Here is a 57,671-nt window from a genome sequence, read left to right on the forward strand (position 1 = left end):
GGATAACAGGCTTATCTCCCCCAAGAGTCCACATCGACGGGGAGGTTTGGCACCTCGATGTCGGCTCATCGCATCCTGGGGCTGTAGTCGGTCCCAAGGGTTGGGCTGTTCGCCCATTAAAGCGGTACGCGAGCTGGGTTCAGAACGTCGTGAGACAGTTCGGTCCCTATCCGTCGTGGGCGTAGGAAATTTGAGAGGAGCTGTCCTTAGTACGAGAGGACCGGGATGGACGCACCGCTGGTGTACCAGTTGTTCTGCCAAGGGCATAGCTGGGTAGCTATGTGCGGAAGGGATAAGTGCTGAAAGCATCTAAGCATGAAGCCCCCCTCAAGATGAGATTTCCCATAGCGTAAGCTAGTAAGATCCCTGAAAGATGATCAGGTTGATAGGTTCGAGGTGGAAGCGTGGTGACATGTGGAGCTGACGAATACTAATAGATCGAGGACTTAACCATATAATATGTAGCAATGTTATCTAGTTTTGAAGGAATATATATTAAAATTCCTTTTGACATTCTGAAAAGAATGTGTATAATGATAAAAGTCTGGTAATGATGGCAGAGAGGTCACACCCGTTCCCATACCGAACACGGAAGTTAAGCTCTCTAGCGCCGATGGTAGTTGGGACCTTGTCCCTGTGAGAGTAGGACGTTGCCAGGCTTGTATTATTCCGCAGTAGCTCAGCGGTAGAGCTATCGGCTGTTAACCGATCGGTCGTAGGTTCGATTCCTACCTGCGGAGCCATTATGCTTCCATAGCTCAGCTGGTAGAGTACTTCCATGGTAAGGAAGAGGTCACCGGTTCAAGCCCGGTTGGAAGCTTGGAAAAAGTTTTAAATTTTTGGCCCGTTGGTCAAGTGGTTAAGACACCGCCCTTTCACGGCGGTAACACGGGTTCGAATCCCGTACGGGTCACCACTTTTGGAGGATTAGCTCAGCTGGGAGAGCACCTGCCTTACAAGCAGGGGGTCGGCGGTTCGATCCCGTCATCCTCCACCATATATATTTTAAATGTCGGAGGGGTAGCGAAGTGGCTAAACGCGGCGGACTGTAAATCCGCTCCTTCGGGTTCGGCAGTTCGAATCTGCCCCCCTCCACCATTTTTCTTTAAAATAACCTGAGAGGGTTTATTTTTTTGAAAAGATAACCATACTAGTAAATATTAATGGGCTATAGCCAAGCGGTAAGGCAACGGACTTTGACTCCGTCATGCGCTGGTTCGAATCCAGCTAGCCCAGCCATTTACGAGCCATTAGCTCAGTTGGTAGAGCATCTGACTTTTAATCAGAGGGTCGAAGGTTCGAATCCTTCATGGCTCACCATTTTCGCGGAAGTAGTTCAGTGGTAGAATACAACCTTGCCAAGGTTGGGGTCGCGGGTTCGAATCCCGTCTTCCGCTTTATTACTAAGGGGCCTTAGCTCAGCTGGGAGAGCGCCTGCCTTGCACGCAGGAGGTCAGCGGTTCGATCCCGCTAGGCTCCATCTAATAGAAAAGCTTACATCATATGATGTAAGCTTTTTTTGTGTTTAAAAAGACAACTTTCATATTTGTCATTTAAAATGGAGAAAACGCGAAAATAAAGGATGGGGGATAATTGTGAAAGTTGTTATTGCATCTGATTCATATAAAGAAAGCTTAAAAGCTATAGAAGTATGTGAAGCTATTGAAAGAGGTTTTGGAGCAATTTTTCCTAAAGCAGAGTACGTAAAAATACCAATTGGAGATGGAGGAGAAGGAACGGTTGATTCACTTGTGGATGCCACAGGGGGGAGGATTATATCACTTCATGTGACAGGTCCGCTTAAAGAACGTGTACAAGCCTTTTACGGTATGTCTAAAGATAAAAAGACAGCGTTTATTGAAATGGCAGCAGCATCAGGATTACAACATGTTCCGGTTAAAAAGCGAAATCCACTTATTACAACGACTAAAGGAACTGGAGAGCTTATACTACACGCGCTAGACGAAGGAGCTGAGCACATTATTTTAGGACTTGGCGGAAGTGCTACAAATGATGGCGGAGCAGGTATGTTGTCAGCTTTAGGAGTCAGGTTTATAGATGGAAAAGGGGAAGTAATAGAGCCATCTGGAGGAACGTTACATTCAATTGTCGCTATTGATTTTTCACGCTTGGATTCACGCTTAACGCATATAAAGATAGAAGCAGCATGTGATGTAGATAATCCGTTAGTTGGAATAAGGGGAGCATCTTTCGTATTTGGGAGGCAAAAGGGTGCGAATGCAGAGATGATGAAAGAGCTGGATGAGAATTTAAAGCATTATGCGAATATCCTTAAACAATACTTATCTTGCGACGTATCTAAAATGCCTGGCGCAGGAGCGGCAGGAGGAATGGGAGCAGCTGTTATTGCAGTGTTAAAGGGAAGTTTGCGGAGAGGAATTGAAATTGTATTAGACTATACAAATTTTGATAAGCATATAGAAGGTGCAGATTTAATTATAACTGGTGAAGGGCGAATAGATGAACAAACAGCATATGGAAAGGCCCCTGTAGGTGTTGCGGAGCGTGCAAAGCATTTTCATATTCCTGTCATTGCTATTGGAGGATCTGTATCTCCGAATTATCCAGCTGTTCACGAAAAAGGAATCGATGCAGTATTTAGTATTACAGCGAGTCCGATGACATTAGAAGAGGCATATAAAGTAGCGGAAGAGAATGTCGAAATGACAGCAAAGAATATTGCCGCAGTATGGAAAATAGCATCAGAAAAACACTTCTAAATGTAGGAGTGTTTTTTATTATTATCTAATAATAATGATGGTAGTTGTTTCATTAGGTTAACTTTATACATAGAATAGTCTTAACATTTGGATTTTAAAGCGGATATAAGTGAAAAATTTGTATATCCATACAGAAAAATGTCGAGTTGAGTCAGACTATATAAAAGATTTAAAATATTTAGTGAAGGCACAAAAGGGGGATACTATCTATGAAAAAAGAAATTTCGGTTATTGGAGTTCCAATGGATTTAGGACAGACGCGTCGCGGAGTTGATATGGGGCCGAGCGCAATCCGTTATGCAGGCGTAATTGAAAGAATTGAAGAAATTGGATATGACGTTAAAGATATGGGAGATATATGTATAGAGAGAGAAAAAGAAGTAGATGTAAATACAAGCTTAAGAAACCTTACACAAGTTGCAACCGTTTGTAACGAATTAGCAAGTAAGGTGGATCATATTATAGAAGAAGGACGTTTTCCACTTGTATTAGGTGGTGATCATAGTATCGCTATTGGTACATTAGCTGGTGTTGCGAAACATTATAAAAATTTAGGTGTTATTTGGTATGATGCACATGGTGATTTAAATACAGAAGAAACTTCACCATCTGGAAATATTCATGGTATGTCACTTGCAGCAAGTTTAGGGTATGGACATCAAACGCTTGTAGATTTATATGGGGCATATCCAAAGGTGAAAAAAGAGAACGTTGTAATTATTGGTGCACGTGCATTAGATGAAGGAGAAAAAGACTTTATTCGCAATGAAGGTATTAAAGTATTCTCAATGCATGAGATCGATCGTATGGGTATGACGGCTGTTATGGAAGAAACAATCGCGTATTTATCTCATACTGATGGTGTACATTTATCATTAGATTTAGATGGCCTTGACCCACATGATGCACCAGGAGTTGGAACGCCTGTAATTGGTGGCCTATCTTATCGTGAAAGCCATTTAGCAATGGAAATGTTAGCGGAAGCTGATATTGTTACATCAGCTGAGTTTGTTGAAGTAAATACTATTTTAGATGAGCGAAATAGAACGGCAACAACAGCAGTTGCTTTAATAGGTTCTTTATTCGGTGAAAAACTAAAATAAATGTAAGAAAAGCAACTGAGAAGTTGCTTTTTTTATTTGAAAATAAGCGTATAATAATGATTTATATTATACTGTACGATAATAATGTTTGACATCTTACCAATTTAAACGAAAGGGGGGTTGTTTGTAATTGTTGTTTGTTTCATGTATGGTATAATTAACTAGTTGTTGGAAATACATACAGATAGAGCATAAAACAATATTTCAATATATGGATAGAATTGCTCGTAAGTAGGAGGAAGGGTTAGCATGCCTTTTGAAGATACGACCATTTTGGAATATGTCAGTACGGCACTAGATATTGCCGTTGTATGGTTTATTATATATAAGCTAATTCTCATAATCCGAGGGACGAAAGCTGTTCAACTTTTAAAAGGGATTACAGTTATTATTGTCGTTCGGATGATTAGTATTTTCCTTGGATTACGTACGCTATATTGGCTAACTGAGCAAGTATTAACGTGGGGATTCTTAGCCGTTATTATTATTTTTCAGCCAGAATTGCGAAGAGCACTTGAGCAGCTAGGACGCGGGAGTTTATTTTCACGTACTGGAACTCATGAGGATGATGAGTCTGAAATGGTTGCAACAGCGATAGCAAAAGCGACGGAATATATGGGAAAACGTAGAATTGGTGCATTAATTACTTTGTCAAAAGAGACCGGTATGGGTGATTATGTGGAAACAGGTATTCCGCTAAATGCAAACGTATCATCGGAATTACTCATAAATATTTTCATTCCTAATACGCCACTTCACGATGGAGCAGTCATTATGCAAGGAGGTACCATTAAAGCAGCAGCGTGTTATCTTCCGTTATCGGAAAGTCCGTTTATCTCTAAGGAACTAGGAACTAGGCATCGCGCTGCCATGGGCGTTAGTGAAGTTACTGATAGTATTACAGTAGTTGTGTCGGAAGAAACTGGCCAAATTTCTTTAACGAAAAATGGTAAGTTGCATCGTGATTTGAAGACAGAACAATTAAAAGATATGTTGTTAGCTGAATTTAGCGCGAGCGAAAAAACAACTTCTTCGTCTTTATGGAATTGGAGGAGAAAGCGTCATGGATAAGTTAATGGAGAATCATTGGTTTCTAAAAGGGATCTCATTACTATTGGCGTGTATGCTTTTTATGTCAGCGACTTTAACTGAAAAAAATACGACATCGGGGATAATACCTTTCGCAAATGATACGAAAGAAACATTAACGAATTATCCTATTACCCTTAAGTATGATGAAGAGAAATATATTGTAAGTGGTATTCCGGCAGAGGGCGTTAAGGTAAAGTTAGAGGGCCCAAAAGCAGCAGTTGCTACAGCAAAAGCGAAAAAACAATTTGATATACCGGTTGATTTGAGAGATAGCGAAAAAGGAACCTATGAAGTTTCTTTGAAAACGAACGGTCTTCCAGATGGTGTGAAAGGAACGGTTCAGCCATCAACAATTAAAATTACTCTTCATGAAAAAGCGAGAAAATATGTTCATGTAGACTTGAAATTATCAAATGAGGATCAGATGCCAGCGGGTTCTACTCTCGAAAAATCAAACATTAAACCTGATACTGTTGAGGTAGTTGGAACGAAGGAAGAAATTGAAAGTATTTCATCTGCAAAGGCGTATATTGATTTAAAAGGTGTTAATAAAACTGTTACAAAAACAGCCGAAGTTACATTATACAATAAAGAAGGAAAACGTTTAAATGTAAGAACGAGTCCATCTAAAATTAGTGTAACATTGAATGTGGCGACGCAAGCTACGGCCAATAATACTGAAAAAACGGTTCCTGTAACGTATACGAAAAAGGGGAGTTTACCAGAGGGATTGGCCGTTACAAATATTAACGTTGAGCCGAGAGAAGTAACGATAGCAGGTCCAAAAGATATATTGGATAATATACAATCGATAGAGGGGGTCGAAGTAGATCTTAGTCAATTGACAGAGTCTACAACATTCGATACCTCTGTTTTATTGCCAAAGGGTGTAACAAGTGCAAAACCGAATCAAGTGAAGGTTTCAGTGGGAGTGCAAAAAACAAAACAAACGAAAACAAGAACGATTGATGGTATATCAATTCAAAAAAATGGACTTTCTAAAGATGTTACGGCCCAGCTACTTTCGCCGCAAGATGGGAAGATAAGCGTTGATATTTCAGGAGAAACAAGTATAGTAGATAAAATAACAGCAGCTCAAATAACAGCAGCCATTAATCTGCAAAATGTATCTCCGGGGACGAAAGATGTTTCTATTCAAGTGAGCGGCCCTGGTAATATTTCAATAGAGCCAAAGCAAAAAAGTGCTAAAGTCACAATTGTGAAGAAAGAAAATCCAGATAAAGAAGTACAGGGTAACGGTGAAAAACCAGATTCAAATAATAACCAAGATAATCAAACTGAAAAACCAAAAAATCCTGAACCTGAACATAAGCCTGACACGGAACAGGAACAAAATAAAGAAAAAGAAAAAGAAACTAGCCAAGAGCCAACAGTAGATAATCAAAAAGAGCCAGAAAAAGGAGCGAATCATAATGGGTAAATATTTTGGTACAGATGGAGTACGTGGGGTTGCGAACCAGGAGTTAACACCTGAATTAGCATTCAAAATTGGACGTTTTGGTGGTTATGTATTAACAAAAGATACAGATCGTCCAAAAGTAATTATCGGCCGTGATACACGTATATCAGGACATATGTTAGAAGGAGCTTTAGTAGCAGGTCTATTATCAACTGGAGCAGAAGTAATGCGCCTTGGTGTTATTTCTACACCAGGTGTTGCTTATTTAACAAAAGCGTTAGATGCACAAGCGGGTGTTATGATTTCTGCATCTCATAATCCAGTACAGGATAATGGAATCAAATTCTTCGGTTCTGACGGTTTTAAATTAACAGATGAGCAAGAAGCAGAAATCGAAGCTTTATTAGACAAAGAAGTTGATGAGTTACCACGTCCAACAGGTACGAATCTTGGACAAGTGAGTGATTATTTTGAAGGCGGACAAAAATATTTACAATATATTAAACAAACTGTAGAGGAAGATTTCTCTGGTTTACATATCGCTTTAGATTGTGCGCATGGTGCTACGTCTTCTTTAGCTCCATACTTATTTGCAGATTTAGAGGCTGATATTTCAACGATGGGAACTTCACCAAACGGTATGAACATTAACGATGGAGTAGGTTCTACACATCCAGAAGTATTAGCTAAATTAGTAAAAGACAAAGGCGCTGATATCGGTCTTGCTTTTGATGGTGATGGTGACCGTCTAATCGCTGTAGATGAAAAAGGAAACATCGTTGATGGCGATCAAATTATGTTTATTTGTGCGAAGTACATGAAAGAAACTGGTCAACTAAAGCACAATACAGTTGTTTCAACAGTTATGAGTAACTTAGGTTTCTATAAAGCACTTGAAGCTAACAATATCACAAGTGATAAAACAGCAGTTGGTGATCGCTATGTAATGGAAGAGATGAAGCGTGGTGGATATAACCTGGGTGGAGAACAATCAGGTCATATTATCTTACTTGATTACATTACAACTGGTGATGGAATGTTAAGTGCACTTCAACTTGTAAACATCATGAAAATGACGAAAAAACCATTATCTGAGCTTGCAGGAGAAATGACGAAGTTCCCGCAATTACTAGTAAACGTTCGTGTAACAGATAAAAAACTAGCATTAGAAAATGAAAAAATTAAAGACATTATTCGTGTTGTAGAGGAAGAAATGAACGGTGATGGCCGCATTCTTGTTCGTCCATCTGGAACAGAGCCACTTATTCGTGTAATGGCAGAAGCACCAACACAAGAAGTTTGTGACGCATATGTACATCGTATTGTAGAAGTTGTGAAAGCTGAAGTTGGCGCTGAATAATTCAATAAATTTATGAAAAAGGAGCACAATAAGTGCTCCTTTTTCATATGTTTTATAGACGATGAAAAAAATTTCATTGACGGTTTATCCATGTTTGTTATAAGATGGTCTTGTTCTTTTTCTCAAAGGAAATATTGTAAATTATAGAAGCGCCAGAACTACAAGTAGTGTAGTTGACGAGGTGGAGTTTATCGAGATTTCGGCGGATGACTCCCGGTTGTTCATCACAACCGCAAGCTTTTACTTAAATCATTAAGGTGACTTAGTGGACAAAGGTGAAAGTGTGATGAGAGAAAAGGAACGGATACAAACTAGCTGTATAAGTATATACGGACTTAAACCCAATCGAGAGGAAGGTGAAAGCCGTTACAAGCTTACAGGGCTAGCAATATGTAATCCGTTTTTTTAGTATAAATAAAAATGGTATCGGACTATGTCGTTACATGTTCGCAGAGCAATGTAAGCATTTGTAACGGCGACTAAACATGTGTGGAATCGTAGGATTTATTGGAGAGCAAGATGCAAAGGAAATTTTATTAAAAGGTTTAGAAAAGCTAGAATATCGTGGATATGATTCAGCAGGTATTGCAGTACAAGCAGAGAACGGTGTTGTTGTATACAAAGAAAAAGGTCGTATTGCAAAACTTCGCGAAATCGTAGATGAGAACGTAGCAGCAAGCGTGGGAATCGGTCACACACGCTGGGCTACACATGGTGTTCCAAGCAAAGTAAACGCGCATCCGCATCAAAGTACATCAAAACGCTTTACACTAGTTCATAACGGTGTAATTGAAAACTATGAATTAGTGAAAAAAGAATATTTACAAGATGTAACGTTCGTAAGTGAAACTGATACAGAGATTATCGTACAGCTTATGGAACAACAAGTGAGCACAGGATTAAGTGTAGAAGAAGCGTTCCGTAATACGCTATCTCTTTTACATGGCTCTTATGCAATCGGATTACTTGATGCTGAAAATCCAAACATGATTTATGTTGCTAAAAACAAAAGCCCGCTATTAGTAGGTGTTGGTGACAACTTTAATGTTGTGGCGAGCGACGCTATGGCGATGTTACAAGTTACAGATCAATTTATTGAGTTAATGGATAAAGAAATCGTAATCGTAACAAAAGAAAGTATTACAATTAAAAACTTACAAGGTGAAACGATTGAACGTGCACCGTTTACAGCGGAATTAGACGCAAGTGATATTGAAAAAGGAACATACCCTCATTTCATGCTTAAAGAAATCGATGAGCAACCACTTGTAATCCGTAATATAATTCAAAAGTATCAAGATGAAAATGGCGAGATTGAATTAGATCAAGACATCCGCAATGCGATTTTAGATAGCGATCGTGTTTACATCATTGCATGTGGAACGAGTTATCATGCAGGTCTTGTTGGAAAACAATTTATCGAGAAGTTTGCAAAAATGCCAGTTGAAGTGCATGTAGCAAGTGAATTCTCTTATAACATGCCATTATTAACAGAAAAACCATTCTTCATTTACATTTCACAAAGTGGTGAAACAGCTGATAGCCGTGCAGTACTTGTACAAACAAATGAAATGGGTCATAAAGCATTAACAATTACAAACGTACCTGGTTCTACGCTTTCTCGTGAAGCTGATTACACACTTCCGTTATACGCGGGACCAGAAATCGCAGTTGCATCAACGAAAGCTTACACAGCACAACTTGCAGTACTTTCAATTTTAGCTGCGGACATTGCTAAAGCAAAAGGTGAAATTCTTGATTTCGATTTAACACACGAATTAGGACTTGTAGCAAATGCAATGATAGAACTTTGTGATCAAAAAGAAGAAATGGATGCATTAGCAAAACAATTTTTAGCAACAACGCGTAACTGTTTCTTCATCGGACGTAGCGTAGACTTCTACGTAGGATTAGAAGGCGCGTTAAAGCTAAAAGAAATTTCTTACATCCAAGCAGAAGGATTTGCTGGAGGAGAATTAAAACACGGTACAATCGCCTTAATTGAAAATGGTACACCAGTTATCGCACTTGCTACACAAGAACACGTAAACCTTGGAATTCGTGGTAACGTGAAAGAAGTAGTAGCACGTGGGGCTAACCCATGTATCATCTCAATGAAGGGCTTAGAAATGGAAGGTGACAGCTTCGTATTACCAGCTGTACACGAAGCACTAGCACCGCTAGTAGCAGTTATTCCATTCCAACTTATCTCATACTACGCAGCACTTCACCGCGAGTGTGACGTTGATAAGCCACGTAACTTAGCTAAGTCTGTTACTGTTGAGTAGGAGATTGGTAGGTTAATAAATATATGAATCTGTACCCCTTTAGATATTGTATCTAAAGGGGTATTTTTGTATTGAAAAAGAACATCTAAAATTGGTAGGTGGATAGAATCCTACTAATTAAAGTTTTGCTTTGTCAGATTCACTTTTATTTATCTGAATTTTCCGCTATCATTTTAAGTATGCGTGAACAATTTTCTTTATTATGAAGAGAAAAGACGATAGATACATGGACATTATAAGGGGGCTTATTATATGGAAGTGAAAGCAAAAACATATTTAAGTATAGAAGAGATTATTTCATTACCGGCCTTATCAAGTGCAAATATAAGTGATGATGGAAAAAACGTAGCATTTGTAAAAAAGACAGCTAACTGGGAAGACAATGCGTATAGAAATCATGTATGGATATATGAGAAAGATAAAGGGCAGAGTTACCCACTAATAAATGGGGATATAGATGGTACACATCCATTATGGTCTCCAGATTCTAAGACTATTGCATACCTTAGCCCAGGCGATGACGGAGCTAATACAAATCAGATCTTTGTTAAGTCAATAGACGGTGGTAGTGAGGTTCAAATTACGGATGAGGAGGAAGGAGTTAATACATTCAAATGGGAGCCTACTGGTAAAGGTTTTTATTATATTGCACAGTCAAAAGAATGTGAGGAGATAAAGAAACGTAAGGAACGATATGGGGATTTCCACCATGTAGGTAAGGAACATCGGAATAATTGTTTATACTACATTGAGATAGAAAAGGTAATACAAAATGATAAAGAGGAACGCGAGATTAAAGGTGTTTATCAACTAACGGATAGTAAGGAGTTTTATATACATAACTTTGATATTTCAAATGATGGGAAAAAGGTTGTATGTATGGCTACACCAAGCTTAAACGATTATATGAATGGTGAGCTCTACATATTAGATGTTGAAGCTGGAGAACTACAAAAAATGAATATGGATAAGTTGTTAGGAGCGAGCGTCTGCTTTTCTCCCGAGGGCGATAAAATATGTTACGCAGCAAGCATAAGAGAGAAGGATTACTATAGAAATCATATACAAGATAATACATTAGAGATATATAATAGGAATACGGGAGAGGTAATTCAACCTTTAACAAACTTTGATAGTACGGTTATGCCATTACAGTGGACAGCTAAAGGGATTTTAATTAGATGGCAGGATAAAATGAATTACCGTATTGGATTGCTGTGTAAGGATGGTACTGTGGAAATGTTAAGCGAAACAGTAGATGGTTTTATAATGGATGCCTCTATAACAAGGGATGGCAATCATATAACATATACTAAGGCTATAACAAATGAAACCTTTGAAATCTATTTGGATGATAAAAAAATAACGAATGAAAATAGCTTTTTCGAAGGAAAGCTTAAAAGTAATAGGGAAATCATCTCATGGAGAAGTAGTGATGGTCTTGAAATAGAAGGTGTTCTATCAACTCCAGTAGAGTTTGATACAAATAAAAAATATCCCTTATTAGTAGTAATCCATGGTGGTCCGAATTGGGCGTCCTTTCCGATATTTTCAGACTGCTTCAATGAGAAATATCCGATTGAACAGTTTGTTGAAAAAGGCTTTATCGTTTTAGAACCAAACTATAGAGGAAGTTCTGGTTATGGTAATGAATTTTTAAAAGCAAACTATAGAAAACAAGGATTTGCTGATTATGATGATATTATATCTGGAGTGGATGCACTAGTTGAAAAAGGGATAGTAGATAAAGAGAGAGTAGGAGTTATGGGATGGAGTAACGGAGGATATATATCAGCTTTTTGTTCTACATATAGCAGTAGATTTAAAGCTATTTCAGTTGGGGGCGGAATTACGAACTGGGGTACCCATTATGTAAATACAGATATCCCTTACTTTATTAGCATGTATTTAGGAAATACTCCATGGAATGATCCAGAGATATATAAGAAAACATCACCAATGACATATATTAAATCAGCATGTACGCCTACGTTAATTCAACATGGAGAAAAGGATGTAAGAATTCCAACTACAAATGCATATGAGCTACATGAAGGATTAAGAGATATGGAAGTGGATACAGAATTAATTATATTTACAGGCATGGCATATAGTCCTAATCAGCCAGGGATAGGCGTGGCTATTATGAAACAAAATTTGATGTGGTTTTCACACTATATTCTTGGAGAAAGCATGAAAGGTTTTCGTACTATATAATGGATATATGTACAGGGATTTTTCGTTGTAAACTGTATACAAACTATCATTGAAAAGATTTAAATGATTATAAGGAAACGTAATTCGGAGGACTAATATGACAGAGAATAAAAATGCATTATCTGTAGAACAACGTGAAGAACTATTAAAAGTATTACAAGCTCGTTTTGAAAAAAATATGAACCGCCATGAAGGTCTTGAATGGGCTAAAGTTGAAGCGAAGCTGGCTACTAATACTGAAAAATTATGGTCAATTAACGAAATGGAAGTAACTGGCGGTGAGCCGGATGTTATTGGTTATGATGAAGAGAAGGACGAGTATACTTTCTGTGATTGTGCAAAGGAGAGTCCTAAGGGCCGCAGAAGTTTTTGCTATGATCTTGAAGCGTTAGAGGCAAGAAAGAAACATAAACCAGAAAATAACGTTATTGATGTGGCAGCTGCTATGGGCATTGAATTATTAACGGAAGAACAATATCGCGAGTTGCAACAACTTGGAGATTTCGATATGAAATCATCAAGTTGGGTACAAACGCCTTCAGATATTCGAGAACTCGGTGGTGCTCTATTTTGCGATTATCGCTTCGGACACGTTTTTGTGTACCACAATGGAGCAGATTCCTACTATGCTGCTAGAGGATTTCGCGGTTCTTTAAGAGTTTAAATTTGAAAAAAGTAAGAGCATGTTTTAATTAATCTTTTTGAAACATGCTCTTTTTCATAATTGTTACTTAGAGTTATTCATATTGGTTTGATTAACCGATCTAAGAACTACAATACCATGTGAAATTAATTAACACCTATTATATTAGTAACTTCATACCTAGAGGTGTAGCAAAAAAGATTCCTATTTTTAGGAATCTTTTTTGCTTGTATTCAGGGTTTTTAAAGAATTTAGAGATTTCATAGAAAACAAACGGGATATCGAGTAAAATGTTAAGTGTTGTTTTCAACATTCAAAAGGGTATTTTAAAGGTTCTTTTCACGAAATTTTATAAGTCTATTAAAGGAGGAAGATATATCTAAAATAGCGAGATATATCAAATTAAACATGAGTATTACATTTCATAAAAAGGTAGTAGCATTAACAGCAGGACTAACTGTATTATCTTCATCTGTGGTATCGTTCGCAGAGGAACAGCAATCATCAGTAAATAACTATCAATCTATAAGTGCTCTGGAACAAGGTGAAACAGGTCAACTTCAAGTATCAGACGAACAAGCTTTAAAAAGTATTGAAGAGAGTTTTGAAGGAGTAGATGGACGTGGTGGAGGTACTGTCGATAATAAGAAAGTGGACAGTCTTCAAGGTTCAGAAGGTATGTATGAAGAAACAGGTACATTAACGGTTCCTAACAATTCAAATAGAACAAAACGTAGTCTTTCTTTTTCAGCACCTAAAGTTTCTAGTACTATAAATGGCGTTCCATTTACTGAATGGATTGTTCCAACTGGTAACGAGAATATTCGTCCGCAAAACCACATGGTTCCAAAGTATATTACAATTCATGAGACTGATAATAAAAGCGTAGGAGCAGGGGCTAAAAACCATGCTCAATATTTATATAACCAAGCGACAGGGAAAACAGATCGAGCTGCGTCATGGCACTTTACCGTAGATGATAAAGAGATTTATCAACACTTACCATTAAACGAGAACGGATGGCACGCAGGAGACGGTGATGGTCCAGGTAATAGAGAATCTATTGCAATTGAAATTGCAGTTAATAGTGATGGTGACTATAATAAGGCAGTAGATAACGCTAAGAAACTTGCAGCTTATTTAATGAAAGAAACTGGTGTACCATTAAATAATGTTGTGAAACATCAAAAATGGAGTGGTAAAATCTGTCCTGCTATTATGATTAACAGTGGACAATGGGTTCCATTCGTAAATGGTGTTGAAGGGTATTATAATAAATTTTATCAACCAACAGACGATATAACAGGAGGTTGGTATGAGCCAGCTATTCGTGATTTGAATAGAAGAGGTATTATGGTCGGAGAAGGAAATGGCATTTTTGCGCCTAATAGATCTGTAACAAGAGCTGAATTTGCTCAATTAATCTCTAATTCTTTAAGTCTGCCAGCTGGAGATGCAACGTTTAAAGATTTAAATGATGTAAATCCAACTTTACGAGATGGTATTAAACGTACTGCAAGTGTAGGCATCATTTCTGGTAGAGGAGATGGTAATTTTGACCCTAACACACCTATTACAAGAGAAGAAGCAGCGGTTATTGTAAATAAAGCTTTAGAGTATAAAAAAATAAGTGGACCATTGGCAAACTTACCATTTGCAGATAGAGATCAAATTATTTATAAAGAAGCAGTACAAAGATTATACGGTTTGGGTATTGTAAAAGGTATGGGAGATAATCTGTATGCGCCTAAAGGAACGACGACTCGTGGTGAAACAGCAGCATTCATTTTAAACATGCTTCAAGTAATTGAAACTGGTAATGTTCAAAAAGGTATTGGTACAGTTGAAATTAATGGAATTGGGGTAAATGTTCGCAGTGGAGCAGGAGCTAGCTATTCCGTTGTTAGAAAAGCAAGCAAAGGTGAAAAAGCTACAGTATACGAAGAAAAGAATGGTTGGCTAAGAATTGGTACAGGTGAGTGGGTTTATAATGAACCTAGTTACATAGTATATAAGAAGGATAAAAATTAAATCGTTAAGAAAGAAGTTGCATATTAGGCATTTCGTTTATTTTCAGGCAATGGGTATTACTTTCCCATTGCCTGTTTTTTTGTTTTGCTCTCTTTTGTATCATTTAAAATGTTTTGTCATATTGCTATAATAGAAATAGGGATATATGGAAAGGGGACAGGGACTCAATATGTGGATGAACTTGTAATGATTAGAAACTAGATAGATCAATTTTTCTCTCATAAGTGAGGGTTTATTTAGCTATCTGTAAATCATTCAAGGACTGCATATTTGGCTTGTACATCCCTTTTGTAAAGATAATGCATAGGGAAATTCATATCTCTTATATGAAATATGCGTCCTTTAAAATTGGAGGAGTATATGATGAATCAATTAAAAAATAAAATAGCAGTTGTTACAGGCGTAAGTCGTCTAGATGGTATAGGAGCAGCGATTTGTAAAGAACTAGCGGAAGCAGGATACGATATATTTTTTACGTATTGGACAGCGTATGATAAAGAGATGCCTTGGGGCGTTGATCGAAGTGAACAGATACAATTAAAAGAAGAGTTACTAAAAAGCGGTGTTAAAGTATCGAGTATGGAGTTAGATTTAACTCAGAATGATGCACCAAAAGAGCTTATAAATAAAGTTACTGAACAATTAGGATACCCTCATATATTGATTAATAATGCAGCATATTCTACGAATAATGATTTCTCTAATTTGACTGCTGAAGAACTAGATAAGCACTATATGGTAAATGTTCGTGCGACAACATTGTTAAGTAGTCAATTTGCCCAAGGGTTTGATAAGAAATCTGGTGGTAGAATTGTGAATATGACATCGGGACAATTTAAAGGACCTATGGCAGGAGAACTAGCGTATGCAACAACGAAGGGGGCTATTGATGCTCTTACTAGTACATTGTCAGCTGAGGTAGCTCATTTAGGAATAACAGTGAATGCAATTAACCCAGGTCCAACTAGTACAGGATGGATGAATGAAGAGATACAGCAAGGATTAAAGCCGATGTTTCCTTTTGGTAGAATTGGTGAGCCGAAGGATGCAGCAAGGCTCATTAAATTTTTAGTAAGTGAAGAAGCAGAATGGATTACGGGACAAGTTATTCATTCTGAAGGTGGATTTAAAAGGTAAAAAGAAGGTATCTCACCCTGGTGAGATACCTTCTTTTTTAATCTTTCTTCAATCTTCTTGCAACACCATTTCCTAAAGACTGTAGCCCTTGAACGAGGATAATTAAAATAAAGACTGTTGCATACATTACTTCAGGTTCGTAGCGTAAGTGTCCGAATCGATATGCTAAATCACCAAGACCGCCAGCACCTACAAGTCCAGCCATTGCTGTTGCACCAATTAGACCAATTGTTGCAATTGTTAAGCCAAGTACAAGGGAGGGACGAGCTTCTTTCACCATAACGTGCCAAATAATTTTTATAGTAGAAACGCCCATTGCTTGGTAAGCTTCAATAACACCACGATCCACTTCTAATAAAGCTGTCTCCATTAATCGAGCAATATAAGGAGCTGTGAATACGACAAGTGGCACGATAACACCTTGCACGCCAATGGACGTTCCCATTAGAAACTTTGTAAAAGGTAAAATGAAGAATAATAGAATGATAAATGGAAGAGAGCGAATGATATTAATAATTGTATTAAGAATTGGATAAATGATTTTATTTTCGTGCTGTCCACCAGGTCTCGTTAAAACAAGTGTAACGCCAAGTGGTAATGCAATAAGGATAGAGATGAATAGCGAAATAGATGTCATTTGAAATGTTTGAATGGTTGCTTCCCATATGACTTTACCCCATTCATCCAAAAAGGACTTGTTTCCCATAATCTGTTCTACCTCCTTCTACGATGATCCCTTGCTCTTGTAAAAATGATAAAGCGCGATCTACTTCATTTTTCTCACCCTGCATATGAATGATCAGTTTCCCGTATGCTTCATGCTTTAATTGTGTAATATTACCGGATAAAATATTTGGATACACTTGAAAACGTTTTGTGGCAACAGCTAATGCTGGCTCTCCTGAAGCATTACCTATAAAGGAGAGAGTTACAATTTCACCGGTAGTTTGTAGTTCTTTTTGTACATCTTCGGGAATCTTCGCTGCAAATGCACTATTTACGAATTTCTTCGTTGTTACATGTTGTGGGTTTGTGAAGATATCCTTCACGGTCCCGCTTTCAACTACTGCTCCATGTTCCATAACAGCAACTCGATCACATATACGCTGGATGACATTCATTTCATGTGTAATTAATAAAATTGTGATCCCGATTTCTTCATTAATCTTTAGTAATAGGTCAAGAATAGAATCCGTTGTTTCTGGGTCTAAAGCACTCGTTGCTTCGTCGCTTAATAACACTTCCGGTTCATGTGATAGTGCACGTGCAATAGCAACACGCTGCTTCTGGCCACCAGAAAGTTCACTTGGATAGGCATCTTTTCGATTAAAAAGATCGACAATACGTAAATACTTTTCTACCCTTTTTTCAATTTCATTTTTGGAAAGACCAGATAGACGTAATGGTAATGCGATATTTTCATAAACTGTCATAGTTTTAAGTAAGTTGAATCCTTGAAAAATCATCCCGATTTTTTGTCTCGATTTTGCTAGTTCCTTTGCTGATAAAGTTGTTAAGTCTTGGCCGTTTACAATGATAGTTCCTGTCGTTGGTTTTTCTAATAAATTTACACATCGAATTAATGTACTTTTACCAGCACCACTATATCCAATGATGCCAAATACTTCGCCCTTTTTTACTTGAAGGGAAGTAGGCTTAAGAGCTTCTACATTCCCTTTTTTTGTTGTAAATACTTTGGATACATTTTTTAATTCAATCATTATCGCCAGCTCCTACCAAGACGGTAAAACAGAACCATCAAATTTTTTCTCGATAAATTCTTTTACTTCTTTAGATTGATAAGCTTTCTTTAATTTATTTACAACAGCATCATCTTTATTTTCAGTTCGAACAACAACCCAGTTCACATATGGTGAATCTTTTCCTTCACGGAAGATAGAATCTTTCGCAGGGCTTAATTTTGCACCTAATGCAAAGTTTGTATTAATTGCAGCTGCTTTCACTTCACTTAGTTGTGTTGGTAATTGAGATGCTTCTAATTCAACAATCTTTAAATTTTTCGGATTTTCAATTACATCTTTCGCAGTCGCTTTTTCTGTCGCTTTTGGATCTACTTTTAAAACTCCTGCTTTTTCAAATAGCTTTAAAGCTCGAAGTTCATTCGTTGGATCATTTGGTACAGCGATTGCATCGCCCTCTTTTAAATCTTTTACATCCTTTAAGCTTTTAGAATATACGCCCATAGGGAATGTCACTGTTGAAAATACTTCCGTTAATTTCATATTGCGCTCAGCTTTAAATACGTCTAAATATGATTTCGTTTGATAGCTATTTACATCGAGGCTTTTTTCATCCAAGGATACGTTTGGTGCTACATAATCATTAAATACTTTTACATCAATTTCGAGTCCGTCTTTCGCTGCTACTTCTTTTACCTTTTCAAAAATTTGTTCATGCGGTCCGCCAGTTACACCGACAGTAATCTTTTTCTCATCTAATGCTTTTACCTCTTTATCAGAATTAGCACCACATGCACCTAGCAATAATACCGCTCCACTTACAATGCTCAATAATACTTTTTTCATCTATAATTCCCCCTCCATATACGTTCCAAAATAAAAAGCACCTCTCAAAATAAGAGAGGTGCCGAATAGACAAAATAGGTTCCTCTCTTATCTTCCAAAACGAAAACTCGTTTTGCAGGAATTAGCACCTTAGCTTATACGTCATAAGCTCGGTTGCCGGGCATCATCGGGCCAGTCCCTCCGCCACTCTTGATAAGAGTTTGTGTATGTAGTTTTTTAATATGGTATTAATAGTAAATCTTACAAAAAGAATTGTCAATGTTATTTTCTGAATATATTTTATTTTAAGGTAATCGAAACATTACCTTTCTTATGTCCCTTTTCCACATACATATGAGCTTCAGCAATTTCTTCTAATTGGTAGGTTCTATCAATAACAGGTTTTAAATGTTCTGTTTCAGTTAGTTCTTTTAGTAGAATCATATCCTCTTTACTTACCTTTGCCATCATTCCATTAACAGATACATATTTTCCATTGGGTGTTAATGTATTTATACAAAGAGATTTTTTATATTTTCCAACTGCATCAAATATAATATCGTAGCGCTCGCCCTGCTTAGTAAAATCTTCTTTCGTATAATCAATTACTGTATCAGCTCCTAAAGATTGAACGAGTTCAAAATTTGAATTACTGCAAACAGCCGTAACGGTCGCACCGAAATATTTAGCAAGTTGTACAGCAGCTGTTCCTACTGATCCTGAGGCACCATATATGAGCACTTGTTTCCCTTTTTTTATACGGCCCTTTCTCAGGAAATGCAATGCTGAAGTTCCACCAAAAGGAATAACTGCAGCTTCCTCATACGTCACATTGGTAGGTTTTAATGTTATTAATCCACTTTCATGTACGCATGTGTATTCGGCATAACCACCGAGGTTTAGTTCTGTTAATGCAAAAATTGGATCACCTTTTTTAAATTGGGTTACATCTGTTCCTATTTCTTCGATTTCACCGGATAATTCTACGCCGAGTATAGGTTTTCTCGGTTTTCTGAAACCTAATATGATCCGCATAGGGATCCAAAATAAGAGGGGACTATTAAAACCACGTATTCTACAATCTCCAGTTGATACACTTGTTGCATGAATTTTAACTAATACTTCGTTTTTTTTAGGCATAGGTTTTTCTATATTTTGAAGCTGAAGAACGTTAGGTGGTCCATACTGTGTGCAAATGATCGCCTTCATAATGACCTCCTGAAATGAATTGTTGTTATTTACATCATATTTAAAACTTTTATCAAACATGTCGCGATATAGCGAATATAGATTAAAAATTATATAGATTTCATAGGAAAAGAGGTGATATTATTTTTGGAAAGGGGGCAATATTATGAAAAAAATTATTTTTGTTTCAAGTTTAGTACTTGCAATCAGTCTAGGGGTAGGGTGTAGTAATGACAAAACAGCAAAGACGGATGAACCGAAAAAAGAATCAGTTCAAAAGGAAAAGGAATTAACAGCGAAGGATGTTTTCAAGAAAACGAACGAAGCTTTTAAAAATGAAGAACATGTAACGATGACATATGATGTAGGGGTAAAAGCTGAAGGAACAGAGATGGATATATTAAAGGCTAAGATGCAATTAGAGCCAAAGACAAAAAATTCTCGTTCTGAAATGAATATTTCTGGTACAGATGTTGTAGTGTATACTGTGGATGGTAAAGTTGCTGGTGAGGTGAAAAACCCTAATACAGGAGAAGTTATAACCGTACCAGAGGAGCAATTAAACGCTGGTGGAATGAAGGCAACTCAAGATATTGTAGATAAGTTGGAAGTACCGGAAGTAGTTTTAGATAAAATGAAGATGGAGAAAAGCGGAGATAAATATAAACTGAAATTTACATTAAAAGGGCAAGAAACAGAAAGTATGTTAACTAGCATGGATGAAACGCAGAAGAAAATGTTACAAGCACAAAATGCGAAGATAGAAGAAGTAGATGCAGAATATATTATTAAAAAAGATTTTAAATATGAATCAGCAAAGATAGACATGATTATGAGTAGTAATGGCAAGGATAAAGCACATATTATTACGAATGCAAAATATACGTCGTACGAAAAGTTTGACCCAATACAATTGCCAGCAGCAAAATGATAGTTTTGATAAGAGAGAGACCTAGAATAAGGGCTCTCTCTTTTTTTATTCATACTTTCTTCTTAAGAAAATAGGTACAATATGAAGAGGAAGAATTATAGAAGAGGAGAGTGTCATTTGAAAAAAAGAAAGATAGCGGTGGTCATTGTAGCTTATACAGTGTTGCTTGCAACATCTGTAAATACATATAAAGAGCAACTAAATCATCCGATTATGAGCGATGTAGGAAAGTTACTTCCAACGAAAATTAAACGTGTTGAAAATGCTGAGGATGAAAGTTCATTAAAACATGTCGTGCAAGATGCAAATGTTTCTGGGGAGAAAATTTCTATTGCTGGTATGCAGCATAGCCAAGGCGGGCAGACGTATTATCCGAACGGTACGATGCTTGATATGAAAGGGTACAATGAAATATTAGAATTTAATCCGGTGGAGAAGAGGATTAGGGTGCAAAGTGGTGTCACATGGAATGACATTCAAAAGAAAATCAATCCATATGGTCTTGCGGTTCAAGTGATGCAATCTCAAAATATTTTTACTGTTGGTGGTTCATTAAGTGTAAATGTACATGGGCGTGATATTCGTCATGAAGCATTGATTGATACAGTAGAGTCGTTTAGGTTGTTAATGGCAGATGGTAAGGTGCGTAATGTAAGTAGAGAAGAAAATGCGGATCTGTTTCCGTATGTAATTGGGGGATATGGATTGTTTGGCGTGATTTTAGATGTGACGCTAAAGTTAACAGATGATGAATTGTATGAAGCGCATACGAAGGTACTAGATTATAAAGAGTACTCTTCATATTTTAAGAATAAGGTGCGAAGGGACGAGAATATACGCATGCATTTAGCACGTATTTCTGTTGCCCCACATTCATTTTTAAAAGAAATGTATGTGACAGATTATGTATTGGCAAAAGATCAGCAGAGGTTGAAAGAGTACAGTAAATTGAAAGAAGAAAATATTATAGCTGCGCCAAAATTTTTACTTGGTTTATCACGCTATAGTGATTGGGGAAAGGATACATTTTGGGATATACAAAGAAGTTATTTTGAACGTACAAATGGTAAGTACGAAACACGAAATAATGTAATGAGGTCGGATAGTGCCTTTATGGAATACGATAATCCAAACTTGACCGAGATTTTACAGGAGTATTTCGTACCGATAGATAGTTTTGCAGCTTATATAGATGACTTGCGAAGTGTTTTGAATGAAGAGGAATTAAACCTTCTTAACATTACCATTCGCTATGTAGAAAAGAATGAAAATGCGGTACTATCTTATGCGAAAGATGATCTGTTTGCGCTTGTGCTTTTAATTAATCAAGGGCGCTCTGAGGATGAAATAAAGAAAACAAAAGCGGTCATTCAGAAGATGATTGATGTTACTTTAAAGCATAGTGGAAGTTATTATTTACCGTATTATTCTTATCCAGAAAAGGAGCAACTAAAGAAAGCATATCCTCGCATAGAAGAATTCCTTCAGAAGAAGAAGGAAGTAGACCCAGAGGAACGGTTTGTGAATTTATTTTATAAGGAGTATAGCAAATGACATATAGAAGATTTGTAGCATCACAAAGCATAATTATGATGGCGGGAAGTATGGTATTTCCTTTTTACATTCTATTGCTTCGGAATGTTGGGAATAGCTTCTCGCAGTTTGGCTGGGCGTATGGCTTATTTGCCTTAACTTCAGCACTTGTATATCCGGTAGTAGGAAAGGTATCTGATCGAGTAGGTGATCGGAAATTATTAATTATATATGCTTGGTCCATGGCAATATTAATGCTTTGTTTCCCGATTGCCACGGAAGTCTGGCATGTGTACATTCTTCAAATTGTAATGGGGGTTTTAGGTGCTGTGCAGCGTAATACGGAGAAGACATCGTTAGCGCGAAAAGTTGTGCAAGAAAATGCTGGTTATGAGATTGGAAAATATCATGTGTGGACATCGATTGGAGGAGCAGTAGCAATTATTGCAACGGGATATTTAGTAGATTTCTTTACGATTGGTACGATTTTTTATATTGCATCTATCTTATATGTAGTAAGCGGCGTTGTATTAAGTAGTAAAAAAATATAATCATCCCCATTTTTACCTGAATACCCTTTATTTGTTATACTAAAAGGGAAGACAAAAGAAAAGGGGACATTGCCTTTGATGAAATTTTTAATTTTAGCTATTCTCACTTTGTTTTTGATTCCATGGACAAGAAGCGGTAGTAAACTTCGAGCGGTGGATAAGAAAGGGGATGAGAAGGTTGTAAAGGGTAAGAAATCATCCATTTTAGTTATTCCTGTTTTATTTTGGATTGGTATTGCAATCTATGAATATCTTTGGTTAATTGATGATCGAGCAGATTCGATTCTTACTCATTATTCTGTTGCAGTAGCAATTTTAATTGGGCTTGTTTTATTTTCACAAGATCAAATAGGGAAATTAGAAGGTACGTTAAAAGGACTTCTAATGTTTGTTTTACTCGCAAGTTACGGCTATTTTGGTTATTTGCACGATATAGTAATCACGCAAAAAAAATATGATTCTGTTGTAAAGGTAGAGAAAGATATTTCAGAGCCATTTACTGAAAATGATCAGCCGTTTACAGTGCCGCCAAAGACAGCGGAGAATAAAATGAAAAAAGTATTTGGGGACATTCCGAAAGTAGCTTATTTTGAGCTAGGGGAATTAACGCCACAAATGGTAAATGGTGAGGCTTTATATGTAGCACCGATTGAGGTTTCAGGCTTTTTTAAAGCACGTAAAGCTGAGACAATTCCAGGGTACGTAACGATGTCAGGTACGAATCCTGATGCGGAAGCGAAACTGCATCTTGGTTATAAAATGAAATATGTGCCAAGCATGTTTTTTGGTAATAAATTAGAACGTGTCGTTCGAAAAGCAGAACCGGATTTAATTTTTAAAGGGAAACCTAAATTCGAAGTTGATGATAAAGGGAAACCGTATTATACAATGACGTATGGTGAATTTATTTCAGGAAGATCTGGATTTGAGGTAGAGGGCGTTGTAGTAGTAGATGCACAAACAGGTGAAGTGAAAAGATACGATAAAGGAAAGGCACCTAAATTTGTTGATGGTGTATTAAATCACGAGACCGCATCTACATTAAATACGTATTTCGGTAAATATATTCACGGATTTTGGAATACAAAATTCTCGCAAACGGATATGAAGATTCCGACTGAGTGGGGAACGAAAGAAGGGGTTACACCAATCTTCGGTAAGGATGGAACGTTATATTACTTTACTGATTTCACCTCTCCGAAAGAGGGAGTAGATTCTGCACTAGGTTATTCGCTTATTGATGCGCGTACAGGTAAGTTGTATTACTATAACGGAAAAGAAGTGAAGGGAATTATGGATGGTTCAGCCGCTTCGGAAGTAGTGGATAATTCCTTTAAGAGAGAGAAATGGCATGGAACGATGCCGGTTATTTATAACGTGTATGGTAAGCCTTCTTGGATTGTACCTGTTATTGATGACGGGGGATTAGTACGTGCTCATACAGTTATCTATGCTTCTAATGCAAAAATATTTGCAACAGGTTCGACGCAAAAAGAAGCGCTTGAGAATTATAAAAATGCGCTGAGCGGAAGTGGAGATTCATTTAGACCAACTTCAAGTGGTAAAGAGGCACAAAAAGAAGGCGTTGTACAACGTGTATATAAAGAAAAATCAGGTGAAAATACAATTGTGTACGTACTGTTAGAAAATGAACAAAAAGTATTTATGATACCTGTGAAGAAATTCCCATATGCTATGTTTACAGAAGTGGGAGATCCAATTCAAATCACGTATTTAGATACAGGAGAGGCGATGTCTTCCGTATCTAAATTTGAAAATAGTAATTTAAAAAAGTAAAGCGATAGAAATTCTATCGCTTTTTTTTACAGCATGAAACAGGAAAATGCACTATACTTGACGTATGTTTATGTTGTAACTATAATTGTTACGATTTAGTAGTTGTAGGAAAGGGTGAACGGAAAAAGTGAATGGAGTTAATCAAGAAATATATAAATCTGCAAAGACAAATAGGTTGTGGATGATTCTTGTACTAGGGACACTTACAGCGATTGGGCCATTATCTATTGATATGTATTTGCCTTCTTTACCGAAATTAACGGATGATTTACAAACAGGTGCATCCCTTGCGCAGCTTACATTGACAGCTTGTTTACTTGGGCTTTCAGTTGGGCAATTATTTGTCGGTTCAATTAGTGATATTTACGGAAGGCGCAAACCTCTTATTATTGCTCTTATTATTTATGTTGCTTCTTCTTTACTTTGTGCTATTGCGCCATCTATTTGGAGTTTAGTGTTATTACGCTTCTTACAAGGAGCTTCAGGATCGGCTGGAATTGTTATATCACGTGCAATGGTACGTGACATGTATTCAGGTTCTGAAATGACGAAGTTTTTCTCACTGCTCATGTTAGTAAACGGAGCAGCGCCTATTTTGGCACCGATTATTGGAGGACAATTGCTACAGTTTACAACATGGCGCGGTGTCTTCATCGTTCTTGGAGCAATTAGTGTATTCATGTTAATATCAGCTACTTTCGTATTACGTGAAACATTACCTCCTGAAGAAAGAGAAACAGGTGGTTTGTCAGGGACGTTGGCGACGTACGGAAAACTGTTAAAGGATCGTTTGTTTATGGGATATGCATTGTCACAAGGACTAGTAACAGCGGCAATGTTTGCTTACATTTCAGGCTCACCATTTGTATTGCAGAACATATACGGAGCATCACCACAGCAATTTAGTTTATTCTTTGCGATTAACGGTATCGGTATTATTATTGCTAGTCAGGTAACAGGTCGTTTAGCAGGGAAAGTGAATGAGAAAACGTTATTCGTTTCCGGTATTATTATCGCAGCTGTTGGTGGTCTATCGTTACTATTTACAATCGTATTAGGAATAGGACTAATCGGTGTCTTATGCTCGTTATTCCTTGTCGTATCAAGTGTCGGGGTTGTATCAACAACGGGGTTCTCATTAGCGATGAGAAATCAGAAACAAGCTGCAGGAACAGCATCAGCTTTATTAGGCTTATTACAGTTTATTTCAGGAGCACTTGTTGCACCGTTAGTAGGGATTGGTGGAAGCAACACCGCATTACCGATGGGTATTGTAATAGCTCTTTGTGAAATTGGTGCTGTGCTATGTTATCTATTTATGGCCAGAAGAAGTGAGAAGCAGTTTGAACTGCAACAAAGACAAAATTTAGAGGCTTAATTTATAAAAAGAGCTGATTCAAACATGTGTTGAATCAGCTCTTTTTTCATTTCTTTGAAATAACTTATACAGTATTGTAAGGTGATGCAAAATTTATTTGCATAAAGTGACGATACTGTGACAAAAATGTTGGTGTGTATATTAAGATATCGTCTTAAGTGTAAAAAGTAGGGTGTTCTCGGTATAATAACAAGTGGAGATAAAAGAAACTATAATGAGTAATAGCTGTAGATAAAAGGAGAAGAAGAGATGAAGAAGGTTTTGGGTATTGCTGTAATGGGAAGTATGCTCCTTCTAGCAGGGTGTAATGGAAATAAAGATACGAAAGAACCGAAAGAAAAGGTAGAGCAATCTACTGAACAAACAGAAGAGATAAAAGAATACCTTGCAGTACATGAAAAATACGATATAAAAATAAATAAAGAAATTAATAAAGCACTGCAGTTATTTGAAGTAGCAAAAGAAAAGGGCGGTAAGGAAATAACGAATGCTACATATAAAGAGGATGTGCAAAAGGTAACAACGAGCATGTTAGAAGATATCGATAATATACGTAAAGAAATTCGTGTTCCAAAGTCGAAAGAGCAAGAACATGAGGTATACGCTGGTTTCTTGAATGAATCGGAACAAGCGATGAAAAAATTACAGAAGCTAGCTAAAGAAGAAGACTCATCATTGATTCGTGATATAGAAATTAATTTTGCAACAGCATCGACATACTATAAACGTTTTCAAGCAGAAACGAAAAAATAACCTTGCACATGCAAGGTTATTTTTTCTTCTTACCGCCTCCGTCTTCATCCTCGGATACTAATACTTGCTGCTCTTCATGAAATATAGAAATGGTTTGCCAGGTAATAGTATCGAATGGATTATAAAAAGTTTGTAGAAGCCGAGGATGACAAGTAGAACGATTGTTGATGGTAATTCCGATAAAAGAATTAAAAACTGATTTTTCTAAATATATCCAATTTGATTGACTTTTCATTTTTTCAGAATTATAATTCGAAATATACAATTTGAACCAAATAATAATATAGCAATTTACTTATCCAGAGAGGTAGAGGGACTGGCCCTATGACACCTCAGCAGCGGGTTCTGTAACAGGAACACCGTGCTAATTCCAGCAAGCAAGTCTTGAAAGATAAGTGATGGGCCTTCGTTTATTAAGCCTTGATCTTATTTTTTAAGATCAAGGCTTTTTGTATTTTAAGAAGCGGAAAAGTAAGGAGAATAAATATGTCAATAAAACAAAGTAAATTCATTTGTTTAGGGGGTTATTGAAGTGTATGTTATTAAAAAACTATCGGTTATGGTGTTCACGCTATGGGTCATTACGACAGTAACATTTTTGATTATGCATATCATTCCTGGAGATCCATTTTCATCAGATGCGAAAATCTTCCCAGAGGAAGTAATACAAAATATGAGGGCGAAGTATCACCTCGATGAACCGTTATGGAATCAATATGTCGCTTATTTAGATGGTGTAGTTCATTTTGACTTTGGTGAATCGGTTCAATCGACGGGACAAGGCGTATCAGAAATTATAACGACAGGATTTGGTCCGTCAGCGATTATTGGTTTACAAGCACTTATCATTTCATTATTAGTCGGAATTGCAGCAGGTACATTTGCAGCTCTCTATCATGGGAAAGTAATTGATTATAGTGTGAGCTTACTTGCGATTCTCGGTATTTCTATTCCAAGTTTTATTTTAGCGCCACTATTTATACAAGTATTTGCAATTCAATTTGAACTTTTACCAGTAGCGTCTTGGGGCACATTCGAACATACGGTATTACCATCCTTCGCATTAGCGTTAGGACCAATCGCAGTAATTACAAGGTTTGTTCGCTCTAATATGATTGAAGTCTTGCAGAGCGATTATATTAAGCTAGCGAGAGCGAAAGGTATCCCAATTAAGAAAATCATTATAAGACATGCTCTTCGAAATGCGATTGTGCCAGTACTTACATTTGTTGGACCTTTAATGGCTGGACTGTTAACAGGGACTTTCGTTATTGAAAAAATATTTTCCATTCCTGGCCTAGGAAAGTATTTTGTAGATAGCATTTTTAACCGAGATTATCCAGTCATTATGGGAACAACGATTTTCTATAGTGCATTATTAATTTCTTGTATTTTCATTACAGATATTATTCATCGTATTGTTGATCCGCGTATTCGTTCTATTACATAAGGAGGGGGGACATTTAAATGGGAGCTTATGAAATCAATAACCAGTTATTAACGAATGAAGAGAAAAAAGAATTAACGATAAATAAAGAGCAGCAAACGATTAGCCGAAAGAAGGAAATGTTTCGCAAGTTTATATCAAACCCTATAGCGGTTTTAGGAGCAGTGACGTTATTACTAATTATTATTTTCTCACTAATTGGCGAAAGTTTAACATCATTTACTGCGAGTGAACAAGTGAAAGAAGCAACTAATTTACCTCCTAGTAGCGAGCATTGGTTTGGAACCGATGATTTAGGAAGAGACATATGGGCGCGTACTTGGGCTGGTGGGAAAATCTCACTAACAGTTGGGTTGGTAGCAGCAGCTCTAGACATAGGGCTTGGTGTACTAATCGGAGGTTTTAGCGGATATGTAAGAGGGCGTAATCGTCTTGGAACGTTAATTGATGAGTGGATTATACGAGGAATTGAAGTATTATATGGTATCCCATATCTATTAATTGTTATTTTGCTATTAATTGTTATGAAACCAGGTCTTTTTACCATTATTATTGCCCTTGCATTAACAGGATGGATTGGAATGGCTCGTCTTATTCGAGCACAAGTACTGTCTTTAAAACAAAGAGAATTTGTTATCGCCGCAGAACGGTTAGGTACGTCTCATTTGAAAATTATATATGGACATTTAATTCCGAACTTAACAGGGATTATTATCGTAAATTTATCATTTACAATTCCGGCAGCTATTTTCTCAGAATCATTTTTAAGCTTTATCGGACTCGGAGTGCAATCACCAGCGGCTAGTTGGGGAACGATGACGAACGATGCACTCGGGACATTGCTAAGCGGAGAGTGGTGGCAATTATTTTTCCCGGCAATCATGATTGCACTCATCATGTTCGCATTTAATGCAATTGGTGATGGTTTGCAAGATGCAATTGATCCAAAAATCGTAAAAAGGAATCGAAAGGAGAAAAAACATGGGACAGCTTTTATCTTTAGAAAACGTAACGTTAGCCGTTGAAAAAGAGAATAGTAAGCAAGCGATTGTGAAACATGTTTCCTTTTCTATTAACGAAGGTGAAATAGTTGCACTTGTAGGAGAAAGTGGCTCAGGAAAAAGTGTTACAGCACAATCTATTATCGGACTAAATCAAGATTCTATTCATATCGATGATGGAAATATTTCTTTCCAATCTCAAGGATTAACGAATTTACAAGAATCAGAATGGAATCAAATTCGAGGGAAAGATATTTCCTTTATTTTTCAAGACCCTCTGTCCTCCTTAAATCCGACGATGAAAGTGGGAAGACAAATTACAGAAGTAATTTTGCAACATGAGAAAAAATCGAAAAGGGAAGCAAAAGAAATTGCGATTAACTTATTAAATGATTTAGGGATACATGAAGCAGAGAAACGTTTTGAACAGTACCCGCATCAATTAAGCGGAGGTATGAGACAACGTATTTGTTTAGCAATTGCATTTGCGTGTCACCCAAAGCTCGTTATTGCAGATGAGCCTACAACTGCATTAGATGTAACAATTCAAAAACAAATTATGGGGTTATTAAAAGAGCGAAAAGAAAAACAAAATACGAGTATTTTATTAATTACACATGATTTGGCACTTGTACGTGAAGTAGCGGATCGAGTAGTTGTGATGTACGGGGGACGTGTTGTTGAAAAAGGAACGATACAAGAAGTAATAGGTTCACCGAAGCACCCATATACGAAAAGCTTATTGCAAGCCATTCCGAATATGGATGATTCTGAAAAGGTGCTTAGGGCTATAGAGGGAACAACACCATCAATTGAAACGTTAAATAGCTTTGGGTGCCCATTTGTAAATAGATGCCCAGTAGCAATAAAAGAATGTATTCATCGTTTCCCTGATAGAACATCGTATTCTGAGGAACATAATTCACATTGTTGGCAACATGTTCTAGAGCATAACCAAGCGAAATCAAAAGAGAGGGTGAATGCCTCATGACTACAGATTTAATTACTGTAAAGAAAGTAACAAAAACGTATGGAAGTAAAAAGAAAGAAATAGCAGCGCTAAAAGAAATATCACTTTCTATCCCGAAAGGAACAACACTTGGCATTATTGGAGAAAGTGGTTCAGGAAAAACAACACTTGGTAAGCTCATAGCTGGGATCGAGAGTCCAACGTCTGGTCAAATTGATTATAACGGTCAAGTTGTCCACAAGTTGAAGTCAGCTCATAAACGGGACTTCTTGCAGAAAGTACAGTTCATTTTTCAAGATTCAACAGCCGCATTAAATCCGCGCTGGAAAGTACGCGATAGTGTAACGGAAGGCTATATTTCATTCGGTTTAGGCGATAAAAGGCTGAAAGATAAAGTCGCAGGTGATGCACTAGAACGTGTTGGACTAGATAGACGATATATTGATCGTTACCCACACGAATTTAGCGGAGGGCAACGTCAACGAATTGCTATTGCAAGGGCGTTATTATGTGAGCCAGAGGTATTAATTCTTGATGAACCAATTTCTGCATTAGACGTTTCATTGCAAATTCAAGTTGTACATTTACTGCAAAAGATTCAAAAGGAGCAAGGGTATACATATTTATTTATCGCTCACGATTTGCCGATGGTTCACTATTTATGTGAAAAAGTGGCTGTCTTATATAAAGGAGAACTTGTTGAATTTGGAAATACGGATGAAGTATTCCGTAATCCACAACATTCTTATACAAAAACATTATTAGCATCAACACCAAAAATTTCGGGTTAAAGGAGAATGTAGGATGAAGAAGTTTTTATTATTTGTCATTATGACCGTATTAGCAATTACTTCTGTCGCTTGCGGTAAGAAAGAGGCGCAAAAGGCGAGTGCAGGTAAGGGAGAAGGAGATCGATTAGTAACGAATATTGGTAGCGATCCATATACACTCGATTCCGCTATTGCAACGGATAGCACATCAGGTTATGTAATTGGACATTTATTCTCAAGCTTATATACGCAAGATAGTGATGGGAAATATCAAAATGAGTTAGCAGAAAAAGAAGAAGTAAATGCGGATGGAACTGAATATACAATCCATTTAAAGAAAGATATTAAATGGTCAGATGGTTCTCCTATTACAGCAAATGATTTTGAATTTGCATGGAAGCGATTATTAAATCCGAAAACAGGCTCTATGAATGCGACAGAAATGTATTTTGTTAAAGGTGCAGAGGCATATAATACTGGAAAAGGTGAAGAAGGCCAAGTTGGTATTCAAGTCGTTGATCCTCAAACATTAAAGGTAACACTTGAGCACCCAGTTGCTTCTATTAAACAAAAATTAGCGAGTTCATTATTTATTCCATTATCTAAAAAATCAATTGATGATAACAACAAATTAAAAACAGATCCAAAAGAGTTAATTACAAATGGACCATTCACGTTAAAAGAATGGAAGCATAACCAAGCAATTACAGTACAAAAAAATAAAGAATACCATGATAAAAAGGTAACATTAAAAGAAATCGAGTTTCGTATTATTCCAGACTCTAAAACAGCGTATCAATTGTACAAATCAAAAGAATTAGATTTATTAAGTAGCTTACCACAAGAGATGATTGAGAAAGAAAAAGGGAATAAAGAATATAAACGTGTTGCGGGATTCTCATCTTATATTTACTCGTTTAACGTAGAAAAAGAGCCATTTACAAATGCGAAAGTACGTAAAGCATTTTCATTAGCAGTTGATCGTAAGTTTATCGTTGAAAAACTGTATAAGAATAATGCACAAGAAGCATATGCATTCGTACCAGAAGGAGCAAAAACACAAAGTGGTCGTGATTTCCGTAAAGAAAAAGGTGATTACGTTAAATTTGATCCAGCAGAAGCGAAAAAATTATTAGAAGAGGGTATGAAAGAACAAGGTTGGTCTACATTACCTGAAGTAACATTAAAATTCACTACAGATACACAGCATAAAAAAGTAGCAGAAGCAATGCAGGAAATGTTTAAGAAAAATCTTGGTGTAGATATTAAGTTAGAAAATAAAGAGTGGAAGAGTTACATCGATACATATAAGCAAAGTGATTTCCAATTAGCTTATATGGGATGGGGTGGTTCTTTATTAGACCCAATTACTAAACTAGATTTATATGCAGGTGATGGTCCGAATAACTATGCAAAATGGCATAATAAAGAATTTGACGCTTTAGTAAAAGAAGCAGAAGTTGAACAAAACGAAGATAAGCGTTTTGACTTATTGCATAAAGCAGAAGATATTATGTTTACAGATTCACCATTAATTCCAATTATATTCCCTTCTGATTCTTATTTACAAAAAGGATCAGTATCAGGTCTTCAATATTATGTGGGATCTAAACCGGATTTAAAATATGCAAAAATAAAGAAGTAGGCAATCGCCTACTTCTTTATTTTATTTCTCTTTTATATTCTTTTTTCGTTCCATCAGAGAAAACAACTTCTAAATCGAACTTTTGGTAGTCTTTATCAAGCTTGAACACGTTTACTACTTGATCGATTACTTCTTGGTCAGGAGTATCTTTATTAAATTTTAATTCTTGTAGAAGTGGGCTTAATTTTGTGATAGCCTCGTCTCCTGTTAATTTTACATCTGCTTTATGATCTTCAATTTTTGCTTCCATTTTCTTATCTGCTGCTACATTTTTATAGTCAGCTTCGTAGTCTTTCTTTGTATCTTGGTAGTCTGCCTTTAAATCGAATTCATTAAAGTCTAGTTTTAAATCAGCAGGAGCTTCATTCTTTGCCTCTTCTGTAGTCTTTTTATTAGAAGTTGTGTCTTCTTTTGCAGGAGCTTTACATCCTGTTAATGCAGGTACTAGCATAAGAGCTAATAAAACTGATAGTAAAATTCTCATTATAAATTCCTCCTTATGTAAATTCGTTCTATACAAGTTTTTCCCAAAATCATGTAATTATGTATGAGTTAAAAATAAATTATTATCCTATAGTGACAAGGGATAATCCGCAATTTAAATCAAAACTGATTTGTATGTATATGGTAAATTGAAGTTGTGAGGGGGTACTAACATGCATGAAGAATATAAAGAGATGATAAAAGAAGCAATTGAATATATAGAAGATCACTTGCATGAGGAGCTTACAACAGAAAGAGTGGCATCTCACAGTGCAGTATCGATGTACCATTTTCATCGCATCTTTCAAAGATATGTTGGGATGAGTGTAACGGATTATATTCGAAAGAGAAGGTTAACTCATGCTGCGCAAGTTTTAGTTTCAACGGAGAGAGCTGTTATTGATATTGCAGTGCAATATGGTTTTTCCTCACAAGAGGCATTTACGAGAGCTTTTAAAAGAATGTTTCAATTGCCACCAAAGAAATATCGAAAGTACTTTCAGTCATTTTATATAGAAAGAGAGGGTGTTTCAATGCAAAAAGGTATACCGAAAGGATGGATCTTAAGTGGAAGTCATCCTGCTGAATATGAGATGGGTTTAGATTATGAAATTGTCCATCAAGGAAAAGTATCTGCATACATAAAAGCAAAAGAGAATGTTACGCATGGAGGATTTTCAACATTAATGCAAATGTTCCGAGCAGATAAATATGTAGGTAAAAGATTACGTTTAACAGCGTTTATTAAGAGTGAGAATGTAAGAGATTGGGCAGGATTGTGGATGCGAGTAGATGGGAAAGATACAGAACCGCTCGCTATGGATAATATGCAAAATCGTCCAATTAAAAATACGAATAACTGGCAATCGTACTCGGTTGTATTAGATATAAAAGAAGGGGCGCTTGGTATTGCATTCGGTGTTTTATTATCAGGAGAAGGTTGTGTATGGCTAGATAGTATTCGATTTGATGAAGTAGATGAAAAAATCCCTTCAACAGATTTGGCAGAAAATTTTTATGAAACACTCTTAGAAGAGCCGGTGAATCTGCAATTTGAAGAAGTAGAAAAATAAAAAATAAGGAGAAAAGATATGCTCAAATATGTAAAACTAATAAGTATTAGCTTAGTAATATCGTCTTGTATTATGGGGATTAACTATTTAATTAGCTATCTTTGGTCAGGGCATGTACCTTCTTTGACGTGGCGAACATATTTGATGTTTATGTTTATATTTCTGATGAGTTTTAGTTCGATGCAAAAAGAAGGGGAAGAGGATTATTAAAAATAGTCTTCTTCGCCTTTCTTTCATTAACACAAATGTTCATAACTGTTTTCGGGAATGCAGGTATGATCTTTAATATAATTTCAATTTCACTACAACTTGTAAGTTCGGGTGTCATTGTACCACACGAGATGCTTTCTAAAACATATGAAACAATCAGCGAATTATTTCCCGCAACCTATGCAGCGAATGGCTATTATACAATAATATTTGGGGGAGTTAGTTTAGAGAAAAATATTATTTCATTATTAGTCATTATATTAGTTACACAATTGGTAGCAATGATTACTGTATCTATAAAAGGAATAGTAAAGGGAAGAAGAAGCTCTGTAGTTAAAGAAGTATAAAGTAAAAAGGTATCCTTCAATTGGATACCTTTTTTACTGGTACTTATTATTTTGCAACTTCTGTCCACTTGTAGTTAAATTCACCGCCGAAGTCAGTTGTTACAAGCCCTTTAATGAAAGAGCGTTGTAAGTAAGAACGACCTTGTTGGTATAAAGGAGCGACAGCGCCGTCTTGTAATAGGATTTTTTCAGCTTGCTTCATCGCTTCAAAGCGAGCTTTTTCATCGCCAGCTAAATCTGTTTTCACTTTATGGATTAGCTCATCATACTCTTTGTTAGAGTATTTATCGAAGTTATAAGCACTATCTGTTGTAAATAAATCTAAGAATGTAATTGGATCCGCGAAGTCAGGGCCCCAGCCATCAATACCGATTTCATAGTCACCACTTAATAGTAGTTTTAACTGTTGTTTACGTGGTTGTGGTTTTAATGTCACTGTTAATCCATCTAGATTCTTTTCTAGTTCACCTTTTAAATATTCACCAGTCTTTTTAGCTAAAGCATTATCACTTGTTAATAGTTCGATTGTTACTTTGTCAGTACCAAGTTCTTGTTTCGCTTTTTTCCAGTTTTCTTTCGCTGTTTTCACATCATCTTTGACTAGGTTTCCGTTTTCTTTACGGAAGTCGTTACCTTCTGGACTCTTTGCGAATTTCGCAGGAATCATTCCTTCAGCTGGAACAGCACCGTTATTTAAAATTGTTTCTACGTATGCTTTTTTATTCATTGCTCCGTTAATAGCAAGGCGTGCATGTTGATTTTTTAATGTTTCATTTTTTTGATTTAGTCGTAAGAATTGAATACCAACTTCAGCACGGTCCTTGAAGTTTGGATCGCCCTTATATTTATCAACAAACTCCGCAGTTAAAGCAACACGATCAATTTGTCCTGAATCATATAAGTTAACTTCTGTAGACTTATCTTTAACGACATTGAAGTTGATTTCTTCTAATTTTACAGTTTTAGCATCCCAATAGTTAGGGTTTTTCTTCAATTGGAAGCTTTGCTCGTGTTTCCAGTTATCTAATGTGAAAGCACCGTTGTAAATTAAATGATTTGTTTCTAAACCATATTTATCTCCTTGAGATTTTAAGTACTCTTCGTTAATTGGTAAGAATGTTGAGAATGTCGTTAAGCTTAAGAAGTAGGGAACAGGACGGTCTAGTTGTACTTCTAACGTTTTATCATTAAGAGCTTTGACCCCTAGTTGATCAATTGGCAATTGTTTCTGGCTTATTTGTTTTGCATTCTGTATATCGAAGAATAAGAATGCATATTCAGCTGCTGTATCAGGATTTACGGCACGTTGCCAAGCGAAGACGAAGTCCTTTGCTGTAACAGGAGTACCGTTTGACCATTTTGAATCACGCAGGTGGAATGTATATTTTGTTTTGTCGGGACTAACGTCAACCGACTCAGCAACACCAGGAATCGGTTTGTTATCTTCTCCCATTGCATATAAACCTTCAAAAACATTTCGCATTACGCTCATGGATTCCCCATCCGTTGCTTTTGCAACATCCATTGTTGGAATTTCTGAAGCAAATGATAAGTTAATTGCCTGTTTATCAGGTGCTTTATCATTTGCTTTCGCTCCGCTTGCATGATCTTTATTTCCCCCACAAGCAGTTAGTAATAGACTTGCCCCTAAAACAGATGCAACAACAGGTATAACTTTTTTCTTCATTGTTCGTTCCTCCCTAAATGTGTTGTTCGTAACGTCGTAATGTCCACGTTTTGAAGTGTAGCTATAGAAGAAGAGAAAACCTATTACGGATATGTGTATGTAGGTAATCAGGTGTTCTATATGTATATACATGTTGAACTATAATCTATCGTTATATGTTTCAACGTAGTAGACGTTATATTTTGATGGTGAAATATTTCGTTTCTTTGATTATTTAGAATATTAACACTGGAAAGAACTATATGTCAATAATAAAAATAGATTGTTAATTTCTTAGAATAATATATTGAAAAAGCAGATTTCCTCGGATTAGGGAATCTGCTTTTCATATGTTTTGTTAAAAAAATAATTGGTATGGGGGAGAAATTTCAAATAAGGTGGCCTTTTATTCCGCTATTTGCGGGCTACCGATAAACCCCCGATTGATGCGGGTTAATAATTAGTGGGGGTGAAGAAAACCCCGCTAATTAAAGTTTTGCTTTATTTTTCAATTTTTGCCCATTTGAAGTTTAATTGACCTGCAAAGTCTACTTGCACAATTCCTTTCACATAAGAACGTTCTAAATAAGATTCGCCTTTTTGGTAAAGAGGAGCGATAACAGAGTCTTTAAATAATATTTTCTCGGATGCTAGTAATGCTTCCCAGCGAGCTTTTTCATCACCGGCTAAAGTTGTTTTCACTTTTGCTATTGTTTCATCAAACTCCTTATTAGAGTAATGATCTAAGTTGTAAGGGTTATTCGTTGTAAATAGCTCAAGGAATGTAATTGGATCCGCAAAGTCAGGGCTCCAGCCGTCAATTCCGATTTCGTAGTCACCTTTTAATAAAAGTGAAACTTGTTGTTTACGTGGTTGCGGCTTTATATTTACTGTTAAGCCATTTAAATTCTTTTCTAGTTGTCCTTTTAAGAATTCACCAGTTTTCTTTTCAAGGTCACCGTCACTTGTTAATAGTTCTAACGTTATTTTTTCAGACCCAAGTTCTTGTTTTGCCTTTTTCCATAATTCTTGAGCAGATTTTGTATCAACCTTTGTTAAATCGCCGTTTGCAGCACGGAAATCTGTTCCGTCAGGTCCTTTTGCAAAGTTTTTCGGCACGAGACTAGAGGTTGGTGTAGAGCCGTCATTTAATAACGTATTTACAAAGGATTTTCGATCAATTGTTTGATCGATTGCTTGGCGTGCAGAAACGTTTTGAAGTACTTTGTTTTGTTGATTCATACGTAAAAACTGTACTCCTACATTCGGACGCTCTTTAAAGTTAGTATCCTTTTTATATTTATCAACGAAGTCAGATGTTAGTTTGATACGGTCTAATTGTTTTGACTCGAATAAATTTACTTCTGTAGACTTTTCTTTTACGATGTTAAAGTTGATTTCTTCTAGTTTGACAGTATCTTTATCCCAATAGGTAGGATTTTTCTTGAATTTAAAGCTTTGCTCGTGCTTCCAATCGCTTAGTGTAAAAGCTCCGTTGTACAAAATTGTATTGTCTTCTAAAGCATATTTATCACCTTGTGCTTTAAAGAATTCCTCGTTAATTGGTAGAAATGTTGGGAACGCTGTTAAGCTTATAAAGTACGGAACAGGACGTTCTAATTCTACCTCAAACGTATGGTCATCAATTGCTTTTACACCAAGTTGCTCGGCTGGAAGTTCTTTATTGTTAATTTTTGTTGCGTTTTTAATATCAAAGAATAGAAATGCATATTCAGAGGCTGTTGCTGGATCAACAGCTCTTTGCCAAGCAAAGACAAAGTCTTTTGCTGTAACAGGAGTGCCGTTTGACCATTTTGAATCTCGTAAATGGAATGTGTATTTCGTTTTATCGCCACTTACTTCATGAGATTTTGCAACACCAGGGACAGGTTTGTTACCTTCACCAAGATTATACAAACCTTCAAATACGTTTCTCATTACTTGACCAGAATCAGTATCTGTAGCACGAGCTGTATCCATTGTTCGTATTTCAGTAGGTGAAGATAAGTTTAAAACCTGTTTACTAGGCGCCTCGTCTTTTGCATTTGCTCCGCTTGCTTCGTTTTTATAACTACCGCAACCAGTTAATAAAATACTTACTCCTACAACTGATGCAATACCGGGTACAAACTTCTTTTTCATTTGATTTTCCTCCTAAATAATTAAGTTTGGATGATGATGAGGGAAATGAAAAATAAAAAATCCCTCTTTTCGTATTGAGAAAGAGGGATTTTTACGTACAAGTTATGCACCCGTATATAAACGAAGTCCCTCATTCTATCTTTCAAGCATAAAGCTTGCAGGAAGTGGCACAGTATTCAAAATGAACCTGCTGCCGAGGTTTCAAAGGGCCAGTCCCTCCACCTCTCTTGATACAATGAGTAAACGAATAAACTTTATTAATTTTTGTGTTTCTTTGATAATTCAAAATCTTACACCTTGGATAATGAAGTGTCAACCGAATGGAATATAGTTTAAATTTTCAGTTTTCTCTGACGAAAAAAACCACTGCATATAGCAGTGGTTTTTCTATTAGAAGTTAAAGTTATCTGGATCTGGACCAACGCGACGATCTTCATTTAGAGCTTGAATTGCTTTCATGTCATCAGCACTTAATTCAAAATCGAATATATTTGCATTTTCAATAATGCGATGTTCTTTAATAGATTTAGGGATTGTTACAACTTCGTTTTGTAGATCCCAGCGTAAAATAACTTGTGCAGTTGATTTATTATATTTTGTTGCAATGTCTTGTAATGTTGGGTTGTCTAGCAGTTGGCCTTGCATTAATGGTGACCAAGCTTCCAGTTGGATGTTATGTTCTTTACAGAAAGCATGTAATTCTTCTTGTGCTAAATGTGGGTGATATTCCACTTGGTTGACCATTGGCTTAATTTCAGCAATTTCAAATACGTCTTGTAAGTGGTGAATGTGGAAATTACTCACACCGATAGCGCGAACACGGCCGTCTTTATAAAGCTTTTCTAATGCTTTCCATGATTCAGTATATTTCCCTTTTACAGGCCAATGTACTAAATATAAATCTAAATATTCTAGGCCTAATTTCTCTAATGTAGTTTCAAATGCTTGAAGTGTTGTTTCATACCCTTGATCGCTATTCCACACTTTTGATGTAATAAATAATTCTTCACGTGAAACACCTGATTCACGGATGGCTTGTCCAACGCCTTCTTCGTTTTGATAAATTGCTGCAGTATCAATGCTGCGGTAGCCATTTTTAATTGCTGCTTTTACAGATTCAATTACTTCTGAACCATCTTCTACTTTAAAAACACCTAAACCGAACCAAGGCATTTTTACACCGTTATGTAATGTTGTATAGTCTTTTAAACTTGTTAAATTCATATTATTTCCCCCTAGCTTTTTTGTTTGTTGCTTCTACTGCTTTTTGAATTGCCTCTGAAAAATTATATTCATATAAAGCTTTGAGACCCTCAGCTGTGGAACCACCTGGTGTTGTTACTTGTTCGCGGAGGTTAGCTGGATCTTGCGTTTGTTCAAGCATAGAAGCAGAGCCAGAAATCATTTGAATGACAAGATGTTTGGCAGTTGCTTCATCGACTCCATAACTTTTTGTTGCTTCAATTAAGCTTTCAGCAAAGTAATAAAGGAAAGCTGGTGCACTTCCAGTAACTGCAGTAAGCTGATGAACTTCCTCTTCAGTGCAAAGTTGCGAAGTACCAATGCCTCTTAAAAGCAGTTGCAGGGTTTCTTGATGCATCTCGTTTACTGATCGTCCCATTGTATATAAGGAGATAGACTTTCCAATTTCAGCAGCTGTGTTTGGCATAATCCAAGCAACAGGTGTTCCCCCGGGAAGTCTTTCTTCTAAATAAGATGGGCCAATGCCAGCGGCTACCGTTACGACAAGTTGATTCGATAGTAACGGAGATAATTCTGCTAATAATTCTTCATGTGCAGAAGGTGGCATTGCTAAAACAATCGTATCAACAGATGTAACATGCTGCTTCCAATCTGTTGCAGTAGACACATTATATCGTGCTTGTAATTGTTCTAGCTTTTCTACGTTGCTTCGGTTAGAAACAATAATTTCTTCGATGTATTCTTTGCTTGTTTTAAGTAATCCGGAAAATATAGCTTCTGCCATACGACCAGCACCAATAAATAGAATTCGATGTTTAGTTAGCATATCCTTTATTCCTTTCTAGTGGAGATATGTTATAAAAAACGATACCATTTTTAAGAGAATTTTGTAAAAAGAAAAGACTTATCGTGAAAAGAATGGAATGGGAGGAGAGGTGATACAAATAAGGCTATAAAGATTATTATATTTAAAAAATAGTTGTAATAAAAAATCCCTGAAACATAATTGCTTCAGGGATTAATAGATTATAAGTTTATGCTTTTGTCATACCTAACAATACAGCGCCGCCGATAATTAAAACACTACCTAGTGCAATAAAGATCAATTGACGTTTTGTTTTCTTTTCACCTAAGAAGACAATCGCACCGAATGTTGAGATAACGATTCCAGTTTGAGATAATGGGAAGCTTGTTGCTACTCCGACACGTGGTAATGAAAGAAGTAAGAATAAGTTTCCAGTTCCCCATAGTAAACCAGATAAAGCATTACGGATTGCATATTTATTAAATGGCTTATGTTTAGATGTCAGTACAACCGCACCAACAAACATACCAACTGCTTGTGGTAAAATAGCAGACCAACCATCGATATTATACCAACGAATAATAATTACATATACAAGGTAGCCGAAAGTAGAAACAATTAAAGTAAGAAGTCCTTTTTTCAATTGTCCTGGTGGCTGTGCATTTTCTTTGTCATCTAGTGATGTGAATACAACACCAACTACGATTAATAGGATTGCAATCGTTCCCAGAACAATCGTCGTTGTAGTAGTCCACTCACGGAAAGCGATAACCCCAAAGATAGAAGTTGCAACAAGTTGCATACCAGTAGAAATCGTTACAGTAGTTGAAACACCTAGTTTTTCAACTGTTTTTAATTGGTTTACTTGTCCTAATGCCCAGAATAAACCTGAAATAAAACCAACAATCAAGACTGTCATTGTTAAAGCTGGTTGAGTAAATACATACATAATTGTTGCGAAGAATAGAGCACCGATTGTCATACCTACCGTTTGGCTATATGCACCACCGCCCATTTTTACGCTTACTAATAAGATGTTTCCCCATGCAATTGCAGGAAGAAGCGCTAATAAAATGTCCATTACAAGACTCCCTTCGGTTTTCTATACCAATATAATTACATATCGTTCTAACGATCGGTAATGCCCCACTAATAGAGTAGAAGATTACCGATCGCTAAAACAGGATGAAGAATTCACGATATAAATGCGTTTTCATTTCTTCATTTTTTGAAACACCTCCATATAATAACAGGAAATTGCCTATTTTAGAAAGTGAATTCAAATAAAATGTATATTTTAATAAAAGGTAAAATTCAGTTATTTCCCGCTAGTATATTTTATTTCCTAAGAAATAAAGAAACAGCTTCGATAGAAGCTGCTTTAAGAGTTAGTGATTCTTTTATTAATAAGCTGAATACATAGCAGAAATAGGAGTGACATACTAATAGTGATAACTACTAGTGTCCAAGCAAGTTGCATATTACTTGCATCAATCGCCATATAAATTGCAGTTGGGATAGTCTGTGTTTTACCAGGAATATTTCCGGCAAACATGAGTGTAGCACCAAATTCCCCTAGTGCACGAACAAAGCTCAAAATCATTCCGCTTAGTAAGGCGGGAAATGCAAGCGGAAGTGTAACGTGCAGAAAAACTTGATATTCACTTGCACCAAGATCACGAGCGCTTTCTTCAATTTGTACATTTGCGATAGAAAATCCTGTTTTTGCTGATTGGTACATAAGCGGAAATGCAACAACTGTAGAAGCGATGATAGCAGCAGTAGATGTGAACATAATAGACTGCTGAAGTATTGATTCTACCCACGTTCCAATGGGACTATTATTTCCAAAAATAATAATGAGAAAAAAGCCGATGACAGTTGGCGGAAGTACCATTGGTAATAAGAAAATAGTTTCTAATATTACTTTATATCTCCATGAAGAGCGTGCTAGCGCTCGTCCAATTATCGTTCCTAAAATTGTAACGATAAGGGTGGCGCATGCAGCTACTCGTAAAGATAGAAAGATTGGTGACAAAATAGCATCAAAGCTCATGGCAATTAGGATAGGACTGTAAATCCATATTTCTTAAAGATAGATTGTGCATCTTTTGACTGCAAATACTCATAAAATGAGGTCGCCTCTTTCTTGTGCTTAGATTCTTTTATAACACCTAAAGGATAGTGAATTGGTTCATGAGAAGTCGCTGCTGCTGTCTCGCCAATTTTTACTTTGTTTGAAATAAGAGCATCTGTTTTGTATACAATACCAGCATCGACATTACCTGTTTCTACATATGTTAACACTTGGCGAACATCTTTTGTAAATACGATTTTATTTTGAATGTCATTCCATAGATTTTTATGTGTGAGAGAAGCTTTTGCGTATTTTCCCGCAGGTACAGATTCAGGTGTACCAAGTGCGATTTTCTTAATTTTTTCATCTTTTAAATCTTGAATTTTTGTAAGAGAACTATCTTTTGGGACGACTAGGACGAGTTCATTTCCAAGAAGATTTTTCCCTTCTTTTTCATTAATAAATCCTTTTTTAACAAGGGTTTGGAATTTATCTTCGGCTGCTGAGAAGAATAAATCAGCAGGTGCACCTTGCTCAATTTGTTGTTGAAGTGCACCAGAAGCACCGAAGTTAAAAGAAAGTTTAATAGTAGGTTCTTTTTCTTTATATTTTGTTTCAATTTCTTTTAGTGCATCTTGTAAGCTTGCAGCAGCTGATATAGTCAGTTCTACTGTTTTTCCTTCTTTAGCAGTTGATTTCTCTTTCCTTTCACCGCTTGTACATGCAGCACTAAATATAAGAAGAAAAGAAAGTATAAGTGCCCCGATGGATTGTAATGTAAACTTGTTCATAAAAATTCCCCTTTCGTTTTTACATATTTAATTATAACTAAATATAACTAAATATAACTAGTTATAATTGAATATAATTTGAACGATGTAGTTGTTTTTAAAATATAGGAGAAATATTCTTTTCTTTGTTACAATGAAGGAAGAAAGTGAGGAATCGTCTATGGAACATCATTCCTACACAACGGAAGAAGTAGCGAAGCGATTAAAAGTATCAAAATTAACTGTATACGATCTAATTAAAAAGGGAGAACTGCCTTCTTATAGAATCGGTAGACAGATGCGTATTGATGCAACAGATTTAGAACAATATATAAAGCAAATGAAAACAGGGAAAATACAAGGTACTCCTGTAAAGAGCGAAGATAGTAGAGGCTTGGATACATGTATTATTAGCGGACAAGAACTAACGTTAGATATGTTGGCAAAACGTATAGAAAATCGCCTGCCAAGTTCAAATATATTAAGGGCATATCAAGGTAGTTTAACGAGTTTAATAAAAATGTATCAAGGAGAAGGAAGTATCGTTAGTCTTCATTTGTTTGATGGAGAAACGGGTACATATAATGTTCCTTACGTAAAACGTATTTTAGTTGGACAACCATGTACTATGATTAATTTATTAGCAAGGAACGTTGGGTTTTATGTGCAAAAGGGAAATCCTAAAAATATAAAAACATGGGCTGATTTATCTCAATCATCTATACGATTTGTAAATCGAGAAAAAGGTTCTGGTATTAGGGTGCTAGTCGATGAACAATTGCGCATTCAAAAGTTAAATAAAGAACGTATTAGTGGATATGAATGGGAAGAATCGAATCATCTTGGTGTTGCCACGCAAGTCGCGAATGGAAAAGCTGATGTGGGAGTAGGATCAGAAAAGTTTTCGCAAATTGTAAATGTAGATTTTATTCCAATCATGAAAGAACAGTATGATTTGGTGATTTTGAAGAATAAAGAAAATGAAGAGCTGATTGAAGTCGTGAAAGGCATTCTGCAATCGGAAGAATTTCATAATGAATTAAAAGCAATCGGCGGATACGATATGACGAAAACAGGTCAAATTATATATGAAATAAAGTGAAACTTTAATCAGTGGGGGTCTTACTGCCCATTAAAGCGGGATAAACTAAAAAGCAGCTTGTCTATAAGACGAGCTGCTTTTTCTATATATAAAGGGGTTTGGGGAAACAAAGTATTAAACAAGACCTTGAGCAAGTGTGTAAATGAAAGCTGTAAGAAGAGTAGCTCCACTTGCAAGTCCGATGAAGTCTGATTTGTTAAATGTGATGTTGTTCATTATAATCTCTCCTTATTTGTTTAATGTAGTTGCAACGGCTTTTGCATCGACAAGTGCGGATAGCACCATGCCCATTGTATTTAAAAATTTGTTTGATTTCATTTTGTTCATCATGCGTATCCGCTCCTTTTCGAATTGTTGTTGCCCTGCTTTATGTCTTAATTATAGGGAATATGATCGCCTGCAACTATCGAATTAGCTTACGGAAGGCTTACACTTTTGTAAGAAAAAAAGACATTCGTGTAAGAATGTCTTTTAAAGCATATTGATATGATGATGCTCTTCAATTGTTTTTAAAAAGCTACGCATTGAATTCGTCATATAGCTATCTTTACGGCGTATGAAAACCGTTGAAATACTACCATATTTTTCAGGGATTGCATGACAATGTACCTTACCAGCTTTAGAAAGATGGTGGACAGCAGACTGTGGTACGAGTGTAATTCCAAGGCCGAGTGCAACACTGTTTAATATGGTCTCTAATATATTAAATTCCATAATTCTTTTTGGTAGCAAACCCTCATCTTTCAGCCATCGTTCTAGTTTGGAACGGTATCCACATCCTTGGTTAAAAACGAGGAGGGGCGTGGTTGTAAATTCTTCAATATGAAAAGCTTTATTTTGTGTTACAAGCATTAATTTCTCTGTACTAACATCATATTGTTCGATTAGTGGATGTTTAATTGGACCTGATATAAAGGCACCATCTAATTGATGATTAAGGACTTCTCTAATCAATTCTTCTGTTAGACCTGCTTGTAATGATAAGTCGACATTCGGATAGCGTTTATAGTAAGAAGATAAAATGGTAGGTAATGTACTTACTGTTTCGACTGTACCAATTTTTAATATACCGGAGGGTGTTTCACTATCTAAAAATACTTGTTTTAGCTCGTCAACATCTTGCAAAATTTTATGAACATAAACGAGCATTTTTCTTCCTTCGGCTGTTAAAGTCATACCTCGTTTATGGCGATAAAAGAGCGGTGTTTTTAGTTCGTTTTCTAGTTGTTTAATACGTGCAGTTACATTTGATTGTACGTAGTTTAATTCCTTTGCTGCGCCGCTTACACTGCCTTGGTCAGCAACGCTTTGGAAGATTTGTAAGTCTCTTAATTCCATTTTATGCTCCTCCTTGATGTTAACTATCATTATAAGTGATAGTTAACATCATTTCGAATCATTTTACGTGATATATTTTTTCTTTTACAATTCTCTTTGTGCAAATAGAAAGAAGTGGGGGATTGTGGTGAAAAAAGGTCAAATGATAATAGGGGCTTTAGCGTGTTTAATTGCAAGTATGTCGTGGGGAGCGATGTTTCCGGTTGCTGATCATGCGCTAGAATACATAGATCCATTTTATTTTTCTCTTATTCGCTATGGAGCGGTGGCAATCGTACTGATTGTATTGTTGTTAGCGAAAGAAGGAAGGCAGGCATTTCGTTTAGAGGGAAGAGGAAAGTTACTCGTCTTTTTCGGGACGATGGCGTTTACTGTATATAATGTACTTATATTTTTAGGTCAAATGTTAATGGGAAAATCAGGCGTGATGGTAGCCTCCATTATGGAAGCACTTATGCCGATGATTTCTATTTGTATTCTATGGGGATATAAGCATGTAAAACCGAAAAAATATATGATAACGAGTATGATTATCGCTTTTGTAGGAGCTATATTTGTTATTACAAAAGGTGATATGATTTTCTTTTTAACGTTGAAAGATAACATGTTTTCACTAGCATGTATATTTGTTGGAGTTGTAGGCTGGGTTATTTATACGATGGGTGGTCAAACGTGTAGCGATTGGTCAACATTACGTTATTCTACGTTGACGTGTGTATTCGGTACGACTGTCACAGGGATTATAACTGTAATTATTACATCGCTTGGATATGTATCGGTTCCGAGTATGGGAACGATTTCTATCGTGAAATATGATTTATTGTTTATGATGACATTACCGGGAATCGTAGCATTACTCGCTTGGAATTACGGTGTGAAGATTTTATCATCTATTAATGGGATTTTATTTATTAACTTTGTGCCGATTACGACTTTAATGATTATGATGATGCAAGGATACAAAATAACGATGTTTGATATTGTAGGAACTTTACTTGTTATTGCAGCGCTTATTCGCAATAACGTTTGTCAGAGAAAAGAAGAAAATATAAATAAGAAGGTTTTACAAGAAGAGCAATTACGCCAAGCTGTTTAGTAGGCAATTGGAGGATTTCACATGTTAGAAAGTGTATTGTTTTTCTTTGCTGTCGGAGTTGCTTGTGAGCTTGCAGCGATTAACCGAAATGGTCGTAAGAAGATAAAACAACAAGCTGAAATGATACAGCTTTTAAAAGAGTTAAAAGAAAGAAACATTTAAAAAGACGACCAGGCATAGACGGTCGTCTTTTTCTATATAAAGGGGAAAGGGGACACAAAGTTATACAAGCGTAGCAGCGTAAATAAAAGCAGTAAGAAGAAGAGAGCCGCTAGCTAATCCTAAAAAATCTAATTTGTTAAAAGTGATATTGTTCATAATGAATTCTCCTTACTTGTTTAATGTAGAAGCAACAGCTTTTGCGTCGATTAGAGCGGAAAATACCATGCCCATTGTATTTAAAAAATTGTTCGTTTTCATCTTGTTCATCATATTAATCCGCTCCTTTTCGAATAGTTGTTGTTTCTTTCTGACTTAATTGTATGAAATATTGCAAGAAGTAACTATCGAATTAGCTTACAAGAAAATTACACTTTTGTAAGAATTGAAATTTAACAATTAATACTCATTTTTATTACCAACTCCTAAAACTTAGTGTTATAATCGTTGTAAGAGAATGATTATAATTCGGATGTTCAGAAAGGAACGAAACAAATGTATAAACCAATTACATTTTTGTTGAAATATATATTTAAAACAGCTGGAAAAGTAGAAGTGCAAGGAAGAGAAAAGTTACCAGAAGGCGGCCCGTATGTTGTTGCGTGTACACATACAAGTTTTATGGATGTATTAATGTTAGCTACAGGGATGTATCCGACCCAAATTCATTACATGGCTAAAAAAGAATTATTTGAAGGGAAATTCAAAAACTGGTTCTTTAAAAATGTGAATGCATTCCCTGTAGATCGTGCAAATCCAGGACCGAGCACACTCAAAATTCCGTCACGCCTATTAAAGGAAGGAAAAGTAGTAGGGATCTTCCCAAGTGGAACGCGATCAACAGAAGACGTTTCATTAAAAGCTGGAGCTGTTACGATTGCGCTACGTTCTAATGTCCCGTTAGTACCGGCAGCTTATGTTGGTCCATCAAGTGTAAAAGAATTAATAAAGGGGAAAAAGGCACAATTGATTTTTGGAGACCCAATTCAAATTGATGCTGAAGAACAAATAGATCGAAAAACAGCGATGAAAATGATGACAGATCAATTAAATGAGAAGTTTGAGGAGCTAAAGGAAACTTTGCAATCAAATCAAAAATAAGAAAAGACGACCGGGCATAGACGGTCGTCTTTTCTATTACTATTTATAATAAGGGGGAAAGGGGACACGAAATTTATACAAGCGTAGCGGCGTAAATAAAAGCAGTAAGAAGAACTGATCCGCTAGCTAGTCCTAAAAAATCTAATTTGTTAAAAGTGATATTGTTCATAATGAATTCTCCTTACTTGTTTAATGTAGAAGCAACAGCTTTAGCATCGATTAGAGCAGAAAATACCATGCCCATTGTATTTAAAAAATTGTTTGATTTCATTTTGTTCATCATATGAATCCGCTCCTTTTCGAATAGTTGTTGTTTCCTTCTGACTTAATTGTATGAAATATTGCGGGGAGTCACTATCGAATTAGCTTACAGGAAAATTACACTTTTGTAAGAAAAACGAATGCAGGTGTAATGATGAGTAGATTTGACATATGTGCATGGAATTCATTAATTTAAAAGTAGAGGTGAGTGTATGGCTAATATTAAAGATATTGCAAAGATGGCGGGAGTTTCAGTTACGACTGTTTCGAGAGTATTGAATGATCATCCGTATGTAAGTGAAGAAAAAAGGAAAGCGGTTATAGAGATAGTTGAGAAATTGAATTACTCGCAAAACGCAAATGCTGTTCATTTATCAAAAGGGAAAACGAATATTGTTGGTGTGATTTTACCGTATATTAATCATCCATGCTTTGATGCGATGGTGGGCGGGATGATGGAGGTGGCGTTAGCTCATAATTACAGAGTGCTACTTTGCCAAACGAATTATAATAAAAAAGAAGAAATGAAAAGTTTACATATGTTAAAAACAAAACAATTGGATGGTCTTATTATTTGTTCTCGTGCAAACGATTGGGAAACGATAGAGCCGTATGCTTCCTATGGGGCAATTGTTGCTTGTGAAGATAATGATATTTCAAATATCTCAAGTGTATATACGAATCATTCGGCCGCTTTTCAATTAGGAATGGAGTATTTAATCGAGAAAGATTATAAAAAAATTGGTTATTGCACGGGAAGGAAGTTAGGACCGAGTAGTCAAAAGCGTTTTGATGTTTATAAACAGCAATTGCAATCTATAGATGAAGAAGTGAATGAAGAATGGATTTTCACAGAATGCTTTACATTAGAAGATGGTGTGAGAGTGGCTCATAAATTAAAGGAGATGCAGCATCTTCCTGAAGCGTTAATAGTAGCTGGAGATGAAGTTGCGATTGGGGTGATGACAGAAGCTGAAAAATTAGGTATTCAAGTTCCTAAAGATTTAGCGATTATTGGATTTGATAATCAACCTATTTCGCAAGTGTTACAACTTACAACCATTGATCAAAATTTAAAGGACATAGGTAAAAAGGCCTTTGAAATGTTTTACAGGCAAATAAGTGATGAAAGTTCTAAACAAGAAAAGGTGGAGATTCCATACGAACTTGTGGAACGCTCTACTGTTTAGTTTTAATCCGTTATGTGTAAATTGCATAACGGATTATTTTTTTGAAATATCTTTGACAGGAAACGCGTTTCATACTTTATAAAGGAGTTAAGCCGGTCTGTAATAATCCATGGATTCTTTTCAAGAATAGTATTTTTGGAGGAATATGCATGAATGAACTTTTATCGAGTATGAAAAAGTATATAGAAGATGATGAAAAGATTTTGGCCTTTGTAGTAGGGATATTTGAGAAGGAGGATTTTGCGCTATCGTATCAGCATGGGATTTTTGCGGCTACTACTAGACGTCTCCTCTTTTACGGGAAATTTCCATACTATCCTGCAACATTTAAAGATTATTCGTATTTGCATATAGATAGCATAGTTTGTCGTCCGCATTTCGAATGTACTTGTAATCATGAAACCATTCGAGCTAAGTATATTCAGAAGGGGAATGTGGAGCGATTTGTCCGTACAGTTAGAGCAAATATGAATAATTAATCACCCCTTTGTTTAAACATAATATCTCGATCTTTAAGAGTGAAAATGCGCAATAAAAACAACTTCTAAACCTCTAGGAGATAGTGATACAATGTCAAATGGGGGGAGGTATGAACTATGGTTAATCAACGTATAAAGGAAATAACACTAATTACAATTGGTTCATTATTATTCGCAATTGGTATTAATTACTTTGCAATTCCAAACCGTTTATCAGAGGGTGGAATTATTGGTGTAACGGTTGTTACGTACTATTTATTTGATTGGTCGCCGGGGATTGTGAACTTTGCTATAAATGCAATTTTACTAGCTATCGGTTATAAATTTTTTGATAAGAAAACGATGGTTTATACAATTTTAGGGATTGTAGAAACATCCTTGTTTTTATATGTTACGGAACATATTGAGTATCATGTAAATAGTGATACGTTATTAGCTGCTCTATTCGCTGGTTTATTTGTCGGTGTTGGATTAGGCTGTATGTTCAAAGCTGGAGGTACATCAGGAGGATCGGCAATTTTAGCTCAGTTAGCAAATCAATATTTAGGGTGGAGCGTAGGTAAAGGCGTACTTATTATTGATATCGTTGTAATTGCTGGGTCTGTATTTATAATAGGACAAGAAAAAGCAATGTACACACTTGTTGCAGTATTCATTGGAGCGAAAGTGATTGATTTCATTGTAGAAGGAATGGATACAAAAACGGCTGTTACAATTATTTCGAATCAACCAGACTTAATACGTGAAACTATTACGAAAAACATGACACGCGGTGTCACTGTATTAGAAGGACGCGGCGGATATACTGGTAAAAATAAAGAAGTATTATATATTGTTATTAATAAACAAGAGCTTGTTAAGTTAAAGCAAGTTATCGGCCGAGTAGATGAAGATGCTTTCGTTGTTATTCATGATGTACGTGATGTACTTGGCGGTGGCTTTAAAGCGAGCTAAAAGGTGAACGAGTAAATTCGTTCACCTTTTTTAATTCTTACAAAAATGTAAGTGTAATGTAATGAGATTCAATAGTAGATTTTATTCCTTCTTTTTAAAATGGATGTATATATATCCTGCTGAGGAGGAATGTTTATTATGAAGAAAAAAATGATCATTACTATAATAGCGATGGTAGTGATAGTAATAATGTTACTGCCTACGAAACTTGGACCGGTTATCGATAAATATAATCCGCTTAATAAGACGAAAGAATACTATACTGTTGTGAATACAATTGGTCAGCCTATTGGTGATGAATGGTATGAATATGAATTTATTGCATTTGATGAACGTGGAAAAGAACAAAAAATAAAGAAGACTGTTAAGCATATGTTAAAGAGAGATGAAGCATTGAAGGTGTATGCAAAAGGGCGCTATGGCGAGGCGATTGAAGAAATTGAAGCTGTAAATATTCCTATTAATGCGAAGAGTAAACTTTTAGCGATGAGATAGCGAATTATACCCCCACCTATTTTTTGTCGAAAATAAAAATACTAGATAGGGGTATTTTTGGGTGTGTAAGAAGGCCTTAGTCCATATGGACTAAGGCCTTCTTCATTATATAAAGGGGAAGGGGGTACATTGTAGTAGCATGAGTGAAAGGTATAAGAAGAGTAGCTACTAGCAATGTAATTTGGTTATGTGAGTGTTCTTCTTATTTGGCTTACTTTCTAACTTTATCCCGCTTTAATGGGCAGTAAGACCCCTCACCTCAAAATTCAGCGAAAGCAAAGAAGTTAGGTGGGGGATCAACTGCCCATAAAAGTCCGATTGGTTCAACTAATAATCAGTGGGGGATGAAGAAAACCCCCACTGATTAAAGTTTCACTTTATTGTACGAGATGTAGCGAAGGTAAACTATCGAATTACATTACACATAGCTTACAAACATGTAAGCCTTCTGTAATGTAATTCGATGGTTAAAAGATAGTGAATTTTATATAGTGTACTTAGAAAGTCTCACTGTATTACTTTCTGTTTGTAATATGAATGAAGAATGAAAACCAACTACTTTTTAATAGCCCTCATCTGTATGTAGATGAGGTTCTTTTTATAAACCTTACAACATTGTAAGGTTTACGTAAGTTAATTCGATAGTAAATTTGTCATATTTTTTGCATAATAGATACAAATAGATAAAATAATTAGGGATATTGTAAGAAGGGAGAAAACTGGGATGCGTAAAGAAGAAGTAGTGAAGTTTCCAATTAAAGATTTCTGTAGCTACTTTACTGTTGCCGTAGTATGTATTGGATTATTTGATATCATAACAAACTTAATTGTTAAATAATATAGATGAAAAAACAAGAAGGGATATCCCTTCTTGTTTTTTTTATGGGGGAATAAATATGAAATGGATTGATAGCCATATACATGTCGACCAATATAAGGATGAAGAAAAAAGTAGATTAATTAAAGATGTGGAACATAGTAAAGAGATAAAGGGACTTATTGCGGTATCTATGAATTATCAATCATGTAAAGAAACTTTATCTTTAGCAAAGCGATATCCTTTTGTACATCCAGCAATAGGTTTTCATCCGGAGCAACCGATTCATAAAGAAGAATGTGAGCAAATTTATAAATTAATTGAAGAGCATGTAGAGGACATAGTTGCGATTGGTGAAGTCGGCTTACCGTATTATTTAAGAAAAGAAGATGAGCGCATTGCTGTCAATTCATATATATCAGTGTTACAACGGTTTGTTGAACTAGCTAGTAAATATGATTTACCAATTATATTGCATGCAGTGTATGAAGATGCTGATGTTGTATGTGATTTATTGGAGAAATATAAAGTTTCACGAGCACATTTCCATTGGTTTAAAGGAAGTGAAACAACAATGAAACGGATGCTCGGGAACGGTTATTATATTTCTATCACGCCAGATGTTTTACATAAGGAGAAAATTAGAAAAATTGTTTCGTATTATCCACTTGAATATATGATGGTAGAAACGGACGGACCGTGGGAATTTCAAGAGAATGTTATGACGCATCCGAGAATGATTCGAGAGGTATTGAAGGAAATTAGTGTTATAAAAAACATATCTGTTGATAGGGTTGCGGAAACGATATATGAAAATACGATTCAATTTTACTTGAAAGGATAGGAGAGTTACTCTTATTCTTTTTATTATGGATATTTTTTCTAATATTTTCTATAATTTATGATGTTCTTAATTTGATGAGGGAAGTGGGGAAGAAAATGGGGAGAACATATAAAAAAATAGCTATTACAATGATGGTTGGTGTACTTTCACTTGTAGCGTTTGGGTGTGAGGCAGAAAAAAAGGTTATAAATCCAAACACAACACAGGAAAAGAAGGAAGAACCAATTGATCCATTAGTTGAAAAACAGATGAAAGAAAATGAGAAAAATGGGAATACGGTTGGAAACAGTTCTAATAAAGGGAAGATGGTAGAGAGTAAGGGATGGGTTTACTATGCGGTAAATGGTGATAAAAATACAGGAGGCATTTATCGTACGAAAGATCAATTTCAGACTTCGGAACGTGTAGTGGAAGGTGTAAATGCTTCGTACATAAATATAAAAGACAAAGCTTTATATTTTATTCATACGGATGAAGATAAGAATGCGGGATTATCTTCTTTAATGAAGTATGATATATCTAACAAAAAGCTAGACACGTTAAAAGCAGATACAAATTATGTTTATATAAAAGATCAAACTTTATTTTATCCGAAAAAATATTCTGAGCATGGTGGTTTTGATATTGTAGGAATAGTAAAAATGGATTTGAACACGGGGCAGGAAGAAGCGGCATTTAAAAACTCAGGTTGGTCTCAAACGATAGACGATAGTATTCTACATTGGAATAAAGATCGTGGAACACAAGTGACAAAAGATAATAAAACTTGGTCAAAGGAAAATTATGCAACAATATCTAGTGCTACTTATAATAATGAAAAATTATATGCTGTTGTCGACTTTTCGTTACCTTTTGAAACAAATGAAGCTGAGCATGGCATATATGAAATAGACATTCAACAAAATAACGAAAAGTTATTGGTAAAGGATGCCCTGCAGATGAATGTGAAAGGGGATACTTTTTATTATTTAAAAAAGGATGGAGTATATAAGAAGAAAATGAATGGTGGAAATGAAAAAGTAATTTATAATAAAACGGTTGAACCAACTAAATCCTATTTATATTTTGTAGCAGGAGATATGTATCTCTATACGGAGAACGGAACTATTTTAAATCTAGATACAAAGAAATCAAATGAAGAAAAAGAGAAGAAATTAGCAGATGATGTTATGTTACAGAAAGTATGGAATGCACAGAAGGAACTTACTAATGTTCAAATGGCTGCACTAACAGGAAACCCAAAACGAGTAGGAGATTTTTCATACGGGGAATTAGTGAATCCTATTTATAATACGAAGGATACTTTAGAGACTACGCTATCTACGTACTTCTCACAACCATTTATAGGAGAGTACATGAAGAGTAAGTATATTAAAGAGTTAAATGGAAAAATGCACTATGCTATTGGAGATCCAGGATCAAAAGCAGCAACTAAATTTACAAAAATTATTTCTGCCGAGCTAAAGGATGGAAAAATAAAAGCGCAGGTAGAAACGTATAATGATTATGATAATGTAACGGAAAAAGTAGAAGTTGAATTTATTTATGAAAATAATCAATGGGTTATTAATAATATGCCGCGTTTTGGTTTAAGTTAAAAAAACCACCAAGCATTTTGCTTGGTGGTTTTATTTTAGGATTCTAATTTTTTCGCACGTCTTAATAACAATAGAAAGACAATGATGAAGAAACCGAGTATAAGGAAGAATCCATATTGTTTTACATAGTCCATTACGTCGCTTGCGCTTGTTGGCTTTTCAACGTGAATGCCGTCCTTATTAGTAGTAATATGAATATCTTGCATTTTCACTTCATTTGTTTCTTTTTGTAAATCAATCCATTCTATATTTGGAATGCTTTCTAGATCCTTTAATACTTCTTTTAATGGTTTCACACCTAAGTAAGGATGATAGAATGCACCAATAACTCCATCGGATAATTTAGCAACAGATACAGCACGTTCCTTCATCTTTGCAATAGCATGTGGCTTATCTTCTTCAATAAAACCAACTGTTTCAGGCATTAATTTCATCCCGTGTAAAAATGATGGGGTACTTGTATAAAATGGTGAGTGCATGGATTTCCAAGTTGTATCACTTAACTGTAGTTGTCCTACATAAGTTGAAAAGTATCTTGATAATATTTCATATCCTTTTTGGGACATCGTATAATGGGGTGCTTCAAATGCGACAGGATACAGTTTAGCATCTACAAGTTCTTGAATGCCCTTTTCAATATGCTCAGTCGTATATTTTTCTTCAAATTCTTCCCCTTTTTTTACGTATGCATTATATGCTTCTATATTAGGAAAGTCATCTTTTGTTTTTGGTTGTTCATGCTTCGGTTGTCGAATTGGTTGGTCTGTTTTTACGTCCCAAAATTCAAAACCTTCTCCAGTTTCACTATCATAAAATTGGTGCGTATAACCATGCATAATAATTGCTGCACCATCATCTTGCATAGAGCGTAAAAGATCGACTAGCTCAGGTTTATCTTTTAAATGTATTGTCTTTCCTGTATCCGGATCTTTATATACCGGTATGACTGTAATCATGTAAGGAATCTTTTTCTCTTTTAGTAATTCAGCAATTTCTTTTAATTTATTTATATCTGCGGCTGGATGAACATCCTCAAGACGTAAATAAGCTTCCACTTTATCTGTCGTTGGTTTTTGTCCGAAGTAAGAAAATAACATTTCGCCGACGTAATGAGACATCCAGTCAAAGAGATTTGATGTTGCAACATAATAAGATGTTTCATGCTGGACGATTAGTGGGCTCTTGCTATTTGGGCTTAAAGCGTTAGCAAGAACAGTTCCGTTTGTATCAAAAGCTTGAATCAATCGTTCCTCTTCTAAAGTGTTTTTTAGCTTATGGCTTGGATATTCGATTTGATTAACTCGTATATCATTATCCTTTAGCGTAATGAAAGAAAAGCGATTAGATAATTGTTCAACATTTTGTCCTAAAACTAATACTGGGCCTGAGAAATCTTCTAGAAGTTTCTTTGTTTCAATAGGAAATTCTTCTTTTTGTTCCCCGATATAAACAATATGTGTATAAGAAGATAAATTAGTAATTTCATTAGCCTTTTTTAAACTTTTCGTAGTTATATCGTTTGTAAAATGTCCTAATTGAGTATTAAGGATTTGAATGTTATTTGTAATTTGATCGTCTTTTGTACTGTATAAAACAAGTACTTTTTGTTTTGATGATGTTTGTGCAGAGGTGTGGATAGGGATAAGTAGTAAAATGCTGAACAAGAGTAATATACACTTCTTCATTTGGTCTGCTCCTATTCTATATGTAGAGTTCAATTTACAATTATATACAAGAAATACGTTGTAGTCTATGAAAGTTACATTTTTGCACGTATTTACCAGCTGTTTTTTCACAAAATCGGTCTAAAGCATGATGATAATATGCATAGTTATTTGCTATGATAAAAGAGTAAGAGAATGATAGAATGTGGGTAAATGTAAAGGGAAGAAGGCTGAAAGGGGACAAATTTCAGCGGAGAAAGAGGTAGAGGTAGTGAAGAAATTCTTTGTAGGATTTTTAGTTGTTCTTGGGGTGTACTTATATTTCCAAGGAAAGTCTGAGGGAATGGACAAGCTAGTGAATGAGACAAGTTATGTTGACTCAGAGGAAGCAAAACAGATGAAACAAATTATTATAGAGGAAGCAAAGAAAGTCAATCTTCCAGAATGGATACCTCTTACAATTGCCGAACATGAAAGCCGGTTAAATCCAAGAAGTATTGGAGATAACGGAACTTCATTCGGATTGTTTCAATTGCATCGCGGTGGCGGGCTTGCACCAGATCATTTAACTGATGAAGAGTTGAAAGATCCGCGCACAAATGCGCAAATTGCAATGCCGCATTTAATGAAAGGATATAAGCGCGGGGTGCAAAAAGGTTTGACTGATTTTGCACTACTAAAATATATAGCAAATACATCTGGATGGCCAGGAAATTTAGGGCCAGAGTGGACGGATAATAACATGAAGTATAACATCGGATTAGAAGATGTGTATTATCGAAATAAAGGTGTAATAAAAGAGTAGGTTTTTTATACCTACTCTGTTTTTTTATGAATAACTTCATCCTTTTCTTGTATGAAATACTGAGCTAGTTGTATTTTCACGTCTTCTAGTTTTGTAGAAACTTGCGGTATTTTATATCCTACATACAATGGTGAAACGACAAACCTAGGAACAACTTTACAAATGATTTTTCCGTTCAAGTAATAGAAGAATAAGTTATAACTACTACATCCTTTATGGAAATCTGTCAGTATATAACGTACAGTTTGCTGAATATAATTTGCTAGTTCATCTATGCATCCAATATCTTCAATGATGATATTAAATTCAGTAAAACCGATAATAGGACGATCTGAAATATTGAGTTCAATGCGTTCGTTTTTTTGTACAATTACTCCTCGGAAGTTGTCCTGTTCTACGTTACCGAGATAGTCTACATATTTCATTCCTATAATCTGCATGTGTGCATGATGCAAACTCCCGCCTGAGAAT

Annotated in this window: 53 protein-coding genes, 9 tRNA genes, 2 rRNA genes, 2 pseudogenes and 3 riboswitches (2 of these 69 cut by a window edge); of the genes and pseudogenes, 47 read left to right on the forward strand and 19 right to left on the reverse strand. The window is 35.9% G+C overall.

Features of this window, described 5'->3' with window-relative positions:
- From MHB74_RS00885 to MHB74_RS00990, 22 genes and pseudogenes are all read left to right on the forward strand, one after another.
- Nucleotides 1-454, forward strand: a 23S ribosomal RNA gene (locus MHB74_RS00885); it begins 2,468 nt to the left of the window's first position.
- 89 nt (nt 455-543) lie between these two features.
- Nucleotides 544-659 (forward strand): 5S ribosomal RNA (gene rrf / locus MHB74_RS00890).
- A gap of 9 nt (nt 660-668) precedes the next feature.
- Nucleotides 669-743, forward strand: a tRNA-Asn gene (locus MHB74_RS00895).
- Nucleotides 744-747: 4 nt separating this feature from the next.
- Nucleotides 748-820, forward strand: a tRNA-Thr gene (locus MHB74_RS00900).
- A gap of 21 nt (nt 821-841) precedes the next feature.
- Nucleotides 842-916 (forward strand) — tRNA-Glu (locus MHB74_RS00905).
- Between the two features lie 5 nt (nt 917-921).
- A tRNA-Val gene (locus MHB74_RS00910) sits at nt 922-997 on the forward strand.
- Nucleotides 998-1,014: 17 nt separating this feature from the next.
- A tRNA-Tyr gene (locus MHB74_RS00915) sits at nt 1,015-1,098 on the forward strand.
- Between the two features lie 66 nt (nt 1,099-1,164).
- A tRNA-Gln gene (locus tag MHB74_RS00920) sits at nt 1,165-1,239 on the forward strand.
- Between the two features lie 5 nt (nt 1,240-1,244).
- A tRNA-Lys gene (locus MHB74_RS00925) sits at nt 1,245-1,320 on the forward strand.
- 5 nt (nt 1,321-1,325) lie between these two features.
- Nucleotides 1,326-1,397: transfer RNA gene (locus MHB74_RS00930), tRNA-Gly, on the forward strand.
- Between the two features lie 10 nt (nt 1,398-1,407).
- Nucleotides 1,408-1,480, forward strand: a tRNA-Ala gene (locus MHB74_RS00935).
- A gap of 115 nt (nt 1,481-1,595) precedes the next feature.
- A complete protein-coding gene (locus tag MHB74_RS00940) occupies nt 1,596-2,741 on the forward strand; it encodes a glycerate kinase (RefSeq protein ID WP_061677890.1) in 1,146 nt (381 codons plus the stop codon).
- Nucleotides 2,742-2,950: 209 nt separating this feature from the next.
- Nucleotides 2,951-3,844, forward strand: coding sequence for an arginase (gene rocF / locus MHB74_RS00945; protein ID WP_061677891.1), 894 nt, complete (start codon nt 2,951-2,953; stop codon nt 3,842-3,844).
- A gap of 249 nt (nt 3,845-4,093) precedes the next feature.
- On the forward strand, nt 4,094-4,915 hold the full coding sequence (gene cdaA / locus MHB74_RS00950; protein ID WP_061677892.1) for a diadenylate cyclase CdaA: 822 nt from the start codon (nt 4,094-4,096) through the stop codon (nt 4,913-4,915).
- Complete coding sequence (locus MHB74_RS00955) at nt 4,908-6,377, forward strand: CdaR family protein (RefSeq protein ID WP_061677893.1); 1,470 nt, start codon at nt 4,908-4,910, stop codon at nt 6,375-6,377. Before cdaA ends, MHB74_RS00955 begins: the two co-directional genes overlap by 8 nt.
- Nucleotides 6,370-7,716 (forward strand): phosphoglucosamine mutase, encoded by a 1,347-nt coding sequence (glmM, locus tag MHB74_RS00960; protein WP_000521484.1) that lies wholly within the window; start codon nt 6,370-6,372, stop codon nt 7,714-7,716. The genes MHB74_RS00955 and glmM overlap by 8 nt, the downstream gene beginning before the upstream one ends.
- A gap of 286 nt (nt 7,717-8,002) precedes the next feature.
- Nucleotides 8,003-8,189: pseudogene (locus MHB74_RS00965) on the forward strand (hypothetical protein).
- A gap of 12 nt (nt 8,190-8,201) precedes the next feature.
- Nucleotides 8,202-10,004 carry a glutamine--fructose-6-phosphate transaminase (isomerizing) gene (gene glmS, locus MHB74_RS00970; protein WP_061677894.1) on the forward strand — a complete coding sequence of 601 codons (1,803 nt, stop codon included), beginning with the start codon at nt 8,202-8,204 and terminating at the stop codon, nt 10,002-10,004.
- Nucleotides 10,005-10,256: 252 nt separating this feature from the next.
- Complete coding sequence (locus MHB74_RS00975; RefSeq protein WP_061677895.1) at nt 10,257-12,221, forward strand: S9 family peptidase; 1,965 nt, start codon at nt 10,257-10,259, stop codon at nt 12,219-12,221.
- A 97-nt stretch (nt 12,222-12,318) separates the two neighbouring features.
- Complete coding sequence (locus MHB74_RS00980) at nt 12,319-12,885, forward strand: DUF4256 domain-containing protein (protein ID WP_061677896.1); 567 nt, start codon at nt 12,319-12,321, stop codon at nt 12,883-12,885.
- A 387-nt stretch (nt 12,886-13,272) separates the two neighbouring features.
- On the forward strand, nt 13,273-14,895 hold the full coding sequence (locus MHB74_RS00985; protein ID WP_061677897.1) for an S-layer homology domain-containing protein: 1,623 nt from the start codon (nt 13,273-13,275) through the stop codon (nt 14,893-14,895).
- Nucleotides 14,896-15,255: 360 nt separating this feature from the next.
- Entirely contained in the window at nt 15,256-16,032 is a 777-nt protein-coding gene (locus MHB74_RS00990; protein ID WP_061677898.1) for an SDR family oxidoreductase, read from the forward strand.
- A 37-nt stretch (nt 16,033-16,069) separates the two neighbouring features.
- Here the strand turns inward: MHB74_RS00990 and MHB74_RS00995 are convergent, their stop codons facing one another.
- From MHB74_RS00995 to MHB74_RS01010, 4 genes are all read right to left on the reverse strand, one after another.
- Entirely contained in the window at nt 16,070-16,738 is a 669-nt protein-coding gene (locus MHB74_RS00995; protein WP_000527137.1) for a methionine ABC transporter permease, read from the reverse strand.
- A complete protein-coding gene (locus MHB74_RS01000) occupies nt 16,713-17,753 on the reverse strand; it encodes a methionine ABC transporter ATP-binding protein (RefSeq protein ID WP_061677899.1) in 1,041 nt (346 codons plus the stop codon). Before MHB74_RS01000 ends, MHB74_RS00995 begins: the two co-directional genes overlap by 26 nt.
- A 12-nt stretch (nt 17,754-17,765) precedes the next feature.
- Complete coding sequence (locus MHB74_RS01005) at nt 17,766-18,578, reverse strand: MetQ/NlpA family ABC transporter substrate-binding protein (protein ID WP_061677900.1); 813 nt, start codon at nt 18,576-18,578, stop codon at nt 17,766-17,768.
- 84 nt (nt 18,579-18,662) lie between these two features.
- Nucleotides 18,663-18,777, reverse strand: a riboswitch (SAM riboswitch).
- A gap of 80 nt (nt 18,778-18,857) precedes the next feature.
- The gene (locus tag MHB74_RS01010) at nt 18,858-19,766 is read right to left on the reverse strand and encodes an NAD(P)-dependent alcohol dehydrogenase (RefSeq protein WP_061677901.1); all 909 of its coding nucleotides are present in this window, start codon (nt 19,764-19,766) and stop codon (nt 18,858-18,860) included.
- 145 nt (nt 19,767-19,911) lie between these two features.
- Here MHB74_RS01010 and MHB74_RS01015 point away from each other — a divergent pair, with 145 nt between their 5' ends.
- The 6 genes from MHB74_RS01015 to MHB74_RS01040 all read left to right on the forward strand — a co-directional run bounded on the left by MHB74_RS01015 (nt 19,912) and on the right by MHB74_RS01040 (nt 26,688).
- Nucleotides 19,912-20,676, forward strand: a complete 765-nt coding sequence (locus MHB74_RS01015; protein ID WP_061677902.1) for a DUF6612 family protein — start codon at nt 19,912-19,914, stop codon at nt 20,674-20,676.
- A gap of 117 nt (nt 20,677-20,793) precedes the next feature.
- The gene (locus MHB74_RS01020; protein WP_061677903.1) at nt 20,794-22,230 is read left to right on the forward strand and encodes an FAD-binding oxidoreductase; all 1,437 of its coding nucleotides are present in this window, start codon (nt 20,794-20,796) and stop codon (nt 22,228-22,230) included.
- On the forward strand, nt 22,227-22,760 hold the full coding sequence (locus tag MHB74_RS01025) for an MFS transporter (protein WP_061677904.1): 534 nt from the start codon (nt 22,227-22,229) through the stop codon (nt 22,758-22,760). The genes MHB74_RS01020 and MHB74_RS01025 overlap by 4 nt, the downstream gene beginning before the upstream one ends.
- Before the next feature lie 78 nt (nt 22,761-22,838).
- A complete protein-coding gene (locus MHB74_RS01030; protein WP_061677905.1) occupies nt 22,839-24,557 on the forward strand; it encodes a DUF3981 domain-containing protein in 1,719 nt (572 codons plus the stop codon).
- Between the two features lie 127 nt (nt 24,558-24,684).
- Nucleotides 24,685-25,935 carry a multidrug effflux MFS transporter gene (locus MHB74_RS01035; protein ID WP_081110222.1) on the forward strand — a complete coding sequence of 417 codons (1,251 nt, stop codon included), beginning with the start codon at nt 24,685-24,687 and terminating at the stop codon, nt 25,933-25,935.
- 249 nt (nt 25,936-26,184) lie between these two features.
- Nucleotides 26,185-26,688 (forward strand): hypothetical protein, encoded by a 504-nt coding sequence (locus MHB74_RS01040; protein ID WP_061677906.1) that lies wholly within the window; start codon nt 26,185-26,187, stop codon nt 26,686-26,688.
- A gap of 16 nt (nt 26,689-26,704) precedes the next feature.
- Here MHB74_RS01040 and MHB74_RS29150 read toward each other — a convergent pair.
- Nucleotides 26,705-26,877: pseudogene (locus MHB74_RS29150) on the reverse strand (DUF3951 domain-containing protein).
- Nucleotides 26,878-26,980: 103 nt separating this feature from the next.
- Nucleotides 26,981-27,086, forward strand: a riboswitch (SAM riboswitch).
- 134 nt (nt 27,087-27,220) lie between these two features.
- On the opposite strand from MHB74_RS29150, the gene MHB74_RS01045 reads away from it, so the two are divergent.
- From MHB74_RS01045 to MHB74_RS01065, 5 genes are read left to right on the forward strand one after another with little or no spacing between them, the layout of a single operon-like run.
- Nucleotides 27,221-28,138 carry an ABC transporter permease gene (locus MHB74_RS01045; RefSeq protein WP_048528645.1) on the forward strand — a complete coding sequence of 306 codons (918 nt, stop codon included), beginning with the start codon at nt 27,221-27,223 and terminating at the stop codon, nt 28,136-28,138.
- A gap of 17 nt (nt 28,139-28,155) precedes the next feature.
- The gene (locus MHB74_RS01050; RefSeq protein ID WP_061677907.1) at nt 28,156-29,160 is read left to right on the forward strand and encodes an ABC transporter permease; all 1,005 of its coding nucleotides are present in this window, start codon (nt 28,156-28,158) and stop codon (nt 29,158-29,160) included.
- Entirely contained in the window at nt 29,117-30,127 is a 1,011-nt protein-coding gene (locus tag MHB74_RS01055) for an ABC transporter ATP-binding protein (protein WP_061677908.1), read from the forward strand. The genes MHB74_RS01050 and MHB74_RS01055 overlap by 44 nt, the downstream gene beginning before the upstream one ends.
- Entirely contained in the window at nt 30,124-30,897 is a 774-nt protein-coding gene (locus MHB74_RS01060; protein WP_061677909.1) for an ABC transporter ATP-binding protein, read from the forward strand. The genes MHB74_RS01055 and MHB74_RS01060 overlap by 4 nt, the downstream gene beginning before the upstream one ends.
- Before the next feature lie 13 nt (nt 30,898-30,910).
- Entirely contained in the window at nt 30,911-32,521 is a 1,611-nt protein-coding gene (locus tag MHB74_RS01065) for a peptide ABC transporter substrate-binding protein (protein WP_061677910.1), read from the forward strand.
- Between the two features lie 16 nt (nt 32,522-32,537).
- Here MHB74_RS01065 and MHB74_RS01070 read toward each other — a convergent pair whose 3' ends face one another.
- Nucleotides 32,538-33,005, reverse strand: coding sequence for a YusW family protein (locus MHB74_RS01070; protein WP_061677911.1), 468 nt, complete (start codon nt 33,003-33,005; stop codon nt 32,538-32,540).
- Between the two features lie 172 nt (nt 33,006-33,177).
- Between MHB74_RS01070 and MHB74_RS01075 the strand changes: the two genes are divergently transcribed.
- Genes MHB74_RS01075 through MHB74_RS01085 form a run of 3 tightly spaced genes read left to right on the forward strand, consistent with a single transcriptional unit; the run spans nt 33,178 to nt 34,634 of the window.
- Entirely contained in the window at nt 33,178-34,077 is a 900-nt protein-coding gene (locus MHB74_RS01075) for a helix-turn-helix transcriptional regulator (RefSeq protein ID WP_061677912.1), read from the forward strand.
- Nucleotides 34,078-34,095: 18 nt separating this feature from the next.
- Nucleotides 34,096-34,287 carry a hypothetical protein gene (locus MHB74_RS01080; RefSeq protein WP_061677913.1) on the forward strand — a complete coding sequence of 64 codons (192 nt, stop codon included), beginning with the start codon at nt 34,096-34,098 and terminating at the stop codon, nt 34,285-34,287.
- 35 nt (nt 34,288-34,322) lie between these two features.
- Nucleotides 34,323-34,634: a hypothetical protein gene (locus MHB74_RS01085; RefSeq protein WP_061677914.1), complete on the forward strand. Its 312-nt coding sequence runs from the start codon at nt 34,323-34,325 to the stop codon at nt 34,632-34,634.
- 46 nt (nt 34,635-34,680) lie between these two features.
- On the opposite strand, the gene MHB74_RS01090 is transcribed toward MHB74_RS01085, so the two are convergent.
- The 7 genes from MHB74_RS01090 to modA all read right to left on the reverse strand — a co-directional run bounded on the left by MHB74_RS01090 (nt 34,681) and on the right by modA (nt 43,318).
- Complete coding sequence (locus MHB74_RS01090; protein ID WP_061677915.1) at nt 34,681-36,321, reverse strand: peptide ABC transporter substrate-binding protein; 1,641 nt, start codon at nt 36,319-36,321, stop codon at nt 34,681-34,683.
- Between the two features lie 480 nt (nt 36,322-36,801).
- Nucleotides 36,802-38,442, reverse strand: a complete 1,641-nt coding sequence (locus tag MHB74_RS01095) for a peptide ABC transporter substrate-binding protein (protein ID WP_061677916.1) — start codon at nt 38,440-38,442, stop codon at nt 36,802-36,804.
- Between the two features lie 132 nt (nt 38,443-38,574).
- Nucleotides 38,575-38,679, reverse strand: a riboswitch (SAM riboswitch).
- Between the two features lie 153 nt (nt 38,680-38,832).
- A complete protein-coding gene (locus tag MHB74_RS01100; RefSeq protein WP_061677917.1) occupies nt 38,833-39,666 on the reverse strand; it encodes an aldo/keto reductase in 834 nt (277 codons plus the stop codon).
- Between the two features lies 1 nt (nt 39,667).
- The gene (gene proC / locus MHB74_RS01105; RefSeq protein WP_000956264.1) at nt 39,668-40,471 is read right to left on the reverse strand and encodes a pyrroline-5-carboxylate reductase; all 804 of its coding nucleotides are present in this window, start codon (nt 40,469-40,471) and stop codon (nt 39,668-39,670) included.
- Nucleotides 40,472-40,679: 208 nt separating this feature from the next.
- Nucleotides 40,680-41,531 (reverse strand): GRP family sugar transporter, encoded by an 852-nt coding sequence (locus tag MHB74_RS01110; protein ID WP_000353549.1) that lies wholly within the window; start codon nt 41,529-41,531, stop codon nt 40,680-40,682.
- 300 nt (nt 41,532-41,831) lie between these two features.
- Nucleotides 41,832-42,506 (reverse strand): molybdate ABC transporter permease subunit, encoded by a 675-nt coding sequence (modB, locus tag MHB74_RS01115; protein WP_061677918.1) that lies wholly within the window; start codon nt 42,504-42,506, stop codon nt 41,832-41,834.
- Between the two features lie 5 nt (nt 42,507-42,511).
- Nucleotides 42,512-43,318 carry a molybdate ABC transporter substrate-binding protein gene (gene modA / locus MHB74_RS01120; RefSeq protein ID WP_061677919.1) on the reverse strand — a complete coding sequence of 269 codons (807 nt, stop codon included), beginning with the start codon at nt 43,316-43,318 and terminating at the stop codon, nt 42,512-42,514.
- Nucleotides 43,319-43,451: 133 nt separating this feature from the next.
- On the opposite strand from modA, the gene MHB74_RS01125 reads away from it, so the two are divergent.
- Entirely contained in the window at nt 43,452-44,399 is a 948-nt protein-coding gene (locus MHB74_RS01125; protein ID WP_081110224.1) for a helix-turn-helix transcriptional regulator, read from the forward strand.
- Nucleotides 44,400-44,513: 114 nt separating this feature from the next.
- On the opposite strand, the gene MHB74_RS01130 is transcribed toward MHB74_RS01125, so the two are convergent.
- Together MHB74_RS01130 and MHB74_RS01135 are read right to left on the reverse strand one after the other, a co-directional pair.
- A complete protein-coding gene (locus MHB74_RS01130) occupies nt 44,514-44,615 on the reverse strand; it encodes a DUF3948 family protein (protein WP_001060018.1) in 102 nt (33 codons plus the stop codon).
- Nucleotides 44,616-44,870: 255 nt separating this feature from the next.
- A complete protein-coding gene (locus tag MHB74_RS01135) occupies nt 44,871-45,737 on the reverse strand; it encodes a LysR family transcriptional regulator (protein WP_061677920.1) in 867 nt (288 codons plus the stop codon).
- A gap of 127 nt (nt 45,738-45,864) precedes the next feature.
- On the opposite strand from MHB74_RS01135, the gene MHB74_RS01140 reads away from it, so the two are divergent.
- Together MHB74_RS01140 and MHB74_RS01145 are read left to right on the forward strand one after the other, a co-directional pair.
- Nucleotides 45,865-46,833, forward strand: a complete 969-nt coding sequence (locus MHB74_RS01140; RefSeq protein ID WP_061677921.1) for a DMT family transporter — start codon at nt 45,865-45,867, stop codon at nt 46,831-46,833.
- A gap of 21 nt (nt 46,834-46,854) precedes the next feature.
- A complete protein-coding gene (locus MHB74_RS01145) occupies nt 46,855-46,995 on the forward strand; it encodes a YrzO family protein (protein WP_061677922.1) in 141 nt (46 codons plus the stop codon).
- A 60-nt stretch (nt 46,996-47,055) separates the two neighbouring features.
- Here MHB74_RS01145 and MHB74_RS01150 read toward each other — a convergent pair whose 3' ends face one another.
- Complete coding sequence (locus tag MHB74_RS01150; RefSeq protein WP_001060007.1) at nt 47,056-47,151, reverse strand: DUF3948 family protein; 96 nt, start codon at nt 47,149-47,151, stop codon at nt 47,056-47,058.
- A gap of 336 nt (nt 47,152-47,487) precedes the next feature.
- Between MHB74_RS01150 and MHB74_RS01155 the strand changes: the two genes are divergently transcribed.
- Nucleotides 47,488-48,093, forward strand: a complete 606-nt coding sequence (locus MHB74_RS01155) for a lysophospholipid acyltransferase family protein (protein WP_000277789.1) — start codon at nt 47,488-47,490, stop codon at nt 48,091-48,093.
- Between the two features lie 73 nt (nt 48,094-48,166).
- Here the strand turns inward: MHB74_RS01155 and MHB74_RS01160 are convergent, their stop codons facing one another.
- A complete protein-coding gene (locus MHB74_RS01160; protein ID WP_001060010.1) occupies nt 48,167-48,262 on the reverse strand; it encodes a DUF3948 family protein in 96 nt (31 codons plus the stop codon).
- A 304-nt stretch (nt 48,263-48,566) separates the two neighbouring features.
- On the opposite strand from MHB74_RS01160, the gene MHB74_RS01165 reads away from it, so the two are divergent.
- The 6 genes from MHB74_RS01165 to MHB74_RS01190 all read left to right on the forward strand — a co-directional run bounded on the left by MHB74_RS01165 (nt 48,567) and on the right by MHB74_RS01190 (nt 54,731).
- Nucleotides 48,567-49,544: a LacI family DNA-binding transcriptional regulator gene (locus MHB74_RS01165; protein ID WP_061677923.1), complete on the forward strand. Its 978-nt coding sequence runs from the start codon at nt 48,567-48,569 to the stop codon at nt 49,542-49,544.
- 149 nt (nt 49,545-49,693) lie between these two features.
- On the forward strand, nt 49,694-50,023 hold the full coding sequence (locus tag MHB74_RS01170) for a PH domain-containing protein (protein WP_061677924.1): 330 nt from the start codon (nt 49,694-49,696) through the stop codon (nt 50,021-50,023).
- A 117-nt stretch (nt 50,024-50,140) separates the two neighbouring features.
- Nucleotides 50,141-50,977, forward strand: coding sequence for a YitT family protein (locus tag MHB74_RS01175; protein WP_000248055.1), 837 nt, complete (start codon nt 50,141-50,143; stop codon nt 50,975-50,977).
- 138 nt (nt 50,978-51,115) lie between these two features.
- Entirely contained in the window at nt 51,116-51,472 is a 357-nt protein-coding gene (locus tag MHB74_RS01180) for a YxeA family protein (RefSeq protein WP_061677925.1), read from the forward strand.
- A gap of 896 nt (nt 51,473-52,368) precedes the next feature.
- Nucleotides 52,369-53,133: a TatD family hydrolase gene (locus MHB74_RS01185; RefSeq protein WP_061677926.1), complete on the forward strand. Its 765-nt coding sequence runs from the start codon at nt 52,369-52,371 to the stop codon at nt 53,131-53,133.
- A 95-nt stretch (nt 53,134-53,228) separates the two neighbouring features.
- The gene (locus MHB74_RS01190) at nt 53,229-54,731 is read left to right on the forward strand and encodes a DL-endopeptidase inhibitor IseA family protein (RefSeq protein ID WP_061677927.1); all 1,503 of its coding nucleotides are present in this window, start codon (nt 53,229-53,231) and stop codon (nt 54,729-54,731) included.
- A 35-nt stretch (nt 54,732-54,766) separates the two neighbouring features.
- Here the strand turns inward: MHB74_RS01190 and MHB74_RS01195 are convergent, their stop codons facing one another.
- Complete coding sequence (locus tag MHB74_RS01195) at nt 54,767-56,416, reverse strand: DUF2334 domain-containing protein (RefSeq protein ID WP_061677928.1); 1,650 nt, start codon at nt 56,414-56,416, stop codon at nt 54,767-54,769.
- A 250-nt stretch (nt 56,417-56,666) separates the two neighbouring features.
- On the opposite strand from MHB74_RS01195, the gene MHB74_RS01200 reads away from it, so the two are divergent.
- On the forward strand, nt 56,667-57,200 hold the full coding sequence (locus MHB74_RS01200; RefSeq protein WP_061677940.1) for a transglycosylase SLT domain-containing protein: 534 nt from the start codon (nt 56,667-56,669) through the stop codon (nt 57,198-57,200).
- 11 nt (nt 57,201-57,211) lie between these two features.
- Here MHB74_RS01200 and MHB74_RS01205 read toward each other — a convergent pair whose 3' ends face one another.
- Nucleotides 57,212-57,671: the 3' portion of a DUF4931 domain-containing protein gene (locus MHB74_RS01205; protein WP_061677929.1), read on the reverse strand. The gene runs 335 nt beyond the window's last position; only the last 460 of its 795 coding nucleotides appear in the window; the start codon falls outside the window, past its right edge — the gene reads right to left on this strand; the stop codon is at nt 57,212-57,214.

The sequence above is a fragment of the Bacillus sp. FSL K6-0069 genome (assembly GCF_038007785.1).
In the GTDB taxonomy this organism is placed as follows: Bacteria; Bacillota; Bacilli; order Bacillales; family Bacillaceae_G; genus Bacillus_A; species Bacillus_A mobilis.

Bases quoted from the DNA above. Each gene is read 5' to 3' on its own strand.
- rocF (WP_061677891.1), top strand. From the start codon at position 2,951: ATGAAAAAAGAAATTTCGGTTATTGGAGTTCCAATGGATTTAGGACAG.
- cdaA (WP_061677892.1), top strand. From the start codon at position 4,094: ATGCCTTTTGAAGATACGACCATTTTGGAATATGTCAGTACGGCACTA.
- MHB74_RS00955 (WP_061677893.1), top strand. From the start codon at position 4,908: ATGGATAAGTTAATGGAGAATCATTGGTTTCTAAAAGGGATCTCATTA.
- glmM (WP_000521484.1), top strand. From the start codon at position 6,370: ATGGGTAAATATTTTGGTACAGATGGAGTACGTGGGGTTGCGAACCAG.
- glmS (WP_061677894.1), top strand. From the start codon at position 8,202: ATGTGTGGAATCGTAGGATTTATTGGAGAGCAAGATGCAAAGGAAATT.
- MHB74_RS00975 (WP_061677895.1), top strand. From the start codon at position 10,257: ATGGAAGTGAAAGCAAAAACATATTTAAGTATAGAAGAGATTATTTCA.
- MHB74_RS00980 (WP_061677896.1), top strand. From the start codon at position 12,319: ATGACAGAGAATAAAAATGCATTATCTGTAGAACAACGTGAAGAACTA.
- MHB74_RS00985 (WP_061677897.1), top strand. From the start codon at position 13,273: ATGAGTATTACATTTCATAAAAAGGTAGTAGCATTAACAGCAGGACTA.
- MHB74_RS00990 (WP_061677898.1), top strand. From the start codon at position 15,256: ATGATGAATCAATTAAAAAATAAAATAGCAGTTGTTACAGGCGTAAGT.
- MHB74_RS00995 (WP_000527137.1), bottom strand. From the start codon at position 16,738: ATGGGAAACAAGTCCTTTTTGGATGAATGGGGTAAAGTCATATGGGAA.
- MHB74_RS01000 (WP_061677899.1), bottom strand. From the start codon at position 17,753: ATGATTGAATTAAAAAATGTATCCAAAGTATTTACAACAAAAAAAGGG.
- MHB74_RS01005 (WP_061677900.1), bottom strand. From the start codon at position 18,578: ATGAAAAAAGTATTATTGAGCATTGTAAGTGGAGCGGTATTATTGCTA.
- MHB74_RS01010 (WP_061677901.1), bottom strand. From the start codon at position 19,766: ATGAAGGCGATCATTTGCACACAGTATGGACCACCTAACGTTCTTCAG.
- MHB74_RS01015 (WP_061677902.1), top strand. From the start codon at position 19,912: ATGAAAAAAATTATTTTTGTTTCAAGTTTAGTACTTGCAATCAGTCTA.
- MHB74_RS01025 (WP_061677904.1), top strand. From the start codon at position 22,227: ATGACATATAGAAGATTTGTAGCATCACAAAGCATAATTATGATGGCG.
- MHB74_RS01030 (WP_061677905.1), top strand. From the start codon at position 22,839: ATGAAATTTTTAATTTTAGCTATTCTCACTTTGTTTTTGATTCCATGG.
- MHB74_RS01040 (WP_061677906.1), top strand. From the start codon at position 26,185: ATGAAGAAGGTTTTGGGTATTGCTGTAATGGGAAGTATGCTCCTTCTA.
- MHB74_RS01050 (WP_061677907.1), top strand. From the start codon at position 28,156: ATGGGAGCTTATGAAATCAATAACCAGTTATTAACGAATGAAGAGAAA.
- MHB74_RS01055 (WP_061677908.1), top strand. From the start codon at position 29,117: ATGGGACAGCTTTTATCTTTAGAAAACGTAACGTTAGCCGTTGAAAAA.
- MHB74_RS01060 (WP_061677909.1), top strand. From the start codon at position 30,124: ATGACTACAGATTTAATTACTGTAAAGAAAGTAACAAAAACGTATGGA.
- MHB74_RS01065 (WP_061677910.1), top strand. From the start codon at position 30,911: ATGAAGAAGTTTTTATTATTTGTCATTATGACCGTATTAGCAATTACT.
- MHB74_RS01070 (WP_061677911.1), bottom strand. From the start codon at position 33,005: ATGAGAATTTTACTATCAGTTTTATTAGCTCTTATGCTAGTACCTGCA.
- MHB74_RS01075 (WP_061677912.1), top strand. From the start codon at position 33,178: ATGCATGAAGAATATAAAGAGATGATAAAAGAAGCAATTGAATATATA.
- MHB74_RS01080 (WP_061677913.1), top strand. From the start codon at position 34,096: ATGCTCAAATATGTAAAACTAATAAGTATTAGCTTAGTAATATCGTCT.
- MHB74_RS01085 (WP_061677914.1), top strand. From the start codon at position 34,323: ATGTTCATAACTGTTTTCGGGAATGCAGGTATGATCTTTAATATAATT.
- MHB74_RS01090 (WP_061677915.1), bottom strand. From the start codon at position 36,321: ATGAAGAAAAAAGTTATACCTGTTGTTGCATCTGTTTTAGGGGCAAGT.
- MHB74_RS01095 (WP_061677916.1), bottom strand. From the start codon at position 38,442: ATGAAAAAGAAGTTTGTACCCGGTATTGCATCAGTTGTAGGAGTAAGT.
- MHB74_RS01100 (WP_061677917.1), bottom strand. From the start codon at position 39,666: ATGAATTTAACAAGTTTAAAAGACTATACAACATTACATAACGGTGTA.
- proC (WP_000956264.1), bottom strand. From the start codon at position 40,471: ATGCTAACTAAACATCGAATTCTATTTATTGGTGCTGGTCGTATGGCA.
- MHB74_RS01110 (WP_000353549.1), bottom strand. From the start codon at position 41,531: ATGGACATTTTATTAGCGCTTCTTCCTGCAATTGCATGGGGAAACATC.
- modB (WP_061677918.1), bottom strand. From the start codon at position 42,506: ATGAGCTTTGATGCTATTTTGTCACCAATCTTTCTATCTTTACGAGTA.
- modA (WP_061677919.1), bottom strand. From the start codon at position 43,318: ATGAACAAGTTTACATTACAATCCATCGGGGCACTTATACTTTCTTTT.
- MHB74_RS01125 (WP_081110224.1), top strand. From the start codon at position 43,452: ATGAAGGAAGAAAGTGAGGAATCGTCTATGGAACATCATTCCTACACA.
- MHB74_RS01130 (WP_001060018.1), bottom strand. From the start codon at position 44,615: ATGAACAACATCACATTTAACAAATCAGACTTCATCGGACTTGCAAGT.
- MHB74_RS01135 (WP_061677920.1), bottom strand. From the start codon at position 45,737: ATGGAATTAAGAGACTTACAAATCTTCCAAAGCGTTGCTGACCAAGGC.
- MHB74_RS01145 (WP_061677922.1), top strand. From the start codon at position 46,855: ATGTTAGAAAGTGTATTGTTTTTCTTTGCTGTCGGAGTTGCTTGTGAG.
- MHB74_RS01150 (WP_001060007.1), bottom strand. From the start codon at position 47,151: ATGAACAATATCACTTTTAACAAATTAGATTTTTTAGGATTAGCTAGC.
- MHB74_RS01155 (WP_000277789.1), top strand. From the start codon at position 47,488: ATGTATAAACCAATTACATTTTTGTTGAAATATATATTTAAAACAGCT.
- MHB74_RS01160 (WP_001060010.1), bottom strand. From the start codon at position 48,262: ATGAACAATATCACTTTTAACAAATTAGATTTTTTAGGACTAGCTAGC.
- MHB74_RS01165 (WP_061677923.1), top strand. From the start codon at position 48,567: ATGGCTAATATTAAAGATATTGCAAAGATGGCGGGAGTTTCAGTTACG.
- MHB74_RS01170 (WP_061677924.1), top strand. From the start codon at position 49,694: ATGAATGAACTTTTATCGAGTATGAAAAAGTATATAGAAGATGATGAA.
- MHB74_RS01175 (WP_000248055.1), top strand. From the start codon at position 50,141: ATGGTTAATCAACGTATAAAGGAAATAACACTAATTACAATTGGTTCA.
- MHB74_RS01180 (WP_061677925.1), top strand. From the start codon at position 51,116: ATGAAGAAAAAAATGATCATTACTATAATAGCGATGGTAGTGATAGTA.
- MHB74_RS01185 (WP_061677926.1), top strand. From the start codon at position 52,369: ATGAAATGGATTGATAGCCATATACATGTCGACCAATATAAGGATGAA.
- MHB74_RS01190 (WP_061677927.1), top strand. From the start codon at position 53,229: ATGGGGAGAACATATAAAAAAATAGCTATTACAATGATGGTTGGTGTA.
- MHB74_RS01195 (WP_061677928.1), bottom strand. From the start codon at position 56,416: ATGAAGAAGTGTATATTACTCTTGTTCAGCATTTTACTACTTATCCCT.